The organism is Paenibacillus shunpengii, assembly GCF_042684905.1.
GTDB classification, from domain to species: domain Bacteria; phylum Bacillota; class Bacilli; order Paenibacillales; family Paenibacillaceae; genus Paenibacillus; species Paenibacillus shunpengii.
Window position 1 is genome coordinate 1 of the sequence record NZ_JBHUMJ010000011.1, and the last position, 57671, is coordinate 57671.

General features: G+C 43.9%; 41 protein-coding genes and 1 rRNA gene. 5 read left to right on the plus strand and 37 right to left on the minus strand.

Annotated elements, in window-relative coordinates:
• The 7 genes from ACFSVM_RS22085 to ACFSVM_RS22115 all read right to left on the minus strand — a co-directional run.
• Nucleotides 1-70, minus strand: a 16S ribosomal RNA gene (locus ACFSVM_RS22085); the annotation flags it as partial.
• Between the two features lie 386 nt (nucleotides 71-456).
• The gene (gene ligA / locus ACFSVM_RS22090; protein WP_076314582.1) at nucleotides 457-2472 is read right to left on the minus strand and encodes an NAD-dependent DNA ligase LigA; all 2016 of its coding nucleotides are present in this window, start codon (nucleotides 2470-2472) and stop codon (nucleotides 457-459) included.
• 234 nt (nucleotides 2473-2706) lie between these two features.
• Nucleotides 2707-5028: a DNA helicase PcrA gene (pcrA, locus tag ACFSVM_RS22095; protein ID WP_379264588.1), complete on the minus strand. Its 2322-nt coding sequence runs from the start codon at nucleotides 5026-5028 to the stop codon at nucleotides 2707-2709.
• A gap of 40 nt (nucleotides 5029-5068) precedes the next feature.
• A complete protein-coding gene (locus tag ACFSVM_RS22100) occupies nucleotides 5069-5779 on the minus strand; it encodes a heptaprenylglyceryl phosphate synthase (protein WP_076314580.1) in 711 nt (236 codons plus the stop codon).
• A 290-nt stretch (nucleotides 5780-6069) separates the two neighbouring features.
• The gene (locus tag ACFSVM_RS22105) at nucleotides 6070-6546 is read right to left on the minus strand and encodes a hypothetical protein (RefSeq protein WP_090724573.1); all 477 of its coding nucleotides are present in this window, start codon (nucleotides 6544-6546) and stop codon (nucleotides 6070-6072) included.
• A gap of 252 nt (nucleotides 6547-6798) precedes the next feature.
• Nucleotides 6799-9357: a diguanylate cyclase domain-containing protein gene (locus tag ACFSVM_RS22110; RefSeq protein ID WP_379264592.1), complete on the minus strand. Its 2559-nt coding sequence runs from the start codon at nucleotides 9355-9357 to the stop codon at nucleotides 6799-6801.
• Between the two features lie 18 nt (nucleotides 9358-9375).
• On the minus strand, nucleotides 9376-9972 hold the full coding sequence (locus ACFSVM_RS22115; RefSeq protein ID WP_090724576.1) for a biliverdin-producing heme oxygenase: 597 nt from the start codon (nucleotides 9970-9972) through the stop codon (nucleotides 9376-9378).
• 196 nt (nucleotides 9973-10168) lie between these two features.
• Between ACFSVM_RS22115 and ACFSVM_RS22120 the strand changes: the two genes are divergently transcribed.
• Entirely contained in the window at nucleotides 10169-10549 is a 381-nt protein-coding gene (locus ACFSVM_RS22120) for a TIGR02328 family protein (protein WP_379264594.1), read from the plus strand.
• 123 nt (nucleotides 10550-10672) lie between these two features.
• Here the strand turns inward: ACFSVM_RS22120 and ACFSVM_RS22125 are convergent, their stop codons facing one another.
• The 16 genes from ACFSVM_RS22125 to ACFSVM_RS22200 form a co-directional block, all read right to left on the minus strand.
• Nucleotides 10673-12073: an undecaprenyl-phosphate glucose phosphotransferase gene (locus ACFSVM_RS22125; RefSeq protein ID WP_090724579.1), complete on the minus strand. Its 1401-nt coding sequence runs from the start codon at nucleotides 12071-12073 to the stop codon at nucleotides 10673-10675.
• On the minus strand, nucleotides 12070-13002 hold the full coding sequence (locus ACFSVM_RS22130; RefSeq protein ID WP_076314574.1) for a glycosyltransferase family 2 protein: 933 nt from the start codon (nucleotides 13000-13002) through the stop codon (nucleotides 12070-12072). The genes ACFSVM_RS22125 and ACFSVM_RS22130 overlap by 4 nt, the downstream gene beginning before the upstream one ends.
• Before the next feature lie 260 nt (nucleotides 13003-13262).
• Complete coding sequence (gene rfbD, locus ACFSVM_RS22135; RefSeq protein ID WP_379264598.1) at nucleotides 13263-14123, minus strand: dTDP-4-dehydrorhamnose reductase; 861 nt, start codon at nucleotides 14121-14123, stop codon at nucleotides 13263-13265.
• On the minus strand, nucleotides 14123-15142 hold the full coding sequence (rfbB, locus tag ACFSVM_RS22140) for a dTDP-glucose 4,6-dehydratase (protein WP_379264600.1): 1020 nt from the start codon (nucleotides 15140-15142) through the stop codon (nucleotides 14123-14125). Before rfbB ends, rfbD begins: the two co-directional genes overlap by 1 nt.
• Before the next feature lie 10 nt (nucleotides 15143-15152).
• Nucleotides 15153-15701 (minus strand): dTDP-4-dehydrorhamnose 3,5-epimerase, encoded by a 549-nt coding sequence (rfbC, locus tag ACFSVM_RS22145; RefSeq protein ID WP_379264602.1) that lies wholly within the window; start codon nucleotides 15699-15701, stop codon nucleotides 15153-15155.
• A gap of 12 nt (nucleotides 15702-15713) precedes the next feature.
• Entirely contained in the window at nucleotides 15714-16457 is a 744-nt protein-coding gene (locus ACFSVM_RS22150) for a sugar phosphate nucleotidyltransferase (protein ID WP_379264604.1), read from the minus strand.
• Nucleotides 16454-16876 carry a GtrA family protein gene (locus ACFSVM_RS22155; protein ID WP_379264606.1) on the minus strand — a complete coding sequence of 141 codons (423 nt, stop codon included), beginning with the start codon at nucleotides 16874-16876 and terminating at the stop codon, nucleotides 16454-16456. Before ACFSVM_RS22155 ends, ACFSVM_RS22150 begins: the two co-directional genes overlap by 4 nt.
• Nucleotides 16827-17762 (minus strand): glycosyltransferase family 2 protein, encoded by a 936-nt coding sequence (locus ACFSVM_RS22160; RefSeq protein ID WP_379264608.1) that lies wholly within the window; start codon nucleotides 17760-17762, stop codon nucleotides 16827-16829. The genes ACFSVM_RS22155 and ACFSVM_RS22160 overlap by 50 nt, the downstream gene beginning before the upstream one ends.
• The gene (locus tag ACFSVM_RS22165) at nucleotides 17743-18840 is read right to left on the minus strand and encodes a DegT/DnrJ/EryC1/StrS family aminotransferase (protein ID WP_379264610.1); all 1098 of its coding nucleotides are present in this window, start codon (nucleotides 18838-18840) and stop codon (nucleotides 17743-17745) included. Before ACFSVM_RS22165 ends, ACFSVM_RS22160 begins: the two co-directional genes overlap by 20 nt.
• Before the next feature lie 18 nt (nucleotides 18841-18858).
• Nucleotides 18859-19428, minus strand: coding sequence for an acyltransferase (locus ACFSVM_RS22170; RefSeq protein WP_379264612.1), 570 nt, complete (start codon nucleotides 19426-19428; stop codon nucleotides 18859-18861).
• A complete protein-coding gene (locus ACFSVM_RS22175) occupies nucleotides 19425-19835 on the minus strand; it encodes a sugar 3,4-ketoisomerase (RefSeq protein WP_379264614.1) in 411 nt (136 codons plus the stop codon). Before ACFSVM_RS22175 ends, ACFSVM_RS22170 begins: the two co-directional genes overlap by 4 nt.
• Before the next feature lie 1391 nt (nucleotides 19836-21226).
• Entirely contained in the window at nucleotides 21227-23305 is a 2079-nt protein-coding gene (locus ACFSVM_RS22180) for a YfhO family protein (RefSeq protein ID WP_379264616.1), read from the minus strand.
• A 58-nt stretch (nucleotides 23306-23363) separates the two neighbouring features.
• Entirely contained in the window at nucleotides 23364-24722 is a 1359-nt protein-coding gene (locus ACFSVM_RS22185) for a mannose-1-phosphate guanylyltransferase/mannose-6-phosphate isomerase (RefSeq protein ID WP_379264618.1), read from the minus strand.
• A 12-nt stretch (nucleotides 24723-24734) separates the two neighbouring features.
• On the minus strand, nucleotides 24735-28016 hold the full coding sequence (locus tag ACFSVM_RS22190) for a glycosyltransferase (protein WP_379264620.1): 3282 nt from the start codon (nucleotides 28014-28016) through the stop codon (nucleotides 24735-24737).
• Between the two features lie 20 nt (nucleotides 28017-28036).
• The gene (locus ACFSVM_RS22195; protein WP_379264622.1) at nucleotides 28037-29311 is read right to left on the minus strand and encodes an ABC transporter ATP-binding protein; all 1275 of its coding nucleotides are present in this window, start codon (nucleotides 29309-29311) and stop codon (nucleotides 28037-28039) included.
• A gap of 14 nt (nucleotides 29312-29325) precedes the next feature.
• Nucleotides 29326-30108 carry an ABC transporter permease gene (locus tag ACFSVM_RS22200; protein WP_379264624.1) on the minus strand — a complete coding sequence of 261 codons (783 nt, stop codon included), beginning with the start codon at nucleotides 30106-30108 and terminating at the stop codon, nucleotides 29326-29328.
• Nucleotides 30109-30259: 151 nt separating this feature from the next.
• Between ACFSVM_RS22200 and ACFSVM_RS22205 the strand changes: the two genes are divergently transcribed.
• The gene (locus tag ACFSVM_RS22205; protein ID WP_379264626.1) at nucleotides 30260-32728 is read left to right on the plus strand and encodes an O-antigen ligase family protein; all 2469 of its coding nucleotides are present in this window, start codon (nucleotides 30260-30262) and stop codon (nucleotides 32726-32728) included.
• Between the two features lie 70 nt (nucleotides 32729-32798).
• On the opposite strand, the gene galU is transcribed toward ACFSVM_RS22205, so the two are convergent.
• The 9 genes from galU to uvrB all read right to left on the minus strand — a co-directional run bounded on the left by galU (nucleotide 32799) and on the right by uvrB (nucleotide 47166).
• The gene (gene galU, locus ACFSVM_RS22210; protein WP_076314559.1) at nucleotides 32799-33680 is read right to left on the minus strand and encodes a UTP--glucose-1-phosphate uridylyltransferase GalU; all 882 of its coding nucleotides are present in this window, start codon (nucleotides 33678-33680) and stop codon (nucleotides 32799-32801) included.
• A gap of 234 nt (nucleotides 33681-33914) precedes the next feature.
• Nucleotides 33915-36428 (minus strand): U32 family peptidase, encoded by a 2514-nt coding sequence (locus ACFSVM_RS22215; RefSeq protein WP_076314558.1) that lies wholly within the window; start codon nucleotides 36426-36428, stop codon nucleotides 33915-33917.
• A gap of 279 nt (nucleotides 36429-36707) precedes the next feature.
• Complete coding sequence (locus ACFSVM_RS22220) at nucleotides 36708-38615, minus strand: stalk domain-containing protein (RefSeq protein ID WP_379264629.1); 1908 nt, start codon at nucleotides 38613-38615, stop codon at nucleotides 36708-36710.
• A complete protein-coding gene (locus tag ACFSVM_RS22225) occupies nucleotides 38612-39766 on the minus strand; it encodes a S1C family serine protease (protein WP_379264631.1) in 1155 nt (384 codons plus the stop codon). Before ACFSVM_RS22225 ends, ACFSVM_RS22220 begins: the two co-directional genes overlap by 4 nt.
• Before the next feature lie 272 nt (nucleotides 39767-40038).
• Nucleotides 40039-40248, minus strand: a complete 210-nt coding sequence (locus ACFSVM_RS22230) for a hypothetical protein (protein ID WP_170862559.1) — start codon at nucleotides 40246-40248, stop codon at nucleotides 40039-40041.
• 120 nt (nucleotides 40249-40368) lie between these two features.
• Nucleotides 40369-41217, minus strand: coding sequence for an aminoglycoside 6-adenylyltransferase (gene ant(6), locus ACFSVM_RS22235; RefSeq protein ID WP_379264633.1), 849 nt, complete (start codon nucleotides 41215-41217; stop codon nucleotides 40369-40371).
• Nucleotides 41218-41363: 146 nt separating this feature from the next.
• Nucleotides 41364-44225, minus strand: coding sequence for an excinuclease ABC subunit UvrA (gene uvrA / locus ACFSVM_RS22240; protein ID WP_379264635.1), 2862 nt, complete (start codon nucleotides 44223-44225; stop codon nucleotides 41364-41366).
• 111 nt (nucleotides 44226-44336) lie between these two features.
• Nucleotides 44337-44486 (minus strand): hypothetical protein, encoded by a 150-nt coding sequence (locus ACFSVM_RS22245; protein WP_379264637.1) that lies wholly within the window; start codon nucleotides 44484-44486, stop codon nucleotides 44337-44339.
• A gap of 685 nt (nucleotides 44487-45171) precedes the next feature.
• The gene (uvrB, locus tag ACFSVM_RS22250) at nucleotides 45172-47166 is read right to left on the minus strand and encodes an excinuclease ABC subunit UvrB (RefSeq protein WP_076314554.1); all 1995 of its coding nucleotides are present in this window, start codon (nucleotides 47164-47166) and stop codon (nucleotides 45172-45174) included.
• Nucleotides 47167-47631: 465 nt separating this feature from the next.
• On the opposite strand from uvrB, the gene ACFSVM_RS22255 reads away from it, so the two are divergent.
• Nucleotides 47632-48426, plus strand: a complete 795-nt coding sequence (locus tag ACFSVM_RS22255; RefSeq protein WP_379264640.1) for a flagellar motor protein — start codon at nucleotides 47632-47634, stop codon at nucleotides 48424-48426.
• Nucleotides 48410-49246, plus strand: a complete 837-nt coding sequence (locus ACFSVM_RS22260; RefSeq protein ID WP_076314552.1) for a flagellar motor protein MotB — start codon at nucleotides 48410-48412, stop codon at nucleotides 49244-49246. The genes ACFSVM_RS22255 and ACFSVM_RS22260 overlap by 17 nt, the downstream gene beginning before the upstream one ends.
• Nucleotides 49247-49405: 159 nt before the next feature.
• Here ACFSVM_RS22260 and ACFSVM_RS22265 read toward each other — a convergent pair whose 3' ends face one another.
• From ACFSVM_RS22265 to ftsE, 5 genes are all read right to left on the minus strand, one after another.
• Nucleotides 49406-50701, minus strand: a complete 1296-nt coding sequence (locus tag ACFSVM_RS22265) for a PDZ domain-containing protein (protein WP_379264642.1) — start codon at nucleotides 50699-50701, stop codon at nucleotides 49406-49408.
• A 163-nt stretch (nucleotides 50702-50864) separates the two neighbouring features.
• Entirely contained in the window at nucleotides 50865-52325 is a 1461-nt protein-coding gene (locus tag ACFSVM_RS22270) for a S41 family peptidase (RefSeq protein WP_076314550.1), read from the minus strand.
• Between the two features lie 518 nt (nucleotides 52326-52843).
• The gene (locus tag ACFSVM_RS22275) at nucleotides 52844-54151 is read right to left on the minus strand and encodes a murein hydrolase activator EnvC family protein (RefSeq protein ID WP_076314549.1); all 1308 of its coding nucleotides are present in this window, start codon (nucleotides 54149-54151) and stop codon (nucleotides 52844-52846) included.
• 133 nt (nucleotides 54152-54284) lie between these two features.
• Nucleotides 54285-55202, minus strand: coding sequence for a permease-like cell division protein FtsX (ftsX, locus tag ACFSVM_RS22280; RefSeq protein ID WP_076314548.1), 918 nt, complete (start codon nucleotides 55200-55202; stop codon nucleotides 54285-54287).
• Nucleotides 55192-55878, minus strand: a complete 687-nt coding sequence (ftsE, locus tag ACFSVM_RS22285) for a cell division ATP-binding protein FtsE (protein ID WP_047912341.1) — start codon at nucleotides 55876-55878, stop codon at nucleotides 55192-55194. Before ftsE ends, ftsX begins: the two co-directional genes overlap by 11 nt.
• 204 nt (nucleotides 55879-56082) lie before the next feature.
• On the opposite strand from ftsE, the gene ACFSVM_RS22290 reads away from it, so the two are divergent.
• Nucleotides 56083-57552, plus strand: a complete 1470-nt coding sequence (locus ACFSVM_RS22290) for a VanW family protein (RefSeq protein ID WP_379264645.1) — start codon at nucleotides 56083-56085, stop codon at nucleotides 57550-57552.
• The last annotated feature ends 119 nt before the right edge of the window (nucleotides 57553-57671 follow it).

Sequence of the window (57671 nt, forward strand, 5' to 3'; positions counted from 1 at the left end):
TCCGCTCGACTTGCATGTATTAGGCACGCCGCCAGCGTTCGTCCTGAGCCAGGATCAAACTCTCCAAAAAAGAGAGCGATTAAGCTCATTTAGAAAAACTGACGAGAACGTAATGTTCTCTTAAATTTCATCATCCATTTGTTCAGTTTTCAAAGAACTTGATTCCTTTATCTTAGTCGCTAATTTCTCGCGACTGGATATTTATCATATCATTTCATTGTCGTTGTTGTCAACATCTTTTTTCGACGTTTTTCAACATCTTTCGACAATGTTTTTGTATCGCTTGAAGCGACAAGAAATAATATAACACGTTAAAATTATTTTGACAACCCTTATTTATAAATTAAATTTCATTCTACGGAACTGAGAAAAAAGAAACGCAGCTGTCGACAAAGATCAATACGACAGACTGCGCTTCCACATCTATAACAATACATGCTGGTTAACGATAGAATTCTACTTAAGCTGCAGAAGCTTAACGAATTCATCTTCGTCTTCAATGGTGTCTATACCTAGCTGCTGAGCTTTAGCGAGCTTACTTCCGGCTTTTTCCCCCGCTATGACGAGATCTGTTTTTTTCGATACACTTCCCGTTACTTTTGCGCCCAGCGCCTCAAGTCGTTCGGTAGCCTCTTCTCTCGTTAGCTGATGCAAGGTTCCTGTAAGTACAACGGTCTTCCCACTGAAGAATGAGTCGGTCACAACGACCTGTGCTTCTTCAGGTGCTTTGGCCTCGACTCCAAGAGACAGCATCTTCTCGATACTTGCTTGTATAAATGGATCCTGGAAGAAGGATACGATACTCTCTGCTACGATAAGTCCCACATCAGGAAGCTCCACCAGTTCCTCTACTGTCGCATTCATAATGCGGTGAAGATCGCGGTAATGGTCAGCGAGCATTTTGGTGGTTGATTTTCCGGTGTTCGGGATACCCAAGGCATATAAGAAGGATGCTAGATCTCTGCCTTTGCTCTCTTCGATGGCTGCCAGCAGATTTTTCGCCTTCTTGTCACCGAATCGGGACAACCCAATAAGATCCTCATAAGTCAGGGTGTAGAGCTCTGCCGCTTCTTTTAAGCCTTTTTCATCATGAAGCTGAATTGCCGTCTTGTCACTGAACGTTTCAATGTCCATGGCATCGCGGGAAGCAAAATGAGAGATTCGGGCTACGATTTGCGGCTTGCAGTTCATTTTATTGTTGCAGAATAAATGTGCACCGCGCTCCTCCAGTGGGAACCCGCAAGAAGGACATTCTGTAGGATACACAATCTCTTCTCCATCTGCCTCTTCTGTCACCTTGCCCAAAATCTCCGGGATGACATCATTCGATCGGCGAATAAAGACACGTGTTCCGAGTGCGAACTTCAAGTTCTTACGCTCTATATCGCCAACGTTGTTCAGTGTACAGTTGGATACCGTTACTCCTGCTAGTTCAACCGGTTCAACACGAGCCAGCGGCGTGACTTTTCCTGTTCGTCCCACATTCCAGCTGACCGAGTTCAGTACCGTCGTTGTTTCCTCCGCCTCAAACTTATAGGCAACAGCCCACCGTGGGAATTTATCTGTATAGCCCAATACCTGCCGGGTACGCATATCTGTAAGCTTAATCACCGCTCCATCAATAAGATAGTCCAGCTTATCACGGTTCTCCTGGATTTCCGCGAGACGCTCCATCACATCGTCAAACTCTTGGAAGTAGCTGATATATGGATTTACCTTAAAATGATTGTCGCGCAGAAACTGCATCATTTCTTCATGACTCTCAAATTGAACTGCGTCCGAATAGCCCACATTATAGAAGAAAGCACTGAGCCTGCGCTCTGCTGTTACTTTGGGATTCAGGTTTCGAAGGGCGCCTGCTGCGGCATTACGCGCATTTTTGAGAGGATCGGCTGCCGTCTCGTTATATTTGTTCAGCACGGAGAGATTCATAATCCCTTCACCTTGAACCTCAATCGTACCGTCGGTGTATGGAATGGTCAGCGGTACAGACTTGATCGTTTTTACTTGCGCCAAAATCCCTTCACCTGTAACTCCATTTCCCCGGGTCGAGGCTTGAACAAGCTGCCCATCCGTGTAGGTCAAATTCAATGTGAGACCATCAAACTTCAATTCAATCGCATAACCCGGCTCCGGAAGCGGTGTATCGGGATTCTTGCTGTTATAATCCTGAACAAGACGCTGCACTCTGCCGTTCCAGCTTCGAAGCTGTTCAATGTTCTGTGCCTTGTCCAAGCTCCATAGAGGAGATAAATGGCGATGAGGCTTGAAGCCTTTGAGGAGCTCGCCTCCCACACGCTGAGTCGGAGAATCGGGCAGTACAATCCCGCTTTGCGTCTCCAGCGATACCAGCTCATCGTACAAAACATCATATTCTTTATCACTAATCTTGGGCTTATCCAGCGTGTAATAGTGATAGTTGTACTCATTCAGCTCTTTTACGAGCTGCTCCAATCGATGCATTGGATCCATGTAGGGCTATCCCTCCGTGAAAATAAATTAAAATAATTATGTAAGGTCCGTGAGAAGCCAAACTCATGCACTGCCAGAATATGCTGCTAGATAATCTCATTCTGCCCTACAGATATTGCCTTCTCACGGGTACCTTCATTAAATGGTGAACTCACCTATGATGTTCAGTTTAAATTCTATAGCTTGAACGGTTAATCAGCAAAAAGCTATGCGCACACAGCCTTGCCACCCTTATTATTCCACTTTGGTTATCGGCGCAAAACCGGCGAGCAGACGTTTTACACCAACCGGGGCAGGAAAAGCAATCTGCAGCTCCATGTCATTGCCTGCACCTTTAATAGAAACAATCGTTCCTGTCCCCCATTTACCATGCTGTACTTTGTCTCCTGCGGCGAAGTCCTTCGAGCCACTGCCTGCCGTACTTGCAGCTGCACTTGATCTCCCCGTAGTAACAGATACTTTGGAAGCCGCTGCCGAAGCTGTGGAACCACCAAAGCCTGTGCTGGTTCGTGACCCTCCAAAGTTGCTTCCCCCTCCAGAGAATCCGCGTCCTCCATAGGAACCGCCAGCATTGGTGCCTCCTCCGCGGCGATAGCGGTCCTGGGCTATTTTCGTATCCTCCTTGAGATCTTCCGGAATCTCATCCAGGAAGCGAGAAGGCGGGTTCGCTGTCGTCCGTCCGAACAACGTCCGCATTTGAGCACAGGACAAGAAGAGCTGCTGTTCCGCACGCGTAATCCCTACATAGGCAAGGCGACGCTCCTCTTCAAGCTCCTCCTCATCCATAAAGGTCCGGCTGTGCGGGAACACACCTTCCTCCATCCCGATAATGAAGACAACCGGAAACTCAAGCCCCTTGGCACTGTGCATCGTCATCAGAACGACTGCATCGTCCTGCTCTTCCTCATCATCATTCATGCTGTCAATGTCAGCGATCAGAGCAAGATCCGTTAGGAACGAAACGAGCGACTTATCTTCGTTGTTCTTCTCGAATTCCATCGTCACAGACAGGAACTCATCTATATTTTCAAGTCTGGCCTTGGACTCCAGTGTATTCTCGTTCTGGAACTCCAGACGATACTGGCTCATCTCCAGTATTTTTTCCGTCAGCTCCGTTACCGATAGATACTCAACCATCCGATGCAGGGCCGCAATCATATCATAAAATTCAACAAGCGCATTGCGTGTACGTCCAGCAAACCCCAGATCATCAACTACCTCAAGCACCTTGAAAATGGACACGCCTCTCTCCCCTGCTGCGGCAGCGAGCTTGCCAACGGTCGTATCACCAATGCCGCGTTTAGGCACATTAATAATTCGCGTGAGGCTGATATCGTCATCAGGGTTCGATAGAAGGCGCAAATAAGCAAGGACGTCCTTGATCTCTTTACGGTCATAGAACTTAATCCCGCCGACGATTTGGTAAGGAATATCGGACTTAATCAATATTTCCTCGATTACCCGGGACTGTGCGTTGGTCCGATACAATATTGCATGATCCTGGTAGCTCTTGCCCTTATTGACGTTCTTACTGATCTCTGACGTAACAAAGTATCCTTCGTCATGCTCGGAATCTGCACGGTAGACCTTAATCTTGTCTCCGCCCGTCTTATCCGTCCACAGCTTCTTCGGCTTGCGTCCCGAATTAAGTGCGATGACAGCATTAGCTGCGTCCAGAATGTTAGAGGTGGAACGATAATTCTGCTCCAGCAGAATCGTACGAGCTTCCGGATAATCCTCTTCAAAGTTCAAAATATTGCTGATATCCGCACCGCGCCAACGATAAATCGACTGGTCACTATCACCTACAACGCATATACGGTGATGCTTGTCCGCCAGCATCCGAGTTAACATATATTGTGCACGGTTTGTATCCTGATACTCGTCCACATGGATGTATTGGAATTTCTTCTGATAAAAATCAAGCACTTCAGGCACTTCTTTGAAGAGCTGAATGGTCGTCATGATGAGGTCATCGAAATCAAGCGAGTTGTTCGCTTTCAGCCGTTTTTGGTACATCGTGTATACTTTCGCCACAATACCTTCAAAATAATCGCCGATCTTCGCTTCATACTGTGCCGGAGTGACCAATTCATTCTTCGCGGTGCTCATGGCAGACTGAATCGCTTTGGGTTCAAATTTCTTCGTATCGATGTTCAAATCCTTCATGCAATTACGAATAACCGACAGCTGATCTGCCGAGTCTAGAATACTAAAGTTCGAAGTAAATCCGATTCGTTCTATATCGCGGCGCAAAATCCGCACACACATGGAGTGAAACGTGGATACCCATATATCCCGTCCTTCAGAGCCGACGAGCTTGGATACCCGTTCCTGCATCTCCCGTGCTGCCTTATTCGTAAATGTAATGGCGAGAATGCCCCAAGGTGCTGTTTTCTTAGTGGCAATCAAGTAAGCGATACGATGGGTCAACACTCTCGTCTTACCACTGCCTGCGCCGGCCATAATAAGAAGCGGCCCTTCTGTTGTAACAACAGCCTCCCGCTGCGGAGGGTTCAGACGTGCAACAGCGTCCTGTATATTAATGGATTGCATACATGCAAGCCCCTTTCGTTATTGAAGTAAAAAAAGTGCATCACCCGGTTTGTTTGTTCTCACCCGGTTTGACAGCCTGAACCGTAGCAAGCGCTGATGGCAGATCATAATAAACGGCATTACCGACAACAATAGTGTGTGCTGCTTTTGCCGCCTGAGCTGCTGTATCATAATCAACAATTCCGCCGCCATAAAATAGCTGAGACTGGAATGCTGCATGGCGAGCAGCCTCTACCTTTTCCATCTCACCGAAGGTTCCACTGTATTCAATATACACAACAGGCAGATTCATCAGTCTGTCCGCTACCTGTACGTAAGCAGCAACCCCTTCGGCCTCAAGGTCTGTATTCGGAGAAGTCAGCCGCGCTACCGTTGAATCCGGGTTCAATACAATATATCCTTCACACACAATAAGCTCCCAAGGAATCATATACCCAAACTGCTCAATGGCGGCCTGATGCTGTCCGGTGATCCAGCGCGTATCCTGTGCATTCAGCACCATGGGGACCATGTACAGATCAAATCCCGGGACAACCGCCTCAAGGTCAGAAATTTCTTGCACACATGGAAGCTCGTATCTCCGCACCCTGGACAGCAGGTCCACCGTGTTATCGTACGTGACGCCGGAAGAGCCGCCAATCATAATCGCATCGGATCCAGACATGCATACCGCATCAAGCGCCTCATCCGTCAGTTCCCGGTCAGGATCGAGTTTGAAAATATGCTTCCATTCCTTGATCATTTCCTTCAAAATTCCATTCCTCCACGCGAGCAAATCACTACTAAAACAAGTCTATGATAGGGGATAAGGTAAGTCAATGTTCGTATGCGAGGCGAACAAGATTTTTAGCTGGAAACGGAGGATGGAATACCAAAAAACCTGCGCCTTTCTCGCGAAAGAGCAGGTTTACACAGGAACTAGGAAGCCACGGATAGGGAGCTGCCTTAATTACGCTGTCATTGATTTAATTTAACCGGATTAAACATTTGTGCTCTAAACCATTCACTCATTAAATCATTCACTTATGACACAATCCTGCCTCAATACTCACTTACCCGATTGCGGACATATAATTGTTTGGGCTTCTCCGCGTAGAGCTTCTGCAATTCTCTCAGCTCCCGTTTTAATTGAGCATTCTCATCCTTCAGTAGACGAATCTGCTCCTCCGCAACATGAAGCTTATCCTGCAGCTTCTCCTCCAAGGTCCAGTGCTTACGGTTATGTCGCTGTCTGCCCTCATTCATAAGCCCCTTCTCTCCATACTTATCAAAGATCGCCCTCCATCGCTGCAGGCATCTCTTCGGAGTATCGGTACCTATCGCTTCCAAGCAGAAGCCGCCGCGTATAAAAATCTCCCTTGGCCGTATGCCGTCCTGATCTGCCCGTATCGCAGCAATTTTGAAAACGGGTGTGTATGTAATATTCCTGCCCTCTATACTGGACACATTCGGATTATGTCTGAGCTCATACAGCTGGGCCTGTGTAAACTCTTTGGGTCTTCGGGTTGCTTTTGCCATATCCTAAAACCTCACTTACGCTTATGTAATTTATATGATTCTTCCGAGCTATCAAAAAAGACCCGCTAAGAGGCGCGATCTAAGCAGCCTTCCAAGCGAGTTTGAATGGTGTGCTTAAGGACAGCCCCTAAGCTAATTATCTGCAAAATACTTCCAAAAGTTTATAGAGAACCTTAAATTCATCGTGAATTAATGTAGTAACTCATTCATGATGAAATAGAATTGAATGAATCATTTATGAAATAAGTTCCGTTATAGCATCGTAACATTGTTCTTACCTTGGTTTTTGGCTGAACGCAGGGAAGCTTCTGCTTGCTCGAACAAAACATCAGGATGAGTCGTTGCATCGGGCAATATGACCGCTGCACCAACGCTTACGGTCAACCATTCATGATTGTATTCATGTAGACTATGTTGTACAGGGATTTGAAGCGCCTCTACTCCTTGTCTGATCTCTTCTGCCAGGGTCAGCATCACTTCTTTGGTCACATCCTTGAGCCGCAGCCTGAATTTGCCGCCGCTTCTTCTACAAATGGAAGCATGATATTCTTCCCTTTCTCCAAGTACTCTCAGGACGTCAGCAACCCATTGCAGACAGAGATCTCCGTTCTTAAGCCCATGGGTAAGATTGTACGTACGAAAATCATCTACATCAATCATGAGCAGCCCCATGGAGTATTTTTCTACTATACAGCTCTCCCATTCCTGACACAGCTCTCTATCAAAAACAGAGCAGATCGAAAGTCCTGTGAGCGAATCGGTAACAAGATAGCTTTTGAGCTGATCTGTCATTTCCGCATATTCCTTTTTGTCACTACTGGATACACCCTGATGGATTAGAATCATAAAGGACGGCTCGCCCCCATGCATAACAGAAGCCAGCGTATACTCCAGAAGGAGTGAATCACCATCAGCCTGTTTGAAATAAGATTTGCCTGTAATCAGCTCAGTATTTCCCGTATCAAGCTCTTCCATCTTCTGATGAAAACCATCCTTTGATGAATCAGCGATATAATGATGAAACGCTTTGCCGTTCAGCTCTTCTGTTGACTCGTAGCCAAGCTGCTGTGCTGCTTTAGAATTACAGTATATGATCTTGCCTTGGGTTACCGTAAAAAATCCGACCGGAGACAGCTCCATCAGCTGCAAATACCGGTGTTCATTATCTCGAAGAATGCGGGCATTTTGAATCGCTTCTACTTCCATCTGTCTGAGCTGATTCTCTGTCTGGCTCCGAACAATACTTTTTAGCTCAGGGAGAATATTCAGCTCCTTGCTCAGCCAAGGATACGAAGTTGATTCTACTACCTCTCGCCATTTTTCAAAAGATTTGCGGGGAGACAAGCGGTATCCGTCGTCTGCTTTTATGACCGCTTTCGCTGGATCGCCTGCCCAATCCACGGTCTGAAGCACCTCGGCTCTGAACCAAATGATATAATCCCGATGCATTTGGTCCATAGACAGATAGAGCACTCCAGAGCCTACTTTTTTGTATTTCTCAGCTGGAGGATACTCTGCACTCAGCTTCGAAGAATGATAGGTATAGTCCTTCGCTTGACTCGAAAGCCAGTCTGCCAGATCTCGAACCTGTTCAGCAGAAGGCGTCTTCCCATAAAACATGAGATCATTCTGATACGATACGACCACTCCTGATGCTTTCATCAGATGAAGCAAAGACTCCTGCTCCTTATCCAAATCCGCAATCACACGGTTTGAGCTTGTATTGCCAATAAAGATCTGCACAATTCGCGAAGCGGTCTGTCTCAGCTTAATCTCTTCCTGATAATCATCCAGCTGCTGACGCTGAACCAATTCACTGCTGAAGAAAGCACCCAAAAAATTACACAGGTTCCTTATACGGTGGGGCACATATTTAGGAGAATAGTGATGACACGTAATCAGTCCCCACAGCTCGCCATCATGAATCAGAGATATCGTTACCGTGGCCTGGACTCCCATGTTCTGCAGATATTCAATGTGCATGGGAGATACACTTCTGAGCACAGACAGGCTGAGGTTCAGCGGTTTACCTGTCAATGGCTGCACAGTCGGCACAATCGGCACAGGTGCATAATCTACGTCAACAATCGTTCTAAGCCAGTTGCGGAGGTAGAGCTCACGGGCTTGTCTCGGAATATCGGAGGCTGGATAGTGATGACCCAAAAAAGGTTCCAGCCCCACTTCCCTCGCTTCCGCTATAACCTTACCATTCCACTGCTCATCAAATTCATAGACCATGACCCGGTCGTACCCAAGCATCTCCTTCACTTGTTCAGCAACCACCTGGCTGGCCTCATATCTCGTACTGGTACGCTTAACTCGACTGAAGAAGTTATGAATCCAGTTATAATCATTCGTCGTAGACGGCTCTTCTTGAGCCGGCTCAAGCTCTAATATAATCAGACCTTCGCTGGAATGAGCGATGCCAAAGAAACGATCATCTGTATCACCAGCGTTAATCTTTAAACTCATATATTGCAGATCTGACGTATCACTCGCGCTTAAATTACGATCAATCAGCTCTTGCAGTGACTCCCCGCCAATGAGATCTGCAACCGGTGTTCCGATCAGCTCCTCCGCTTTTCGTCCGAAAAATTCAAAGGTATTGGCACTGCATTGCACAATCGTATGGGGAGATTCACCCAACACGGAGATCAAAACCCCATGCGGCTGAATCATTCCCGGAATGTGTATCGGCTCCTTCTCACAATTGGTCAGGTCTATAGGCTCACCCGGATCGAGTTCCTCTTGTGAATTGTACAGTGTTCGATTCAATAACTGGTCATCCTGGTAATCCCCGGTTCCTGACATTGTCGTAAGATCCTCCCTTTATAATTGGCTACCAGCAGTACGGCTGATAAGCCATTGATTGAGCAATCGGAAGGTCTCTTTTGCCGTACCAACGATTATCTCGCGATCCGCACCGGCTTCAACAGCCGTGTTCATCGTCTCACTTAATTCTTTCCACTGCGTACGTGTATCTTGTCCATAAGCATTAAAATAAGAGAGTCCCGCTCCTGGCTCCAGGGCAAGATGGTCCTTCAGCTTACGGGTGATGATCTGTCCTCCCAGCGTGGAGCCTTCAATGACATATAGATAACCCAGCAGCTGTTCGGTTGAAGCGATCTCGGGAATGTCATGGCAGATGGGAATCTGCTCTCTATTTGAAGAGATGAATGCCAGATCCTGCTCCAGCAGTGGTGATTTGGCACGGTGCTTCATATCGATGCCGAGCTCCTGGACACCATCTATCTTTGCAATTTGCTGTTCAATCGGCAGAATAAAGCCGTAAAATTTCTCTAGATACGCCTGGTATTCGGCTGTAGTAAGGGTATGGTTCATAATGGCTGTGGCGTAATCATTTTGCTCAATCTGATCATGATCCTCCGCCGTTTCTTTTCTGAGCTGTTCCATAATGGTTGTCATATCCACGAACCTCCCTATTCCTATAAAATTAAAAATATAGATCAAAATCCAATTCTTTCAGTATAAACAATGTTTGTCGAAAAAACGATAGATTTTCAAATAACCCCATAGGAAGATGTTTGCCATTGACCTGCTTAAATCCTCTCGCCTATGCTTATATAAATAGAAATAAACGATGATTGGGTGAGAAATATAAATGCGTTTGTGGCATGAAGATCTAATCCGTGTGCTCCCGAGACCCCAGCTGCTGGGACAGCACCGGGAATGCTGCGCCCTGCGGGGCGGCGGATGGGGCAAGAAACACGCGACCGTGAATTATGTGTTTAACTATCATCCGCTGAAGCTGGTTCGTTACCACATTTTAATTATGGAAGAAATGAAAAACCGAGGATACAACGTAGACAGCCTATGGGAGAATCCCGCTTATCGCGGAAAGCAGACCGATTCTTGGGATTGGGCGGAAGCATACGATGTGATGTCCCATGCGCGGTATGATGAGCATGACGATGCCTACATGAAGGAGTGTCTGGATAATCTTGCAGAGAAGGGCATTATTCTTGAAGTGGGTGTGAAGTAGGCCGACAGTTTAAGGTAATAGGTAGAGGGAGATATTTTGACTTAGATAGAGGCAAGTAATAAGGACGGTAAAAAAAGATGGCGTTCTCTTGGAGCAAGAGTCTGCCATCTTTTTTCATAGCTTTCAGTATGCGTTCTTAAATCCATTAAGGATGGTCTTAAAAATAATTTTGATGTCAAACAGCAGGGACCAATTCTCAATATAGAAAATATCCTGCTCGATCCGGTCCTGAATAGAAGTGTCTCCACGTAGTCCCTGGCTCTGGGCAAGCCCAGTAATCCCTGGACGCACATGATGCTTAATCATGTATTTTGGAATTTCCTCCTTGAACTGATTCACAAAGTACGGACGCTCCGGACGCGGACCAACCACACTCATATGTCCGAGCAGTACGTTGAAGAACTGTGGAAGCTCATCTAGACTCGTAGCTCTTATGAAGGAGCCGAATCTCGTGCGTCTCGGGTCATTGCGAGTAGTCCAGCCGGTGTCCACCATTCCCTCTGGAAGCAGCTTCATCGAGCGAAACTTGTACATATGGAATGTTCTGCGGTTCAGGCCCACACGCTCTTGTTTAAAAATAATCGGTCCAGGTGAAGTCAGCTTCACCCCCAGCGCAACAAGCAGCATCAATGGGAGGGTAATGATAATGGCCAGTATGGAAAAGACGATATCGAACACCCGCTTGACCAATCGGTTCATCGTCAGATCGAGCGGAATGTCTCTTACGTTGATAAGCGGCATGCCGGCAAAGTAATCAAACATCGGGCGCGCTGGCAAATAATCAAAAAAGTCCGGGATGATTAAGGTGCGGACACCTGCTTTTTCACATGTGTTAATAATCTCCGGATATTTGCTGTGTGCATCCAGCGGGAGAGCGAGTACAACTTCATCGATCAAATGTTTAGTAAGAATGGCTGACAGATCATCCATCGAGCCTAGAATCGGCTTGAAATGCTTCTGCTCGTCCGTATCCCACTTCCGATAATCGTCCAGAAAGCCAATGACCTCATAACCTAAGTCAGGATACTGTCGCAAATTATTGTAGAATGTTCGGCCAAGAGAGCCCGCTCCTAGAATGAGCATAAACTGACGATTGTACCCTTTTTGACGTAAGGACTTAAGAATCTGTTTTAATACATAGCGGTACAGCAGGGTAAAGGTAATGTTCCCGATCATGTACATTCCCAGATAGGCACGGGAAATATCCACTTCTTTGAAGAAAAACATCAAGCTTAACAAAATGAATAAGCTGATTAAATGAATCTCGATAATTTTCCAAAAATCCTCGGCATACCGCTTCTTACGCTTAGGCGTGTATAAAGATACTAGAAAACCAATGATAATGGCAACTGCTCCATATACAAGGCTCCACAGCGTATAAGTTTCGAGAGGTACGGACACATCGTATGGCAGCAATCCACTCTCAAACTTCAGCCACCAGGCGAGTAAAAAAGAAAGCTGTATAATGAAGAAATCCACACCGACATACAGCTGTGTTAACAACTGCTGATTTCTGCGGATCATAAGTTCACCTCATTGCGAGAAGACTTTCCGGTTAATTGAGGCTCTGACTCTCCCCTGCTAACAAACCGGGCCAATCCATTTTTAAAGAAAGATGCTGCGAGTTTGACGCCAATTCCGCTATACACGGCTGCATTTGTCACTACACTATATTTCGCTTGGTAATGCTTCTGATGAAATATCCACATAGCTCTATGAAATTCGTAGATGATCTTGGCTGGCTTTCTTCGAGAACTGGCGCCTTTGTAGTGAATAATATATGTATATGGGTAGTAGTGAATGTCCCAGTCCGCTTGCTTGATCCGGTAGCACCAGTCTATATCTTCGCCGTACATAAAGAAGGTCTCGTCCAGACCTCCCACCTGCTCTATAGCTTCTCGCCTTACCAGCATAAATGCCCCTACTAGGCAATCGATAGGATAAGCTTGATCCGGGTCCAGATGTCCCAGCTGGTATTGATTATACTTCGGGTTATCGGGAAACAGCTTCGAAATGCCAAATGCATAATAGAATGACGCAGAAGGCGTCGGGAAGCCTCTCTTGCAGGCCTTATCCAGCGATCCATCCGGCAAAATAATCTTGCAGCCCGCTGCTCCTACCTTCTTATTCTCCGGGGCATCCATGAAGGATAGCATCGTTTGCAAAGTGTCCTGCTGTACGACGGTATCCGAATTGAGCAGAAGTGAATATCGGCCACTAGCTATCGCGAGCCCCTGATTGTTCGCTTTCGCAAATCCTGTATTCTCTTGGTTGGCTATTAGGCGAACCTCTGGAAACTGTTCAGCAACTGCTTCAACGGTACCGTCGCTAGAATGGTTATCTATTAAAATGATTTCGTAGGCATACTCCGTTCTGGATTCATATACAGATGCAATGCAATCCAGCGTTAGCTGCCTCGTATTGTAATTCACGATGATAATGCTAAGATCCATGAGAAATCTCCTGACAAATTGTACTAATATATCGACAATTATAGCACATCCTACGTGATTTCAGGTAAAATTGTAAAACTTATGCACGAGTTTGTACGTCACGCAAACATTCATTGCATATTTGAATCGTTAAAATGAGAATGGAGATTTAATATCTTTATAACTGAAGAGACTCTTTAGCATCTTTTGTTATTGACGAGGATTAAATAATTTTATAACTAAAATAAGCTGGTTCCAGTAAGCACCGAAACCAGCTTATTTTAGTTTTTTAATTCGAAAAGGAATGCTCTCAAACCATCTTGCCAAGATCTGATATCCAAAAATCCATTTGCTCTAATAGCCATATGCTCCATGACTGAGTTTTTTGGTCGAGGAGCCGGCCGAGGAAAATCTTCTGTAGTACAAGGAATTAGGTTAGCATTGATAGGAAAACCCAGCTTTTTGGCTTCAGAGAAGATTTCTTGAGTAAACTCGTACCACGTACATTTACCACTATTAGATGCATGATAAATCCCGAATTTATTTGTTAGGATCAATTCGATAATAAAATTAGCTAGATCTAGCGTATAAGTCGGAGATCCCGTTTGGTCGTTTACAACCTTTACTTCGGGTTTATTCTGCCCTAGTTGCAGCATTGTCTTTACAAAGTTACTGCCATACAAACCATAGACCCAGGAAGTTCGAACAATAAAATGTTTCGTCGAGAAGTTTTGTACCACGACTTCTCCAGCAAGCTTGGTTTTACCGTACACGCTTTTCGGATTTGTACTGTCATATTCAACATATGTATTTGAAGATAATCCATCAAACACATAATCCGTACTTATATATACCAGTTTAGCTCCTACGCTCTCAGCAGCAATCGCTATATTTCGTGTTCCTATACAATTCACTTTGTATGCCAAGTCCGCTTCTTCTTCTGCCTTGTCAACTGCCGTAAACGCTGCACAGTGTATTACTACATCCGGTCTATAGTCCTGAATTTTCCTATCACAGATTACTTCATCTGTGATATCTAATTCATCTCGGTTACAGCCCAGTACATTCTGACCGGCATTAGTTAATGCAAGAACAACCTCTCTTCCGAGCTGACCAGATGCTCCAGTGACTAGCACTCTCATTAAATTTCACCAAGTCGTTTAGAATATTGTTTGTCGTAATATTCCTTGTATTGTCCTGATTGAATGGTATTCCACCATTCCTTATTGTCTAGGTACCACGCTATCGTTGCTTTGATGCCCGTTTCAAAGTTATACTTTGGCTGCCAGCCTAGTTCATCCGTAATTTTAGTTGCATCAATTCCATATCTACGGTCATGCCCAGGTCGGTCCGCAACATAACTGATAAGAGATTCCGGCTTGTTCAGAGCAGCAAGGATTTCCTTTACAATATAAATATTTGTACGTTCATTATTGCCGCCTATATTATATACTTCTCCATTACGTCCTTGGTGGATTACTAAATCAACAGCGCTACAGTGATCTTCAACGTATAACCAGTCACGGATATTAAGCCCATCCCCATAAACAGGAAGCGTCTTATCATTTAAAGCATTGGAAATAATCAGCGGTATTAACTTTTCAGGGAATTGATAAGGTCCATAATTGTTAGAGCACCGGGTTATATTGACGGGTAAATTAAAGGTCTCGTGATAAGCCCTAACCAGCAAATCACCACCTGCTTTACTAGCAGAATATGGACTGTTTGGTGATAACGGTGTATCTTCAGAGAATAATCCTGTTTCCCCTAATGATCCGTACACTTCATCCGTTGAAACTTGAACATATTTTTTAACTCCATATTTTTTGGAAGCCTCCAGCAATACTTGTGTTCCAAGAACGTTGGTCTTCACAAAAATATCTGGCTGGAGTATGCTTCGATCCACATGCGACTCGGCAGCGAAATTGACGACTATATCAACACCTTCTGAAAAGACGTTTTCTACAGACTTCACATCTGTAATATCTGCCTTAATAAATTTATAATTCTTATTACCTTCTACAGATTTAAGATTCTCCAAATTACCCGCATAAGTCAATGCATCCAAATTGATAATTTGATAATCTGGATACTTTTTAAGCATATATATGACAAAGTTACTACCAATAAATCCAGCTCCACCGGTTACTAAAACCTTCATCGTTTTCCCCCTAAGTGAAATTAATTTCTGCATCTTTCAAGCATGGATGTTTCTTATCCTTATCGGACAGTATAGGTGTAGATGTCGGCCAATCTATTTCTAAATCCGGGTCATTCCAAAGGATGCCTCGGTCATGTTCCGGCGAATAATAATCATCCACTTTGTAAATAACCTCAGTATTAGGCACCAAAGTACAAAAACCATGTGCAAATCCTTGTGGGACCAATAACTGACGATAATTATATTCACTCAAGATAATACCGATCCATTTTCCATAAGTACCGGAATTTTTCCGAATATCCACAATAACATCATAAATTGCGCCTGATGTAACCCTGACTAATTTTGTTTGTGATTTTGGATTTAACTGATAGTGCAAACCTCTAATGACTCCTACTTCTTTAGATAGGGAATGATTATCTTGTATAAATGAATAATTCAACCCTTCTTTTTGATGATTATATTGATTATAGCTTTCCATAAAAAAGCCTCGATTGTCTTTGTGCACAATAGGATCAATTACAAATGCACCTTGCAATTTTAATGGAGTCACTTTCATTTTATTTTCTCCTTATAGTTTCAATTTCCCCATTTCCACACCAAATGTGATATCTTTCGCTAGCTCATTTGCTCGTGATAATGATGTGTGTGTACCTGCGTCAGTCCACCATCCTTGAAGTATATCAAATGTTAACTGACCTTTTCTAATGTATGCATTGTTAACGTCTGTTATTTCTAATTCGCCACGACTTGAAGGCCTCAAGGTCTTAATAATATCGAATACCGCATCATCAAACATATATATTCCAGTTACTGCAAAGTCGCTCTTTGGCTGTGCAGGCTTTTCTTCAATCGAAATAATGTTATCACCACTAAGCTCAGCAACTCCAAATCGATGCGGATCATCAACTTTTTGAAGCAATAATTTTGCCCCTGCTCCTTGATTCCTGAACTTTTCAACATATGGCGAGATGTCATCCTCAAACACGTTATCCCCTAAAATGACGATCATCTTATCATTTCCAACATATTGTTCGGCAAGATCCAGAGCTTGTGCTATTCCTCCAGCCTCATCCTGCACCTTGTATGTAAAATTAACTTCCATTTCTCGCCCACTGCCAAGTAGGTTAACGACATCTCCCATATGCTCTTTTCCTGTCACTACAAGGATATCTGTAACATCGGCTTCCTTTAGTTTTTGTATACTATGAAAAATCATTGGATATTTACCAACAGGGAGCAAATGTTTATTTGTTACTTTTGTTAAAGGATACAGTCTTGAGCCTGTTCCTCCCGCTAGAATTATACCTTTCATTCGTGCACTTCCCTTCCTTTTCCTTTAATTATAAGCTTAGATATGACAAAAGTTATTGGCATAGAAATAATAATAACGATTAGAGGTACAAGCAAAGGAGAAACTTGCAGTTTCTCGACGAATAAATATACCATAACAATATTAATTAGATACTGAATCAAATACACGACAGGAAATTTCAAAAACTTTATAAAAGATATCTTCTCCTTAAAAACGAAGACCGAATTCAAATAATAGGATAGAAAGATTCCTGAGACATACGAAATGGTATAAGATAGCGAGTATCCCAAAAACATCAGTAATAGAAGATAAAATATATAGGTTACTAGTGTATTAATCCCACCACTTATCACGAACTTAAAGAACTCTTTACTGATAAGTTTCGTCAACCACGTATGACGGCCGTTCTCTGCTCTCATCCAATATCCTCCAAAGATACTCACCAATAATCCCTAGCATAACCATGATAATTCCCAGCAAAAAAGTAATTAACGCTATAATTGTAGTCCAGCCCTGCAAATCGATGATACCAAAGAGGGTACTAATTATAACGACCCCCCCGTAAAGTATACTCAACACCGCAGTGAGCAATCCTATAAATGACATAAATCGGATAGGGGCATAGGAGAAGCTGACAAAAGAATCCACAAACAGTTTTACCTTCTTAGCAAGAGTCCACTTGGATTTTCCCAACTTGCGCTCTTGTCTCACATAAGGGATAACAGCTCTATCATGTCCCAGCCAATAGATAAGACTCATTATGTTTGTATTTTTTTCATGTATGTCCAGTACTTCCTTAACAACTTGCCGATCTATCAGTAAAAAGTCAAATCCACCCTCTGGGTAACCCTTTAAAGCAAACCTTCTTAACAAAGCATAATACGTATTGGAGAAGAGCTTTTGGGAAAAGGATTCCTCTCTATCAGATCTGGTCCCCAATACAACCTTTTTACCGACTCTCCATTGCTCTATCATATCTTTAAACAATTCTGGAGGATCCTGCAAATCGGCAGCTATAATTCCCACGCAGTCACCAGTACTATATTTCAAACCTGCTTCTATTGCAGACATCGAGCCAAAATTTTTGCTTAGCTTTATGACTTTAATACGTGAATCCTCTTCTCTCGCCTCTAACAGCAAACTGAGTGATTTATCCTTAGAACCATCATCCACAAATATAAATTCAAATTCACAATCCGGGATGATTCGTTCTAAGCTTTGTAATCGCGGTATAGTGTGAGGTATGTTTAATTCATTAAAATACACAGGCACTACAATTGAGAACTTAAGTCGGTTTGTACTCATTGACTACCTCCACCACTCGTTGCACATCCTTCATCTCCATTACCGGACTGATCGGCAGACTGACCACTTCAGAATGGATCTTTTCTGAGAGCTCGTAACTTTCTCCATTCCATTCCTTGTATGCTTGTTGCTTATGAGGCGCTATAGGATAATGGATCATGGTCTGAACCCCGTTTTCGCCCATATAATCAACAAAATCCTGACGATTCGTTGTACGTATTACAAAAACATGCCATACATGAGAGGTTTCCTGATATTCAACAAAAGGCAATATAATATGAGGATTTGTAATATGATTCAGGTAATAGAGGGCTATGTCTCTCCGAGTGTTATTCTCGCTGTCCAGTTGCTCTAATTTTGCTTGCAATATGGGCGCCTGGAGTTCGTCCAGTCTACTGTTGTACCCTTTATACATATTTTCATATTTTCTGTGAGAGCCATAATTCCTTAAAGCGATAATTGTCTTGTATAACTCATCATCATTCGTTGTAATTGCCCCTGCATCACCTAATGCACCTAAATTCTTACCTGGATAAAAACTAAAAGCAGCAGCATCTCCAAGATTGCCAACCTTTATATCGTGATAAACAGCCCCATGTGCTTGAGCACAGTCCTCTATTATCTTAAGATTATGTTTTTTCGCTATTTCATAGATGGGATTCATATTGCATGCTTGTCCATACAAGTGTACAACCATAATAGCCTTTGTTCTGGGACTGATACTTTCTTCAATTTTGTGCGGATCAATATTATACGTTCTTAAATCGGGCTCTACTAAGACAGGTTTTGCACCGTTAGCAGAAACGGACAGAATAGATGCAATATACGTATTCGAAGGAACGATGACTTCGTCACCCGGACCAATATCATACGCTTTGATAATTAGTTCCAATGCATCAAGGCCATTGGCGACACCAATTGCATATTTTGTTTCACAATACTCGGCAAATGCCTGCTCAAATTTTCTTACTTCTTCACCAAGTACATACCAACCTGAATGTAAAACCTTCTTAACACCTTCTACAATTGCTTCTTCATATTTTAGGTTAATTTTCTTCAAATCTAAAAATGGAATCATTTTATATTCACCTGTTCCTTAGGAGTCTTTGGTGTCTCTTTCGCTAATAATACCTTCGTTAATCATATATTCCTTACCGCAGGATTCACATTCCAATTGCTTATTAAGCTTCTCGCCACAATTGCATATGTATGACTGAAACCTTGCAGGATTACCAAACCAGAGAGTGTTATTGGGTACGTCTTTCGTAACAACCGAGCCTGCACCTACCATTGCGTATCTCCCTATCTTGACGCCGCCAATGATCGTCGAATTAGCTCCAATGGATGCCCAATCTTCCAGATGTGTCTTTAAGAATTCTGATGGATACTGTTTAGATCTTGGTCTCATATCGTTTGTAAACGTGACATTCGGGCCTATAAATACGTTATCCCCTACGCGCAGTCCATCCCATAGATATACTCCGGATTTGACCGTTACGTTATTACCAATGACCACATCATTCTCAATAAAAGTATGATCATTAATATTACAATTACTTCCTACGATGGCTCCTGGAAGGATGTGAGCAAACGCCCAAACTCGGGTATCTTCACCTATATTGTTCGTTTCTACTATAGATCGCGGATGAGTATAATAATTGGTCATGATCCATACACCTCTAAAAACTTATCATAATCGCGAATGTAATCCTCTGCATTATAGAGATGGGATGAAAGTACGAGCAGTACAGCATCTTCTGAAAAATCATACATCTCGTGCCAGTCATTCGGTTCCAATATGAGTACTTTGGTTGGGGAATCTAGTAAAACATCTGTTTTTCTATGGGTATTATCCAAATAAACCTTACAGCTGCCGGAAACACAAATTAGAGCTTGTCTTGTTTTATAATGAGCATGAAAGCCTCTTCGAACTCCCATCTTCGTCCCATAAATATAAAAAACTCTCTTTATCTCAAAAGGGATGGTTTTCATTTCCTCAATTACTGTTAATAACCCTCTCTCATCGCCGAGTTCATTTACAGTCATAAGCTCACTGCTCTCAATAATATTCATGTCAGCCTCCTATTAGCTTAGAAAATATGCAAACCAATCGATTCTTCCTGCCCGTTCATCTAAAGTAAAGGATAAGTAGAACAGTACAAGCGTTATGAAGATATATGAGAATATAAGCATTGCTTTTTTATTGAATTTAGAATTTGATAAATTCCATTCAGAAATTAGTTTTCCTATTCCTAATCCAGAGAAAGGCAACATTATCATGAACAACGGATATCCAAATTTCGATTCAACTACAGTTGAACCTATGAAAAGCCAGTAAATGATGAAGGAAATCATGAGTGAAAGCCCCAAGAACCACTCATGAGCCTGTTTGTTTTTTTTGGAGAAGAATGCGTAAACCCCATAAAGGGCAATAATCCAATACAAATATATAAATATCGAGCCTAACAGCCTGCTTATTGGATACCACTCAGTAATATACGTATCGATATAACCCCAATCAATTGCTCCAAAAAGATGAGTAAAGTAAGTTGCTAGGAAAATATGAGGCTTATTAAGTATTAAATCGTTTATTTTCGCCTGAATTTATAGCATATGGTGATTTAAACACGAGTCCAGGTTCCTCATCGGGAATGACCACAGTTCCATATTTAAGGTAACTTGCCGCTAGCTGGCTTTGGAATTCATATAAATCTTCATGAATTAATGGAGTCCAGTCATCATACTGTGTAACATTGTTGTACAATTGTGAAATCATGAGCACCAATGCTACTAATCCTGCCAAAATACATCGCAAAAACTTATGTCTTTTAGCAAAACTTTCTTTAAGACATATATAAGCCCTATAACTGGGACCATTACCAGAGAAGAAGGCCTTATCATTACTGCAGCGACTATATATATAAAAGATAAATAGTATGGTCTTCGCTTAGTAAAATCAGCGATTATCACTTGGAGCAATGATAAAATAATTGCATACGTCGCAAGAAGATCCGTTAAGAAAAGAGTTGTTGATTGAACAAGATAAGGATTTAAAAGTCCAAAAGTTATAACGGTTTTTTTGACCACAGGCTTGGAAAACTCCCCTAGAATAGCGTATATAGTATAAACATATACTCCAAACTGAAAGAAGCTTGCAATAATCTTAATTATCTCAATATTTCCATTCGAAAAATGCTAGATAAAGAGATTATTAATGGGTATAGATAAGTCCTTAAAGGTTCAGCTACATTAAATAAACCTTCAGTAAGGATCATCTTACTAACATGGATGTAACCTGTTTCGTCGTAGTAATTCACATCATAGTTTTGAAACAGATAGAAACAAAACAAAATAATAGAACCCAGCAAAATTAGTTTGTTTTAAGTTATGAATCTGGTAACTCTCATAAAATGACTTTCCCCTGTCCTCTATGCTCTAACCTGATTTTTCACATGCCATTTCCACTAAACACTCGCTTTATTCGATTTACTCAGATAGGAATAAAATTTTCTAAATGCGAGTATTAATCCAAATACAATAAGGATAATCCATGATAAAAAAGTAATCCACGCAGAAATTATAGTTAATGTTGGTTTGAACTCGAATGTAATGTGATTAACACCCTTTTCCGCTTTAATCCCCATTACTCCACCCTCAAACTCTTGTATCGGTGTTTTCAAATTATTTACTGATGCAACCCACCCATTGAAAATGGTCTGTTCTAAAATTACGTAGCTCGTTTCATCCAATGTCATTTGAACTTCAAATTTATTAGGAGTATAGCTAATATACTCAGGAATTAAGACATTATCTTTGTTCTCGATATTAAGTGGAGTATCTATATCCGATGAGATATTCTTCTCACTTACTGCAAATACAACAGGATCCCCCTTGTTAGGTAGTTCCCCTTGGTCATAAGCTTCTTTAAATTTTAATAATTCAAAACTGCCAACGTATCCTCCGGTTTGAAATTCTCTAGTTAAAATAGTATGTCCTATAACGTTGAGAGGGGTAGGATCTGTGAAGGAGTTACCAATCTCTCTCGGATAGTTGTTGTATTTTGATTCAATATAATGGTCATAAGATTCAGGCTTTTCTGAAGTGCCAATAGTAAACTCTTCATTTCTTAATACTCCTAATGCTCCAAAAATGATTATACAAACACAAATGAGAAGTAAATTCCTTTTACTGTCAACAGAAAGAAGGCGTTTAAATAAGAAAAGTATGACTATAGTCCCCAATAATTCCATAACAGTGAATCTTGGGATATTTACAGTGTTAATTTTAAATATATATATCATTACTAGAAAACTAATCAAAACTGTTAGCGCATAAAGAGCCAACTTAGTGTTCTCTTTCAGTCTTTTTGTTAGTTCTAAGTTATTATTATTGATAATCTTGTTAAAATTGTACATTGCATAGAAAGTTAAATAATAGAAATATAAATATCTAAAACCTGTAGGGAATTTAAAAGAATCAAGACTTGGCATAAACTCATAATAAAATCTATATATTGGTCCATAGTTACCCATAGTAGTGAAAATAGATAAAATTATTAAGAATATCATCATGTATTCAAACTTTTTTTTTGGAAATGTTACAAACACTAATAATATAACTGGTAAAGACATATAAATATTATTCATAGATAAATCTATGTCTAATCTTGATGCATGTAAGATTTGTACCAAAACAGGAGATAAAAAGCTAGTAAAATACCAATGATTTAGTGATGAAGCAGTCGATAGTTCCCAAGAAAGCTCTCCTCTTGTTATTTGGGATATTATCTCAAGAGTAGTTACTATACTTACAAATCCTGAAAAGAAAGCAACTATAAAAGCAACAAGAAAATGCTTAAAATGTTCAAGTGCAATTGTTGCTTTCTTTTTGCCACCAAAGGCTGTTTTAATATCAAATATGTATTCAATAAGGATAAAAAATACACTCATGAATAGAAATGGAGGATAATTATTTAATATTAACATTCCTATGGTAACTCCGAGTAAAATACTCCACCTGTATTTATTTTCAAGAGACCATTTTTTATACGAAAGATGTAATAATGGAAAAAGAACCATAGGTACTAGAAAAGTTAAATGTTGAGCATTACTAACAAATTGTCCACATGTTGCGTAAGCTACTCCCCCAACCATAGAAATCCAAGGGTTTCTGAAGGCTATAAATATTGATATATACATAAACAGAGCAGCAAACAGAATCAGTAGAATATATTGAATTTGCATTAAATACTGAGAGTAGCCTATAAAGCCTAACAATATGGTAAGTGGAGACCATATTGAAACTCCTATTAAATGTGACAAAGGCACTCCTCTATATGAAAAAGGTTCCCAGAGAGGGAGTTGACCATGTTGCAGAGCATCTGAGATTGCAACAGATAGTGGAAATGCTGCAGCATAAACGTCCCATTTCAGCCATAGCTTTCCGCTTAAAATTGAAACATAGGTTATCAACAATACTAGCACCATTAAAAATACACTATAAAAAATCGGGTGTTTTTTAATTGATAGCGATATTCTATTCAAACTCCACACCTCTTCAGAATTTTAAAATATCTTACGTTAGTTTTAATTTAGGAAATCTTTAATTGTCATTCCTCACCACATCATCTTCTTCCACATATTCGCCGACCTGAACTTCAATTAATATAAGGTCAATCTTCCCCGGGTTCATAACTGAATGCTCTTTCCCCATAGGAATTAATGCAGATTCATTTGTCCTTATTAGGGACTCCTTATCATTAATCCTAACAAGCGCCGTTCCGCTGACTACAATCCAATGCTCGTTTCGGTGATAGTGCTTTTGAACGCTGAGCTCCTGCCCAGGCTTCACTACAACTCTCTTTATCTTATATTGTGGTGCTGAGTCCAGAACTGTTTGATGCCCCCATGGCCGATAGCTTGTAACATGGTTATGCCGCAATTGAGAATTCTTATTTGTTAGTTCGCCAACAATCTCCTTCACCTTTTGTGACGAACCTTGCTTTGCAATAAGCAGCGCATCCGGAGTATCAACTACAATAAGATCATCTACATCTACCGTAGCTATCGTTCTGTCCTCCGAAAATATCAAATTGTGAGCTGAATCTATACCCAAATAATTATCAGAAATTGTATTAAAATTTTCATCTTTAGGCAGCTCTTCGTACAGTGATTCAAAGCTGCCTAAATCAGACCAACCAATATCCGATGGGACCATTTTTACACTTTGACTATTTTCCATAACTGCATAATCAATACTGTTTGAAGGGATAGACTCCATGTGCTCTTTTTGAACACGAACCGTATCATAATGTAACTGCGACTCCTCAAAAGCGATTAAAGAACGTTTATAAATTTCAGGAGCATGCTGTTCTAGTTCGTTCAAAAAGACCCCCGCCTTAAACATGAACATCCCGCTGTTCCAATAGAAGTTACCTCTGTCTATATATTTTTCTGCAGTCATTTTATCGGGCTTTTCCTTGAATGAAATAACTTCAACTCCATCAGACTCTATATATCCGTAGCCCGTTTCAGGATAATAAGGTGTAATACCAAACGTAACAAGATGGTTATTATTAGCCAACATCTCTGCCTTATTTATACAACGAGCATATTCCGTCTCGTTCTTAACAATGTGATCAGAAGGAGTAACCATCACCAGTTCGTCTTTATGTACAGATAAACAGGCGAGAGCAATCGCAGGAGCGGTATTTCTTCCAATCGGCTCAAGGATGAATCTATCAGCTTCAACTTTTATCTCTCGTAAATGATCCAATGCCAAAAAGTACTGTTCCTCGTTTGAAACAACCACTGTTTTACTGCAAAAAGGCTTGTTGCGCAATATGGTCATTTGAAATAAAGATTGATCAGAAAGTATTTTGATAAATTGCTTAGGATATAGTGTTCTTGACAGAGGCCATAACCTCGTTCCATTTCCACCACATAGCACTACGTTAATCATTGAATGTGTCTCCTAACTCTCCATGTCAAGCGCAAGAATATCTTGAGCAGCTTTAACGGTGAAGAATTTCTTGATATATTCTCCCGACGTCGCAGAGTATGCGTTCCACTTGGATTCATCGGTGTATAAATCGATAACCTCGTTAGCGAATTGTTCAGGGGCATCGGCGATTATCATTACTTTATCTGCTTCAAATATCCCCTCAGCTCCAATTGAAGTTGTCACAACAGGAACTTGATATTGTAATGCCTCTACTACCTTTCCTTTGACTCCTGCTCCGAAACGCAGAGGAACCACAACTACACTACAGCTTTCGTAATATCTCTCTAACTCTTCATCTGAAACATAGCCTGTGACTAATATACTGTCATTTTGTCTCTCCTTGATATCATCAGGAGGGTTCGATCCAACAACATGCAGTCTAATTTCCGGGATAGATCTCTTTACCTGAGGGAATACCTCATTTAGAAACCAAATAACTCCGTCATAATTGGGTTTATGATTAAACCCGCCAACAAAGAGCAAATCTTTTCTAACCCGATAATTTACAATTGCGTGTTGGTCCCCAAACACATGTTCATAAGGAAACAATGGAATGTTTCTAATCTTCTTATCTGGCAGCTGGTCTATGAGCACTTTTTGTTCATATGAACCAACAACATGGACCACATCGGCCAATCGGAATAATTTAAACTCAATTTCCTTCCACTCTTCAGAAGACTTTAACAAGCTGGGGTTTTGTGTAAGTTCATAGTTCCGTAACTCTCTGAGATAATGTAAATCATGTCCAAAATAAATAATTTTGGCATCGCTATACTTCTTGAACACGTCGATATATTTAATCGAAATATGAGGACGATTCAAATAGACATAATCAATATACTGTCCGTTCGTTTTAATCCATTGATTGATGTTCTTCGCGTAGTAGTTACCGTAAAGCACCTCTACTCCAAGCTGCTGCAAGTTGCTCGTGTAAGGCTCATGACGGTAAAAATTATCACCAATGAATATAACGTGAAATCCCATTGAGATCATAAGTTTGGTATAAAAATAAGTACATCTTCCTCCCGCATCTTTGTCAAAATGAGGGACATAATGATCGACAATAACAACGGTTTTCTTAGTTCGACTTCTATCCCTTGCCCAAAAGACATTCTCTGCATTGTCGAAATGTTCCGTGAGCAATGTCTCCTTCCATTTGTCCATGAACTTTTCTTTGTTTTCTAGTTGATACTTTTTAATACCGGTGTTAGTGTCTGTCCCATGTGAAATCCCTTCAAAATGGACGATTACAGATTTCGGTTGGAATAGCACCTTATATCCAAGCCTTCTCACTTCAAACGCAAGATCGGTGTCTTCAAAATAAGCGGGTACATATCTCTCATCAAAACCACCTAGCCTCTTCCATAAATCATGGCGAATCATGATGGCAGCTCCAGAAATATAATCAGCTTCCTTAACGTAGTTAAATTCTGCTTGCTCTGGATCACCAAGTCTTCCATAATTCCATCCGCTCGCATCATTCCAAATAATGCCTCCAGCTTCCTGCTGCCTCCCATCTGGATAAATCAGCTTAGAGCCAACCATTCCTACAGAATCATCAAATTCAATAAGGTCTACCAATGAATCAAGCCATCCAGGCTGAACATTAGTATCATTGTTGAGGAAAAAGATATATTTTCCTTTCGCGTATTTAGCTGCGTTATTACAATTCAATAAAAATCCCCTGTTGTGCCCATCTCGTACTATTTGAATATTAGATATATGAGCAGAAGCATTAACTGTCTCATCCGTTGACATATCATCTGCTAGAATGACTTCATAGGCTATGCCTTGTGTGTTGTCTTTGATTGATGCCAAGCAAGCATAAGTATAATTCCACTGATTATAGACTGGAATAACAATGCTAACTAAAGGCTCATTGTACTGATCAAATTCAATATGCTGAAAATCTTCATTCTGATAGAGCTGCAATTCAGGTCGATTAACTTCTTGAGTATGGCGTTCCATATAATTATCTATTCTGCTTTCTAACTGCTTCGCTTCTTCTGAGTTCAAATAATACTTAAGCTTCTTAATATTTGTCTTATTAAGTTTCCCAAGCATTTGCTTAGGATTTCTGACTGTCTTGGCAATTAATTTGGCCAACACTCTTCTTCTGCTGTCACGAGGAATCATTTTGTCTCGTATTTTGTAATAGCTATTTAGTAAGTTCCAACCAGAAGAATTATAGATATTATGGAGTCGGCGTTCTTGTTCTAATAGCAAATCTACATGGCCTTTCAAATTCGTAATTGTTACTTCCAGGCTTTTATTTTGACTTACTAATCTTTCATTGAGAGATTGTACATCATTACTTTGCAAGTAAATTTCATCAATCTGAGTCAGTAAACTCGAGCTCTTCTTTTTTTCTGCCGTAACTTCTTCTTTATATTTTTGAATTTCTAATAGTAATTCTTTTTTATCATTAAGCAGCTGCTCCATCTGAGAGTATTGATCTCGTAAAAATCCCAACTCCTGATCCAATAACCTGATGTGATCGTTTCTTTCTTCTACTTCATTTTGCAGGGAGTTTATTCTATCTACAATAGAAATATACTTCCCCTGATAGCCTTTGGCTGAGTAAAATTGTGAGTCGGCAATCTCTAGATTAGAACATACAGCGATCATATATTTTTCATATTGAATTTCCTGAGGATCGTTCAGGTTTCTATATGGATGGTGTCCTTCAACGGAATCAAGCACTGAAACAACCTCAAACCGTTGAGATAGAATGTGCGTATGTTTGAAGAAACGTCCTAATAATTCTGTAAACTCCTCCCTGTAAAGCTCTTTAATATGAAAGGGATTTTTGTATTGGCTATTATCGCTGTAGTGTAACTTATTGGGTGTCGATATGACCAGAACTCCATCATGTTTCAGAACTCTACTGATCTCTTCAAGAAATCGGAGCTGAATCGTTTCATCTACATGCTCTAAGGTTTCAAATGAAATTACCACATCAAATTGTTGATCATCAAAAGGGAGCTTTTCTATACTAGAAACCAAAAATTTGGTATTCATATTTCCGTACTTTTCCGTTGCCTCAGCTATGGTACTATTGTCTATGTCTACTCCGTGAACAGAAGAAGCAGTCTGAGATAAAATATAGGAACCGTACCCTTCACCACAGGCTGCATCAAGCACTCTTTTTCCACGTACTAGCTCAGAAACTGATTGATATCTCTGAATATGTTCAATCTGCAGTTCCTTATCCTCAATGTCCGGGATATATCTTTCTCCAGTAAATTTCATTATTGCTACCCTACCTTCTCTTACAGAACTGTAAATGACACATCATCTAATTGAATGATCCCACTCAATGTGTCTTTTCCTTGAGGCAGAACCTCTATTATAAAAGCATCGTGCACCCAGCTATGTTGCCGATGCTCTTCCTGTGTACCAGAAGCGATTGCTGGTGAAATCGTGTACTGCCCATGATTTAAGCTTGGAAAGTCAAATTCAAAACTAAAAATATAGTTTGTCCCCGCCTTGATTGGGTAAAGTCTTTCTCCAATGACAAAACTGTTCGTCTGGCCAATTATTGTCCCAAGTCGATCCTTGACAGAAAATCCGATAATAGGGTCTTCAATCTCACGGAACACGTCCAGCCTGATGAGGACCCTTATTCTCTCTCCCGGGTCTACAATGCTTACTTTCTGTCTTGATCGTATTTCTACTACGGAAATTCCCGTAATCAATGCAGAATCGTCCCCCATTACATCCAGTTCATCTGCCAAGGGATCTATATCGTTAATCAGCGAGTTTTTAAGGTCTATGGACCTCTCTTCCGATTGACTGTAATTGTATTTTTTATAATTTGCTCCGATCATAAACGCCTGATATTTCTTGGATATTTCTTTGGGTGTTCCTTCGTCTATAAGCTCTCCCTCGTTAATCCATATCACCCTGTCACAATACTTATTAATAACAGACATATCGTGGGATACCACTATGATTGTTTTTTCCTTTTTCAATTCATCTATTTTTCTATAGCACTTTTGTTGGAATCTTATATCCCCTACACTCAATGCTTCGTCAACAATTAATATGTCAGGATCCACATTTATAGCCACGGCAAATGCTAATCTTACAAACATACCGCTTGAATAAGTCTTAACAGGATGATTGATAAATTCACCTATATCAGCGAACTCAAGAATTTCATTAAGCCGAAGATCCATTTCACTTCGTGAGTAGCCCATGATTGTTCCGTTCAAATATATGTTCTCTAATCCTGTTAAATCCGGGTTAAAGCCTGCCCCCAGTTCAAGCAGTGCTGATATTTTACCTTTTATATTAATCGTGCCTGAGGTTGGGCTTAGAACTCCTGTTACTAATTTTAGTAGTGTGGATTTTCCAGATCCATTTTTTCCTATAATCCCTACACACTCACCACTTGAAATAGAAAATGAAACTTCATTTAAAGCCATAAAATCCAGATGACGTTTTTTTCTAAACAATGCTTCCTTAAGGCGATCGGTAGGCCTGCTATATAATTTGTACTGCTTGGATAATTTCTTAGCCTCTACTACCATTTCTGAACTCATTATATCTCTACTCCTTACAACACATCTGCAAAATGAGGTTTAAGCTTTTTGAAAAGTACATATCCAACAACAAAAGTAACTAATGTGAATATCCAAAAGTAACTAGTTAAGATACTATCTTCCCAGAACCATCGCTGATCAATAAATGTGTTTCTCATGCCGTTTGTGATATAAAACATCGGATTCAATTTAAATAGAAACTGCAGATTAATCGGAACCATGTCTAATGGATAAAAAATAGGGGTCAACCAAAAACCAAATTGCATAAACATAGCGACAATCTGTGCAATATCCTTCAGGAAAATAACCAAAGAGCTAGTTATCCATGTGATACCTAAAATCAGAACTATAGACGCAAACAAATAATATATTACTTGTAAATGGTAAATTGACAGTTCATACCCATAAATGAGAAACATCCCGAATAAAAATACTAGAAAAAACAAATGAACAAATAATGCTGATGAAATTTTAACTATTGGTAATATCTCAATTCTAAAAACAACTTTCTTTACTAGAAAAGCATTTTCAGTTATTGCACTGGTCGATGATTGGACAGCATCAGAGAAAAAATTCCACGGGATAATAGCACAACAAAGCCATAAAATGAACGGAACATTATCTACTGGAGTACTACGAAATCCTACTTGAAATACAAACCAAAAAAGCAATATGGATATTAAAGGCTGTACAAAAGCCCAAATTATCCCAAGGTATGACCCCAGATAACGTTTTTTAAAATCATTTTTCGTTAAGTCTTTAAATAGGCTGAATTTATGTTTCATATCTATTAACATTTCTCTTCCTCACTAAAGATGATATAAATTGATCGGCCCTTTCTAAAAAAAATAAGCCGGTTATATGAAAATTTCTACTGTACCAAGTGTTAACAAATTTAATCATGTGATAAAATAATTGTCGTATCTACTAGAAAAGGAGAATTCTACCTTGTCGAATCCAGTATACGGTAAATCCGCTAAGCCATCGAGCGGTATTGATCCGAAGAACCAAATCAGTGTCACACGATGGATTCTAGTCATTGGCTTCATCTTATTTTTGTTGTGGGCTCCGTTCCAGATTGCCCTTTTTAATGGACAAATGTTAAATTTCGAGCAGCCAATCTATTGGGCAGTACTCATCTCAACTCTCTTAATGTTCCTATGGATCGCCAGCTATTACAAAGAAATTAAGCTGGAGACACAACGAGATTGGCTGCTGGTCGCTGTCCTGTTGCTTCCATTAACTTATGTCATCTCTCTTATATCGGCAGCCTCCCACTATCTTGCAACGAACATGGTACTCATTCAATGCATTTATGCGGTTGTATTTGCCATTGGAGTGTATATTCTCCAAAGCAAACAAATCAATCATATCATACATTTGGCAATTTTGGGTATTTCATATGTTATTGTCGGATTTGGTCTATTGAACTGGCTGGGAGGGCCGAATCTGGCAGCGAATCTTGTCGGATGGTTTACGAGCGCTGTACAAGATGGTAAATACATCGATGCCGTGATGGTTGATTCTAACGGTCCGAGGCTTACCTCAGTATTCCAATATGCTAATACATATGCAGCATTTCTCATGGCTCTGCTCTTTGCATCCATCTTTAGCTTAGTTAGATCTAATAAATGGTACGGTCAGTTAACTCATGGATTTATGCTTGTTCCGATCATTGTCTCCATTATGCTGACTTTGTCGAGAACGGGTCTTGTTCTTCTCCCGGTTGTTTTTGTTGTGTTATTGCTGTTCCTCAAGCCTGCAAAACAAATTTTATGGATCATATACTGTCTCATAGCGGGCGCAGCGACGGTAATTGTACTTAATCCTATTACTTCAGCAGGTCTGGCATTGCATGAACAATATTCAGCATCTACAGCTTTAAACGGCTGGATTTACCTGATTGTTGCATCTATTGCTGTGGCAGTTCTTGCCTGGGTTATTCAGAGCTATGCTGCTTCCCGCCTGACAAACGGAGTACAGCGCTGGTCTGATCGCAAATTATCGAGCCTATGGATTCCCATCGGATCTTCCATTGTTGCCATTATTGCAGCTCTGCTGCTTCTGTTTACGAGTCTCAAAAACATTTTGCCCGACAGCATTCAAGTTCGTTTGGAGAACATCAACTTTAACCAGCACAGTGTGCTCGAGCGATTTACGTTCTATCGGGATGCACTGAAGCTGCTAGCCGACTATCCAATCATTGGAGCCGGCGGTGGAGCTTGGGCGGCTTTATATGAAACGTACCAGAATAACCCGTACACGAGTCGCCAAGCGCACAACTTTTTCATGCAATATCTCGTAGAGGTCGGTATTCTAGGATTCATTATTTTTATGGCCTTTATGATCTTTATTATCTGGAAATATATCAGAGGGTACATTCGTCAGTCGGAGCAAGACAGAGAGTCCCATTTCCTGTATTTCATCATTACATTCTCAATCCTGGTTCATAGTATTCTAGACTTTAATATGAGTTATGCATTTATAGGTATGCTCGTCTTTCTCGGGTTCGGCGGTATGGCCGCGGTTATGGATAATAAGCCCCTGAAGAAGCTCAGCTTCAAAGGAGCAGGTATTCGTTACCTATATGTCGGGGCTGTAGGTATTCTGTCTATCTTTGTACTATTTACTTCGGTTCGTTATCTGCAGTCCAGCTACGCTGCTGTCGATGCACAGCAAGTCGTTCAGAAAAGTCAGGATTTTAATGAAATCAAGACAGCGCTGGATAAGGACCTGTCCATCCGAGACACTCACCCGGATTCCTTGCTGCTGATGGCAGAGATCTACCAGCAGGTCTATACACAGACTCAGGATGAACAGTATTACAATGAGGCAATGGCATGGATTAACAACGGGCTTGAAGAGGAGCCTTATAATAAAAATATGCTAAAACGCAAGATTTCTCTTCTCCAGACAAAAGGGGAGAATGAGCAAGCATTTGCTATTCAGGAAGAAAAAGCCGCCAACTTTGCTTGGGATATTGATTGGTACGAGACGCTGATCAGCCAAGCCTTCGAATATGGTTACCAAGCTCTTGGCAATCAGGATACAGCGAAGAAGGACGAATACTTCGCAGCAGGATTACAAGCTTACCAGCATGTAGTAGAGGGTATCGAGCATCTGAAGACACTGCCTGAAGGACAGCTCCAAGGGCGTGCATTTGAAATCACACCCGCTATTGCTCTGAATGCAGGTAAGATACAATTTATGAAGAATCAATCCGCTGAAAGCGCAGCTACCTTAAAGCAAGGTTTGACAGAAGATATGAATGACCCTGCCAATCAAGAACTAGCCCGGTGGTATCTGGCATCATTACAAAAAGCAGGCCAAACCGACGAACAGGTCTACAATCAGTTAATTGGAATTCAGCCTGAAGCAGATGAGCAAATCGATCAGTTAGCCTCTTTAAATTTCTAGCAATACAAACAAAGCAGCGAGTTGAAGAGTTGTCTTCAGCTCGCTGCTTTTTTAGATCGATAATCCTTGCTTATTTCAAAGTCCGATAAGAGCTCAAGAGCTCCTCCAGATATTCACTTAATCCTTCACGAAGCTCTTCACGCTGCATCGCATAATGAAGAGTGGTCTGGATAAATCCTAACTTCTCTCCGACATCATGACGAGTTCCATCGAAATGGTATGCCAAAATGTCTCTGCTGGCACCAAGTGTAGCAATCGCATCCGTCAGCTGGATTTCACCATTCACACCCGTATGTTGATTCTCAAGGATATTGAATATATCTGGTGTTAATATATAACGCCCCATAATCGCCAGATTAGATGGGGTGCTTCCTACTGGTGGTTTCTCTACTAAATTATTGGCTGTATATACTCTATCTTCGATTTGATTTCCTTCTATAATTCCATATCTCGATACTTGTTCCCACGGAACGGGTTGAACTCCTACTACAGGCTGTTCATGCTGCTCATATATACCCATCATCTGCTGCAAACAAGGAGGATCAGATTCAACAATATCATCTCCAAGTAATACGGCAAACGGCTCATTTCCTATAAACTTACGAGCACACCAGATTGCGTGCCCGAGTCCCTTAGGTTCCTTTTGTCTAATATAATGGATATCTGCCATCTCAGAAGATTTACGAACTTCTTCAAGCAACCCCCATTTTTGTTTTGATGCCAGGTTATGCTCCAGTTCAAAATAGTTATCAAAATGATCCTCGATCGCTCTTTTTCCTTTACCTGTCACGATAATAATGTCTTCTATTCCGGAGGCTACCGCCTCTTCCATTATGTATTGGATCGTAGGCTTGTCTACGATCGGCAGCATTTCCTTGGGCATTGCTTTGGTCGCTGGCAAAAATCGTGTACCTAGTCCAGCCGCAGGAATTATCGCTTTTCGAATCTTCATTCAGAGATCTCCCTCGTTAAGATATGAATTCATTATAAAGGAATGAACTGGAAACTTCTCTAAGCAGAATCAATTTCATAACTCATTAAAACAACGACGAGTATGGAATTGCTTTGATACTTGGAAGCTTTTCATGGCTTTAATATCTCTACATGATGATGTTCATATAATAAATTTTTCACTAGCAAAAAGAGCCACCCTCTTCATTGTAAAGAGAGCGGCTCTAATTCATTTTTATTTCACCAATTGCCCGCGTGTTACGCCTAGCTGGTTGGTTGCCTTAAGTGTCTTCCATACCTGTGTACCGCTGATCTCACCGCGCAGTGCACGGTTGTACAGTCCAAGCACCTCACGTACCTGCTCCGGTGTCTCTTCCAAGAACTCTACGCGGTAGCGGGATACACCCAGATCCATGAAGTTCGTCAGGTACTCGGCACCGGATTGCTCGACGGCATTGTATACCGTGTTCCGGCAGCCTTCATCGACACGTACCGGATGGGACATGCCAATACGGTCCTGCAGGGATACGCTGTGATCTTCACAAGGACGTCCGCAGTTCGTGTAGTCCGTTCCCTCACTGAGGAACGTACAATACACACAGTGCTCTGTATGGAACATCGGCAGATGCTGATGAATAACGACTTCCATCTTGTCTGTACGGGAACGCTCCAGCAGATCGACCATTTGCTGAATGTTCAGGTCATAAGACGGAGTAACCGCATCACAGCCTGCTTCAAGGAACAGCTCAACCGCTTTATGATTAGCAATGTTCAGCGAGAAGTCACCGATCAGCTCCGGATGATTCGCCTCCGGGTTCTCCATGCGATGACGCAGGTAGAAATACAGTGCGCCCGTATTACGAACCAGCACCGCGTCCGGCTTCAGACGCAGGATGTTGTTATGGTAGCCGTTCTCACCAGGCATGTGGATGCGTGGTGTAACGAGTGCAATTTTCTTGCCTGCAGCATGCACCATCTCTACCGCAGCCGGGAACTGCTTGATGAACTCGAAGTCTGCATAGATAAAGTCTACTCCCGCTTCAAGACAAGCCTCTACTTGAGGCAGACTGCGGCATAATGCGGTAAGCTCCGCTGCACCGCGCTTCACCGCTGGAGCTGGCTTAACGGAATCACCGTAAACCTCCACTTCACGCTTCACATATACCGGCGGCTTCGGACGTTCTCCTGCCAGCATTTCCACTGCCTGACGGCGAATGTTGTTCAGCTCCCGCATTGGAATAATGATATCTCCATGCAGCTGTACATCCAGTTCCTCGAGCTGATACACTGTACCACCCAGTCGTCCAAACTGCTCTTCGAGCAGCTCATCATTCATCGGGCGTTTCTTCGCTAGTTCAAGCTCCATCTCTGAGTTCACCTGAACGGTAGTGCCTTTCTGCACATCGGTCCACCAGGTTTCGAGTGGCTGCCCTGGTCTTCCTACCGCCTTCACATGAACCGGGAACACACGATATGGCTTCTCTGTCTCATAGCTTTGACGCAGACGCTTATCCAGCGCTGGGTCGTTGGTCTTCCAGATTCGATCGCCTTCATGCAGACGGCGCAGATCCACATCACTGCGGCCAGGCACAATGTCGATGATCCAGCCTTCGCCTGCTTCGCCTTCAATCTTCACGCCTTTACGACGAATATCATAGACACGTCCGCCTTCTTCGCGTTTGGTCGGATCGCCGGCATCAAATACAATACCGTCTCCACGCTTCACTGGGGCTTCCAGTTTACATACGACGCCGTCACGAAGTATTTTTTCTACACGGCCCAAGTATACTCCGCGGCTCTTCGGAAACGTTCCGTCCACCAGCTTCTTGTTGTTGGTCCCTTCAAGGAAGCCATGCGTAAAGCCACGGGAGAAGCTCTGCTGCAGCTCACGAATCTCCTCAGAGCTAATTGGATCCTTAATCCCGTCAAAATAGGCATCAATGGCTTTGCGATATTTGCTTACTACATTCGCTACATATTCCGGTGTCTTCAGACGCCCTTCTATCTTGAAGGAAGTAACACCGGCCTCAATCAGCTCAGGCATAATGTCGATTGCAGCCAGGTCCTTCGGAGATAACAGATAAGCAACATCACCCATTGGCTTCTGCTCGCCATCCACCATCAGATCATAAGGAAGACGGCAGGCCTGTGCACACTCACCGCGGTTCGCAGAGCGTCCGCCCCACATCTCGGAAGTCAAACATTGACCTGAATAAGAAACGCAGAGTGCACCATGCACGAATACTTCCATCGGCAGTTTCGCTTGCTCCCCGATTTTTTGAATCTGCTTCAGATTATTCTCACGGCCTAGTACGACACGTTCAATATCAAAAGGCTTCGTAAACTCTACCGCCTCCGGCGAAGTAATCGTCATTTGAGTTGAACCGTGAATTGGGAAATCTGGCGAGATTTCGCGGATCAGCTTCACTAGACCCAGATCCTGCACAATTACTGCATCCACACCTGCATCTACACAAGCATCAACCAATTCTTTGGCGTCCGCCAGCTCATTTTCAAATACTAATATGTTAAACGTCAGAAAGCCCTTGACTCCATAGCTATGCAAAAAAGCCATAATCTCAGGCAGCTCTTCCATCCGGAAATTGTTCGCTCTTGCGCGAGCATTAAACTTCTCCACACCGAAAAAGATTGCATCTGCGCCATTCGCTACTGCTGAACGCATACAATCCCAATCGCCGGCAGGTGCTAACAGCTCGACATCTTCTCTTCTCAATGCTTTTGTATTCATATATCCTCCTAAACGGGCTCTTTTTACTTTGCCTATATCCTAATACATCGTTCAAATGATCAACTAAATACTCTATCAGTGTAGCCATTCTGCTAAACAACTATAATAGTGTATCAAATCCTTGTTCTTTCCTCTACTACTTCCTGAAAAAACCGAAATTTCCGTCCATTCTCCATGGACTTTTCTATCAACAGTGTAACAAGGGTCCTTCTTTAACTCTATAAAAAAAGAACCCGCATGCCAAATAAATTTAGCTCTGCCGGTTCTTCACCGTATTCATTATTTATTGAATGAAAAAGAATCAAGCGTCTTCGAAAGAGCATTCAGCTGTACTTCCGTTCGATTCGCATCATTCAGTGCTGCGGTTACGGTGTAAGTTATGCCGTCATGCTCAAATACAAGCTGCCTGCCTTGCATGGGAACTCCCTTCTCGACTTCATGATAAGTGAACTCTGTCGCTGGCTCTCCTGCAAAGGTCACATTTTTTGTATCCGTCACACGGAAATCCTTGCGGCTCTGGGCCGCTTCAGCATAAGATTCGCGGAGCTGACTGACGGCCATCTCTACGGATATCTCCTTATCCACATGAATGGAGAAAAACCCTCCTGTAAACTGATACGCTACAATCGTGGATTCAAATCGGTTCTCCACTGGAGTCCAGTATCTCGGTATATCGAGCGTGTAGCCATATGTTTTGGAAGTCCGGGTGATCATACTCGACTTATTCACTAAATAAGGATCTTCGCCCAGCTTGCCAAAATTTTCGGAGACGGTATCATAATCAATCTCGAGCGAAGCGAGGATCTCTTCGAACAAGCCCTCATCTCCTGCCGCCGTCTCAGGTACAGCGTATTCCAAATAGTAACGATATCCGTTCTCTTGAATCAGCACATTGTATTCCGTTGTCCAGCCATCTCCAAAATCATATTGGAACTGGTTCACCTGAGCATCCTTACCCGCTACGTTCAGCGTGTAGGAATCGACCTCCCGGTGAGCATCCTCCACGAACACATCCCGCATCCACTGATTCAGCTTGTCGCTCCAATCCTTAAGTGATGCGCCTTCCGGCGCCGAAGTCACCTGGAGGGATAAATGCGTCCCTTCCTTACTCTCATAGATCAGGGACTGATTATCCTTGTCCCACTCCGCGGGCACTGACAAGGCTATACCATAATCTTCGTTATACACTGACGTCATGCCATTCTCAACCGTGGACAAATCCTTCATTGTCGTATCCGATATGTTGAATGAAGTGCGGAAAGAATTCAGCAGTGAGGCATGCTTTTGCAGATCCTTGTAATTGACAGCCTCATAGTCGGAAAAATAGACTTCATACAGGCGCCCATGATCGTAGTATTGTCTTGCTTCCCAGAACATACCGTCGCCATCCTTGGTCACGATACGGGCATAAGGTGTAACAGCCTCTCCATAGGCTTCACGATCCATGACGGTCTCGCCCATATCCTTGGCGTCCTGAACAAGCTGCTGCAGCATATCCTCCGCATCCAGCTCTACTTCCTGATCACTGACCAGCACTTCAAGATAATATGTGCCTTCGGCGTTCATGAAGCTGGTAAAGTCCTCACTCTCATTGTAGGATCCTCCCACAATCAGTCCGGTTGGATAATTCATAGACCATTCGTAGTAACTGTTCCCTATCTTTGTCTTGCCTAGATCGCTATCAATTTCGTTCTCCGGATTTTCCTGAGGAGCTTCAGCACCATTCGCTTTCATACGAATAACCAGCTCACCTTGATTTGACTTATGAAGTGTGGCTCCAATACCTGCAGCTACTGGGCGCAGCGGGACCATAAGCACATCCTTCACCATCTTGGGTGCAGCAGCCATTTCTACTTTTTCCCCATCGATCCAGGCGGTCTTGCTCCCGATGGTAAGTGCAACCGTATGTGGACCATCCATGACTTTGACGACATCTTCCCCGGATAGACGAATCTCGCTATGGAAAGCTTTTTTGAATACCCCTACCGGAACCATCAGCGTTCCCTGCTCCACATAGGGCTTATGAATCGTTTGCTTCTCTCCATTAATGGTTGCCGTCTGGCTTCCCGTCCTTAGTCTCAGCTCTTCCACAAGATCAGAAGCTGCAGCCGGCTGTACTGCACTGCTTAACACAATGATGCCCGTCAATAGCGCCGTTGTAATGGTACGTACCGTTCTTGTATTCATCGATCTACCTCATCCCATGCTTCGTCTTCAACTGAAACGACCGAATTTTCACCCTGCGTCAATACCAGATATCGAGTTACGATGTCTCCATCTGACTGCATGAGCAGCTTCACTTTCTGGCCAGGCAGATACTTCTTAAGCAGCTCATTAATATCGACAACCGAAGTGACTCGCACCCCATCTATGCTGTACAGCACGTCACCTTCTTGGATTTTGGCCTTCTCTGCTTCATTCGTATGAACACTCGTAACGGTCAAAGGATCATCAGTTGGCAGCCCCACAATGGCCGACCAGCTCTCCTCCAGCGTAAGCCCCAGACTTGCGCGCTTGACTTCGCCATATTTAAAGTAATGATGGATTACATAATGTACCGTCTCCGCAGGGATCGAGAAGCCTGTATTCTCCACTCCAACCGCTGCATACTTCATCGTGTTAATCCCGATCACTTCACCCTTTAGATTTACGAGCGGACCGCCGCTGTTCCCCGGGTTAATGGCTGTGTCGCTTTGAATCAGACGATAGGATGCATTCACTCCCCGATTGAGCCCGCTGACCACACCTACTGTAGCTGAATTCCGCAGGGAAAAAGACACCGGTGTGCCGATCGCAATGACGGTCTCGCCCACCCGCATATGGGAGGAGGAAGTGGCCAGCTTCGCTGTTTTCAACGATTTCGCATTGATCTTAATCAGTGCTAAATCGCTGGTCGGGTCGCTGTAACTGTCAGTGATCTTATAGGTCTTACCATCGGATGTGACTACAACTGCATTGGATAAACCGTCAATGACATGGGCGTTCGTCACAATCCATCCGTTTGATCTGATAATGACACCCGTTCCGTGCGTCAAATTGTAACGATCAGAGCTTCCTCCTTCTGCACCTGCATCCGGGCGTCCTATGATTCCAACAACAGAAGGGGATACGGCCTTGACAACCTCCGGTATTTCATCTTTTGCTGTATAAATGAATGTTCCTGTCTTCGTGTCATATTGACCTGTACCGCCTAACGCTTTCATAAGGTCTTTTGAATTTATGTATATTTGATCATCCTGTAGCTTCGCATTCAGCTTAACACTAGCGCCTTCGATTACTGCCGGGTTAATCGCACTTGCCCCAAGCATAAGGATTGCCATGACAGCAGCTGTTGTCATTTTTGTTCTTACCTTGTTTAGATTGAGATTTGTGTCCTTGTTTCTATCCGTTATTCTATCGTTATTTGCGTTTCTAGCTCTAGTTCTATCTATATTATTACGTTCCAAATGGCTTCACCGATTCCTCTCCCAATCTATCATTCTCTTACTCTTATGTGACATTCTGAATCCATACGCCAGGTGCATTCTTTCTTCAAAAGAGGATTAAAAAACACCTTCCCTTCACACAGGGGAAAGTGTTCTGCAAATCTACTTATGTTGTATGTAACCGTCTAGCTCAACCAATGCTTGATCATCGCATAATCGGTAATTAGAAATACGATTAAGCTGACTACACCAAAAGCAATGGCAAACAAATTCTTCTTGGGTGCCTTGATCAGTCGAACAACACCGATGAAGATAATAATGGTAAATAGAATGACGAAGATATCAAATCCATTAAATTTAGAAGTTGTGCCTCCAGCTTCCGCTAATAGCAGCATACATGCGCCCCCTTATGACGAGATATCATATACGTACAAGCGTTTACACCTTCTTATATGTTATCTTCATCGCCCCGGTTTAGCAAGACTTTTCATCCAGAAAATCTAAAATAATCCAATTCAATTCCTATAAATACTTTTCGTATATTTAGTAATGACTTCATCGTAATCAGGATACTTATATCCGAAACTCTCTGACACCGCTTTTGAATAATTTCTAAATAACTCATAACAAGTGAATAAAGACTGCCACATTTCTTCATAGCCATTCTCCACATAAGTGGACAAGAGTTTTTCCCAATCTGCATCAGGAAGGTAGCGATTTATAAACTTATAGTTCTTCCCTACACTAAAATGATATCCTTGCTCTGATCCAATATTCCAAGCCATCATTCTCAATAAATTCGGTCTTGCGATCTCGTTCAGATGGTCAATAGCGAATAGGATTTCTTTTCTCCCCAACCCTTTAACCACGTATGTGGAAACCATCCAGAACTCATTACAGCAATCATCGAATTCTCTTGCTGTCGGCTTTTTAATCCAATATTGATGATCATTTGCGATTACTTCGTGTTTAACGAGATTGTCCTTATCAAGCAGCACCTGAACTAAACCATCGCTGTGGGTAAAATAATCGTTAGCCTCGTGGACTGGGATAAGTGTCAGGTCTAACTTATTCCAATCTTCAAATAGGATTAAGTATGAATACCAATTACCTAACTCCGGCGGAAAGAGCTCCATATCTTCGGGTTTTTGCATCATAACAGGTTTTCCGAATACTTGAAGCCACTGATCATTCTCCTTGAAAGAATCCATATCCGTTACAAAGTATGAGAGGTCATAATCTTGGAATGGATCAGGAGGAATATTGGGGTTTGTTCGGGACCCTTCCAAAGTAACCAATCGAATTCGATCATCATTTTTGGCAAAATCGATCAGCTTCTTCATCATCTCTTGTTCATTTCTCACGACAGTCATCCTCCGTTACAACTATTTTTTAGATAGCATGAATAATAGAGAGTTCGATATAACCACGTCGCTCTAATGATGACGGATTACTTTAAAAAAAGCTGGAGATGAGATAAATGTATCTCCTCCAGCTCTTCATGCAGCAGCTATGAACGGTTTAACACCAGGGTTTGACTGCGCTCGGTATCCCGTTCCAACACCGGCTTCAGGTATTTACCTGTGTAGGATTCATTCACTTTGACGATTTGCTCTGGAGAACCTGTACCGATAATGGTACCGCCGCCGTCTCCGCCTTCCGGTCCCAAGTCGATAATATGGTCGACCGTCTTGATGACATCCAGATTGTGCTCAATGACAAGCACGGTTTCCCCAGAGTCCACCAGTCGGTGAAGTACCGTCAGCAAACGATCAATATCATCCACGTGCAGACCGGTGGTCGGCTCGTCCAAGATATACATCGTCTTACCGGTACTGCGGCGGTACAGCTCAGATGCGAGCTTGACGCGCTGTGCCTCTCCCCCGGATAGTGTTGTTGCCGGCTGTCCGAGCTTGACGTATCCTAAGCCGACATCCAGCAGGGTTTGAATTTTGCGATGAATCTTAGGAATGTTGCGGAAGAATTCCACCGCATCTTCAATCGTCATATCTAGTACTTCAGAAATGTTCTTCTCTTTGTATTTAACCTCTAACGTTTCCCGGTTATATCGTTTCCCTTTGCAGACTTCACAAGGTACATAAACGTCCGGCAGGAAGTGCATCTCGATCTTAATGATTCCATCGCCCTTACACGCCTCACATCTGCCGCCCTTGATGTTAAAGCTGAATCGGCCCTTTTGGTAGCCGCGCAGCTTGGCTTCATTCGTTTGAGAGTACAGATCTCGAATATCATCAAATACACCCGTGTACGTTGCCGGGTTGGATCGAGGTGTACGGCCGATTGGAGATTGATCAATATCAATGACCTTGTCAATATGCTCCAAGCCTTTCATTTCCTTATACTGCCCTGGGCGTACTCTTGCCCGGTTCAAATCCCGTGCCAGTGTTTTGTACAAGATCTCATTCACAAGGGTAGATTTGCCTGAACCGGATACACCAGTAACCGCTGTAAATACACCTAGTGGAATCTTCACATTAATGTTCTTGAGATTGTTCTCCTTCGCACCGCGAATTTCCAGCCAGCGATCATCCGTCTTCCGTCTCTCGGCAGGAACAGGGATAAACTTGCGTCCGCTGAGATAGCTGCCCGTCAATGAATTAGGATCATTCATGACTTCCTGCGGTGTGCCCTGCGATATGATCTGACCGCCATGAATTCCGGCTCCCGGACCGATATCAATAATATAATCCGCTGCCATCATCGTATCCTCGTCATGCTCTACGACAATGAGCGTATTTCCGAGGTCACGCATATGACCCAGTGTTGCAATCAGACGGTCATTGTCACGCTGATGCAGTCCGATGCTTGGCTCATCCAATATATACAATACACCCATGAGACTGGAGCCGATCTGTGTCGCAAGCCGAATACGCTGTGCTTCCCCGCCGGATAATGTACCTGCAGCTCTGCTCATAGTAAGGTAGTTCAACCCGACGTTTACGAGGAATCCCAGACGACTGTTGATCTCTTTGAGAATCAAATGGGCAATCGCCTGTTCCTTCTCGGAGAGCTGCAAATTGCTGAAGAATTCCATGGCCGCTCCAATGGAGAGATTGGTCACATAAGCCATGTTGTTGCCATTGACAGTAACGGCCAGCACTTCTTTTTTGAGACGATGACCTTTACATGTTCCACACGGCTTCTCGCCCATAAAGCCTTCGATGAACTCACGAATACCTTCCGAAGCCGTATCACGATACCGGCGCTCCAGATTGGGAATAATCCCTTCAAATACAACATAAGCTTCTTTTCTTTGGCCAAAATCATTCTCATAACGGAAACGGATCTTCTCACCATTCGTCCCTCGAAGGAGCTTGTTCATCTGATCTGGTGACAGCTCGCTGACAGGAACTTTCATCGGAATCTTGTAATGCTCACATACGGAACGTAAAAATTGCGGGTAGTAGTTCGACGTCCCTCCAGCCCAAGCTTCAAATGCACCGCCTTCGATCGACTTGCTGCGATCGGGAACGAGCAGATCAGGATCGACAATCATCTTAGTTCCCAAGCCGTCACAATCCGGACAGGCACCAAATGGACTGTTGAACGAGAACATACGCGGGGAGAGCTCCTCCATGCTGAATCCGCATATCGGACAGGCATAGTTGGAGCTGAATCTCAGCTCTTCTTCTCCAATGATATCAACCAGCAGCTGACCGCCGGATATTTTAAGCGCGGTTTCAATCGAATCGGACAAACGTGACTGAATGTCTTCCTTCACGACGATCCGGTCCACTACGACCTCAATCGTATGCTTCTTGTTCTTCTCAAGCTCAATGTTCTCCGACAAGTCACGGAGCTCGCCATCAATCCTTACCCGTACGAAGCCTTGCTTCGAAATATCTGCCAGCAGACTCTTGTGCTCACCCTTGCGGCCCGAAATAACAGGCGCAAGAATCTGCAGTCTTGTCCGTTCCGGGTAGCCCATGATCCGGTCAACCATCTGCTCTACGGTCTGGGAAGTAATCTCCACACCATGATCCGGGCAATGCGGATGACCAATGCGTGCAAACAATAGACGCAAATAGTCATAAATTTCGGTAACGGTTCCTACCGTTGAGCGCGGATTGCGGCTTGTTGTTTTCTGATCTATCGAAATCGCAGGAGACAGTCCATCTATCGAATCTACGTCGGGCTTCTCCATCTGACCTAGAAACTGACGGGCATATGCGGACAGTGACTCTACATATCTGCGCTGACCTTCGGCATATATCGTATCAAATGCCAGCGATGATTTACCGGATCCGCTCAATCCGGTCAGGACGACAAAACGGTCGCGCGGGATCGTTACATCGATGTTCTTCAGATTGTGCGCCCTTGCGCCTTTAATGATTATACTCTCGTTCGCCACACTCTCATCTCCTTAAAAGAACCCTCCTAAATCCTCCCTGACAGGGAGGACCCCAAAGGGACCTCCCTTTGGAAACCGGAAATTGGCCGAAGTAGTTGGGCTCGTGGTTATTTACAGCTGGTTGTTGTGCTTGGACCGCATTCGTTCTAGACAACCCATCTGGTTGTCCAGAACATGCTTCACATACGAGGCGGACCGTGAGTGGGATCGCTTCGCTCCATCCCACGGGCGGACCATTGCTCTCTGAGCTCGGTCCTTCAAGTGCAACTTCCTGCGTGGGATCGCTTCGCTCTACCCCACAGGCGGACCATTGCTCTCCGAGCTCGGTCCTTCAAGTGCACGCTCCTGCGTGGGATCGCTTCGCTCCATCCCACAGGCGGACCATTGCTCTTCGAGCTCGGTCCTTCAAGTGCACGCTCCTGAGTGGGATTGCTTCGCATCATCCCACAGGCCGACCATTGCTCTTCGAGCTCGGTCCTTCAAGTGCAACTTCCTGTTGTGGGATCGCTTCGCCCATCCCACAGGCGGACCATTGCTCTTCGAGCTCGGTCCTTCAAGTGCAACTTCCTGCCTGGGATCGCTTCGCTTCATCCCACAGGTGGACCATTGCTCTCCGAGCTCGGTCCTTCAAGTGCAACTTCCTGCGTGGGATCGCTTCGCTCCATCCCACAGGCGGACCATTGCTCTTCGAGCTCGGTCCTTCAAGTGCAACTTCCTGCGTGGGATCGCTTCGCTTCATCCCACGGGCGGACCATTGCTCTCCGAGCTCGGTCCTTGTTCTACTAAATTAAACAATATATCAATTTATCAATAAGTATAGCCCTTATGATCAGCTTTCAACGTTATTAAACGAAATACAATTATGAAATTAAAGAGTACAGAAACAGCAACGTACCTTATGCACTCTTTAAGAAGAGAACGACCCCTCGGCCGTTCTCTTCTTATTTTATTCAGCCTTCAATTCAAGCAGGGCATCTCGTAGTTCTGCGGCACGCTCGAACTGCAAGTTCTTCGCTGCATCCTTCATTTCAGCCTCAAGACGCTGCATCAACGACTGACGCTCGCGCTTCGACATCTTCTCTGTGCCGCCTGTCAGATAATCGCTCTTCGCCTCGGCCACCTTCGTTGCCTCAATAACCTCACGAATCTTCTTGCGGATGGTCTGTGGTGTGATTCCATGCTCTTCATTATAAGCGACCTGAATCGCACGACGACGTTCCGTCTCCTTCATCGCTTTATCCATGGAGTCCGTAATCTTATCACCATACATGATAACTTTACCTTCACTGTTCCGGGCAGCGCGTCCAATAGTCTGAATAAGTGAGCGTTCAGAACGCAGGAAGCCCTCTTTGTCAGCATCCAATATAGCAACAAGCGATACTTCAGGAAGATCAAGTCCTTCCCGCAGCAGGTTAATTCCGATAAGTACATGGAATGTGCCGAGCCGGAGATCCCTCAGAATGGCCATACGCTCCAGCGTCTTAATATCTGAGTGCATATATCTGACCTTAATGCCCACTTCCTTGAAGTAATCGGTCAGATCCTCTGCCATCTTCTTCGTCAGTGTCGTAACAAGCACGCGCTCATCCTTCTCTACACGGTCCCGAATCTCACCAATCAGATCATCAATCTGACCTTTGGTTGGTCTCACTTCAATGATCGGATCAAGCAGACCTGTTGGACGAATAATCTGCTGAACCATATCTCCTTCGGTATGCTCAATTTCATAAGGACCTGGAGTGGCAGAGACGTATACGAGCTGCTTCGTCTTCTTCTCGAATTCCTCGAACTGCAATGGACGGTTATCCAGTGCGGACGGCAAACGAAATCCGTGCTCTACGAGTACGGTCTTCCGCGCACGGTCACCGTTGTACATCGCGCGAATTTGAGGCAGCGTTACATGCGACTCGTCAATGACAACCAGCATATCGTCAGGGAAATAGTCGAGCAGTGTATACGGTGTAGCTCCTGCCTCACGGAAGGTCAGTGGACCAGAATAATTCTCAATCCCGGAGCAGAATCCCACTTCCTTCATCATCTCGATATCGTAACGTGTCCGCTGTTCCAGACGCTGTGCCTCGAGCAGCTTGCCCTGTTCACGGAGTTCAGCAAGACGTTCCTCAAGCTCACGCTCAATATTAACAAGCGCTACTCTCATCGTCTCCTCACGCGTAACGAAGTGAGATGCCGGGAATATGGCCACATGATCGCGCTCACCGATCAGCTCGCCGGTCAGCACGTCAATCTCTGTGATGCGCTCAACCTCGTCTCCAAAAAGCTCGATTCGCATCGCGTGCTGATCTTTAGATGCCGGAAAAATCTCAATGACATCTCCGCGCACACGGAATGTCCCCCGGACAAAATTAAGGTCATTGCGCTGGTATTGGATATCCACGAGACGTGACAAAATCTCCTTGCGAGACTTCTCCATCCCTACACGAAGCGACAATAGCATATTGGAATATTCGATCGGAGAACCGAGACCGTAGATGCAGGATACACTCGCAACAATAATAACGTCTCGGCGCTCGAACAAAGAACTTGTAGCCGAATGCCGAAGCTTATCAATTTCTTCATTTATACTTGAATCCTTCTCAATGTACGTATCTGAAGAAGGAATATAGGCTTCTGGTTGATAGTAATCGTAATAGCTTACAAAGTAATCTACCGAATTGTTAGGAAAAAACTCCTTGAACTCACTTGCGAGCTGTGCCGCAAGCGTCTTGTTATGTGCAATAACAAGCGTGGGTCTATTTAACTTCGCTATGGTCTGAGCAATGGTAAACGTCTTACCGGTACCTGTAGCACCAAGCAATGTCTGATGCCTCTTCCCTTGCCGGATCCCTTCTACCAGCTCTACAATCGCTTGCGGCTGATCCCCTTGAGGTTCAAATTCCGATACGAGTTCAAATCCTTTATTGCTCATGACAATATCGCTCATTGCCCAACCTCACCTTCATCGTCTAAAATAGTTTTACACCAGGATTATGCAAATTTCGATCTCTCTCGCTAAGAAACTACAAATATCCAGATAGAATGAAGTCATCAATGTACATACTTACACTCAAAAACTTCAAATCAACCTAGATATTGTTGTAAGAACTGCCCATAGCAAGCTGTGCAATATCCTTATATATGTCGAGATTTACCGAAAATATAACATTCGGAAACCATTTTATATACTGCATTGCTTATTTCCCTAACATTAAACAAATGAAGTTCCTCAGCCGAAATAAAAAAGAACCCATCTCAAAAAGTGGAATGAAGCTCTTCATCAGGCTGTTTCACCGGCTCTTCGTTCGTGAGTTAAGCAAAAGCGTTTATAAGAATGTTTGTTCCCGTTTATTATACTCGGTTCATGTCCTGGATGCAAATATAGAAAGCAAATGACTGGAGGGAATTTTTGATGGATATCGCGACCCTAATCGGCCTTATGGCCGGAGCTGTCGCAATCATTGGAGGATTTTTATGGGAAGGGGGACAAATAACAGGACTATTTCAAGGGACGGCTGCTCTTATCGTCTTCGGCGGTACGATTGCAGCCGTGCTCATCAGCTATCCACTGCACCGGATCCGTACTCTGCCTGCGGGCATTAAACTGGCCTTCAAGCCGAATCGGTCTGAAGTAAAGGAGTGGCTGGAGGATATCGTAGAGATGTCCATGGTTGCAAGACGTGAAGGTGTTCTAGCCTTGGAGCAGAAGGTCGTTGATCACCCTAATGTTTTCTTAAGAGAAGGCATTCAGTTAGTTGTGGATGGAACAGATCAGCCGATCGTCCGTCAGATTATGGAGCTGGATATCGATGCCAAGGAACAGGAGCATGATAACTATGCCAAGCTATTTGAATCTGCAGGCTCCTATGCGCCGACCATGGGGATTATCGGGACCGTTATGGGACTCATTCAGGTGCTTGGTCATCTGACAGATCCGAGTCAGCTCGGTCCATCGATCGCCGTTGCTTTTATCGCGACCTTATATGGGGTAGCCAGCGCAAACCTGATCTTCTTGCCCATCGCCTCCAAGATTAGAGCCAAGGGCGTAGAGGAAATTATGGGCATGGAAATGATTCTGGAAGGTGTATTGTCAGTACAAAATGGTGATAATGCGCTGCTCGTTCGCAAAAAGCTGAACACTTATATTACCTCACTGCCAAATTCATTAAGCCCGAGGAAGGATGTCATGCATGAGACAGCGGAATAGGCGAACACGGAATGTAAAGTCCGCGCATTCCTCCGGCTCTCCGCATGATCGCTGGATGATCACCTATGCGGATCTCATAACACTTCTGCTCATTTTCTTCGTGATGATGTATGCGATGAGCCGGCTTGATGCAAACAAGTATGAGGAAGTTACCAGCTCCCTGCAGACTACCTTTCAGAGCTCAAGCGGAATTCTTGACGGAGGAAATGGCGTAATTGACTACCCCTCTGGTCAAAATGGCGAGACAGGCAGTGAAGCAAACCAGCCCGGTTCGGGCGGAGCCGGTTCAGATACGGAACAAGAGGCAGACAGCGGACCTTTGACCGAACGAGAGACTGCCTTCCGTGAGCAAGAAAAAGAGCTTCAGGATCTGATGGCCTTGATCGAGGATTATATAAGAGACCATGAGCTTGAGAATCTTATTTTTGTAGTGGACAAGCCTCAAGGGATCTCCATTACGCTGAGTGAACAATTTCTGTTTCGCACTGGGGATGCAAATTTAATGGAGGGTGCAGGCCCCGTTCTGTCTCAATTAGCCAGCTTGTTTAGGGATCTTGCGACAACCATCTCAATCGAGGGTCACACCGATAATACCCCAGTGACATCGGGCTCCAAATACCGGGACAACTGGGAACTCTCCGGTGAGCGCGCACTCTCTGTGCTTCGTTATTTTATTGAGCAGGAAGGACTGGATCCGAACAGCTTCCAATATGCCGGATATGCGGATAACCGGCCTGCAGCAGAGAATACGACCGCCGCTGGCAGACAACAAAACCGCAGAGTGGAAATCACTGTTCTGCGCCAGCTGCAAAGTGAGTAAAGCTAGATCTCATTTGAATATAAAAAAGTAAAACCTCCACCCTGCTTTATAGGCAGGATGGAGGTTGTTTTTTGTGCAGAGAAGCTTGTGTGTAGATGTTCCCCTTCTCCGGCTTAGCTTATCGTGTGATTGCTTAAAGTAATTTCAGCTTCTATCCCCTCATGCTTCGTGACTGAAAGGATCGGGCGCTGGCTTATCGGTACGATGTGTATCCACCTTCATCCCGACGATCTGAAAGAACGAGGCAGGACGCTCGTCGATTGCAAAGCCGGTATCCGGATCTGGCGCAAGCAGTGCTCCGAGCTGGTGATGCTCACCTTCGTATATCGCACGCTGCAGGAATTTACTCTCGCCTTCAATATTGCGTACTTCCAATTTGCAAAATGCAGGGTTCATACGAAGCGCGCTGTGCAGCTCCGCTTGGGAGTTGACATGCTGTCCATTCACTCGAAAGATAACCTCACCCGTCTGGATTCCCAGCTCCTCCGCAGGACTTCCCGGCAATACGGCCAGAACCTGCAGTCCCTGCTTAGGATGTACATAGATTGGGCTGCGATTTTCTTCCTCCGACGAACTGATCCAGCATATCGCTTCAAGACCTAGAAGAGCAAATAGCACAGCCACCAGAGACAACGGATTCCACCACACGGACAACAGACTCAAGGCGAGCAGTATGACTCCATACAGCAGGAGCCGCTTCGCGGTAAGCGCTGATTTGTCTTCAGGCAGCATACTTTTTGTCATTTCACTAAATCCGACAATAAAAGGAACAGCAAAAAGCATATACATATCGGCACCGCCGGAAATCAGCGGACTCCACGCTAAATCTGCTCCACTTCCCGAATTGGTGGGCATAAGCAGCATAAGCGGCACCGGTACATAGTACTGCAGCTGATAACCGCCGACAAGCTTGCCCCTCTTCCCTTTAAAATAAACAGGAGAAGCGTTCTGCCGCTGCTGCAGCCTTACGAACAGAGCCTGAGTCAAGTGCAGTACTGCTGCTAGCACCAGCAGCTGAGGAATCGGCAGATCACGGATTGTAGAGACGACGGCTTCGAGGAAGCCTTGAGGCTCCCAGCTGCCAAACAGCTTAAGCACCCATTGTATGCTACCGAGTAAACCCACTGCATATACCGCGTTCAGGTATCTGATCCGCAGCAGCATCAGTATAATCGATGTTACCCATATCACCAGCACAGCCTGTGCTGTCATTTCAATTCCCAGGAATAAATAAACGACAGATACAATAAGACCAATCAGTATACCTGTAAAAATAGCCCGCAATGTTAACAGCGGCCACCCATTAAGGCGTGTGTGGAGCAATCTTCGTTCTAGCATCCCCTGACGACGGTAACTGAGCGCTAATAATACGATGGCTATGTAATAAAATGGCTGTGTCAGCAAAGCGATTAATGCATCCACAACAAGCCATAGCCATGTGATGACTTCATTCAAGTTAGCTCACGCCCCCTCATAATTCAACTGCTGCATGCCCTCTCCAAATACTTGATCCAAGTAAAAAAAGAAGGCTGAACAAGCAGCCTTCTTTCATCTGTTTTTCTAATATCGACAAGAAAAACTTATTCTGAACGCTTGATGTTCGGGTCGTTTTTCTCTCTTAATTCGACGCTGCTGAAGAGATCTCCTGCTTCATCTTGGAAACAGCCTGTTTGAGCTGCGTATCGTATGCAGGATCGCCGATTCGTTCAATGAGCGCCGTCTCAAGTGCTGCAGCCGTTTCCTCGTTGATATTTCCGCTCACGCTCAGTCCTTGTGAGCTTTGGAAAGCTTTGACGGCTTCTACGGTCTTATCATCATAATATCCGTCTTTGCGATCCGTCTTATATCCGAGACCCTCGAGCATCGTTTGGGCGTTCTTCACGTCCGTACTGTTGGTATCGTACTTCAATGGAAGATTATCCTTATTGATTGGTGCCACGGAGAAATAATCAGGCTGACTTACACTAATATCAGGCTCAATTCCTTTCTCATGAATCCAATCACCGTTTGGCGTAAGCCACTTGGCTATCGTAATCTTCACAAGACTTCCGTCACCAAGCTGACGTTCAAAGCTGGTCTGCACCGTTCCTTTACCGAAGGAATGCTCACCGAGCAGTGTCGCTCCAGCGGATTGCTGCAGTGCGCCTGCCAAAATTTCAGATGCGCTCGCACTTCCTTTGTTCATCAGGACACTCACCGGGTAATCCTTCGCTGAACCTTTGGACTTATTTGTTTCCCGAGTTCCGTTCTTGTCTTCCACTTGCACGATCAGTTCTCCAGAAGGAACAAACTGCTCTGCGATATCAATGACGACAGACAGTACGCCGCCCGGATTGTTACGAACGTCGATGACAAGCCCCTTCATGTTCTGGCTTTCAAGCTTAGCAAGCTCCTCCTTGAACCGTTCAGCTGTATTCAAAGAGAACTGCGTTATCGTAATAACGCCGACATCATCTTCCTTCATCTCCGCATACACGGTCTCCAGATCAATGTCATCTCGTATAATACTGAACTCGAGCGGCTCATTGGATCCAGAACGCTGAACCTGAACCTTGGCTTCGCTGCCCTTCGGTCCACGGATCTTGGAGACGGCATCATTGAGATCAAGCCCCTGCAAAGATTCACCATTGACAGACAGGATCACGTCCTTAGCCCGTATTCCTGCTTTTTCAGCGGGAGAGCCCTTGATCGGTGATACCACCACAACATTGCCATCCTGTGAGGATACCTCTGCGCCAATACCTGTAAATGAACCTTCAATCGATTCTTCGAATTGAGCAGCTGTTTCCTGACCCATGTAATTAGAATAAGGATCTCCGAGGGCCTCCATCATTCCATTAATAGCGCCATCAATTAATTTAGTACGGTCCACATCTTGATAATAGTTAGCCTCGATCAGGTCAAGTGCGGTTTCAATCTTCTGCAGTTCATTCTTCTGATTGCTGCCGGTTACACTGGCAAGCAGCCCTTCTCCGCCCTGGCTGTTCAGCCCCGGGTAATTTACAACAGCCAGTGTAAGCAAGCTTCCACCCAGAAGCGCAAGAACCACCAGCAGTATAGCAGAGCGCTTCTTCATCATGAGCGTCACCGCCCTTTCTATTCCGACTTACTTGCTTTGGATGTAAATAGGATACAAGTCAACTTAGAGCCCGGCTTCATCCTTGGATGAAACTCTGCGCGACCGTGTCACGCTTATTGCTTCATCCTTGGATGAAACCGTCGGCGGCTATGTTACGCCATCCGTTTCATCCTTGGATAAAACAAGCTCCTTATTTACTTGTATCATATTTCGCTGAAGGATGAAACACTGCACGACTGTGTTGCGCTTATTGTTTCATCCTTGGATGAAACAGCACACGTTTGTGTTGCGCTTATTGTTTCATCCGTGGATGAAACAGCACACGAACGCTTTACGTTGCCTGATTCATCCCCGGATGATTCAGTCAATCGTCTATATGTTCGTTGCCTGATTCATCCCCGGATGATTCAGACAATCGTTCGTATATCCGCTGTCTGAATCATCCCCACACATAAAACCATATACCAGCAAGAGTATATGTAAAGCTTGTACGGAATATGTCCAGAATAGACCTCTGCTTACAAATAATTCATCGGGTTTTGCGTACTTCCATTCACACGAACCTCAAAGTGCAAGTGAGGTCCCGTAGAGTTTCCTGTGGATCCGACTTCGGCAATCTTTTGACCACGGCTTACAGAATCTCCTTCACTCACCTTGATGCCGCCTTCGCGAATGTGTCCATACAGCGTCCATAGTCCATCCCCGTGATCGACTATCACAGTATAGCCATAACCACTGTACCATTCTGCCATGATAACTACGCCATCTTCAGCGGCATAAATGCTTGTTCCTTGAGGGGCAGCAAAGTCAGTACCGGTATGCATCTTACCAACCTCACCTGTGATCGGGTGAATACGCGGTCCGTAACCTGAGGAGATACGCGCGCCTGAGATCGGCATTCCCAGCACACCGCTGCCGCTGGAAGACATGGTTTCACTTGAGCTAGAGCTAGAACCAGAAGAGCTGGAGCTGGAGTTCGAGCTGGCTACTTTCTTCTGAGCAGCCTTTCTTGCTGCTTCTTCCGCTGCCGCCTTCGCTCTTGCCGCTGCTGCCGCCTGCTCTGCCTTGAGCTTGTTCTTCTCTTGAACCAGTGCTGAACGTTTCGATGCGATCTCTACGAGCATGCGATCCTGTTCCTCGCTAAGCTCGCCATGCACATGGATTTCTTCCTCATAACCTGCAATGAGCGTCTGTTTCTCTTGCTCTTTACTATCCAGCTCTGCCTTGCGTTCTTTTTTCTCAGCATATAGACGTTTATGTTCTGCATACTGCTGTTCGAGTTCTGCCTTCTTGTCTACAACAAGCTGCTTATCTTTCTTATGTTCAACGAGCAGATTCTGATCCTGATCCACGATCATCTTCAATGAATCTGCACGCTCCAGAAAATCGGAAATGCTTGTAGAAGCCAGCAATACATCCAGATAGGAAACTGTTCCATCTGTGTACATCAGACGAACACGCGATTCGAGCAGCTCCTCGCGGGCTGCAATTCTCTCTTCTGCTGCCTGCAGTTCCTTCTTCGTGTTCCGCAAATTCTCTTCCGTAGTTTCAATGCGGTAAGACACGGTCGCCAGCTCATTACTTACGGCTTCAATTTGTTCCATAATAGCTTCGAGATAGGCTTCTTGCTTCTGCTTGTAGTGTTCTGCTTCCTGCTTCTTCTGTTCCGCCTTCTGTTGCTGTGACTTCGCAGATTCGGACTGCTGTTCCAGCTGATCCAGCTCTTTATCAATATCGCTGATGCTTGATGCAGCGACTCCGTATCCAGGACTAAGCACTGTGGCTGTAAGTAAACTTAACGCTATTGCAGTGGCCGTCTTTTTCAAGTTCGTTTCCCATCCTTCTTCGTAAGTATTTTATATATCAATCCATGACGAGTTATGTTCTTACTTAAGGGCTGCCCGATAAGGACAGCCACATGATTATACGAAACTACAAACTACGAAAACTATGAAAACCTTACACTTTCAAAGATTTACGAATAGACAACGTGCTTCCCAGGATGCCCACGAGCATTCCCATAAGGAGCAGTGATCCGCCAAACCAAGTCCATATACTGGACAATGGCACCAGATCAAGCATCTGGATGATAATATCTTGTTGAATCGAGTTCAGCAGCTGGTTGTATCCGATAAATAGTATAGCGATCGTAATAATAGATCCAATGAATCCAATCAAGGCCCCTTCAACAAAGAACGGCCAGCGGATAAAGGAGTTTGTCGCTCCTACCAGCTTCATGATGCTGATCTCCCGGCGGCGTGCCAGGATCGTTACGCGAATCGTGTTAGAGATCAAAAACATGGACATGAGTGCAAGACCTGCTACAAAAACAACGCCGATCGTCCGGATCAGACGAGTGATCTTGAACAGTGTCTCCACCGTGTCTTCTCCATAGTTCACTTTCATAATGGGCTGTTCTGGGTATTCCTCGTTCAGCGCTTCAATCTTCTCAGCTACAAAGCTGACTGTGCTCGGATCAATAACCTCTACCCTGAGCGTATCCGGGAGAGGATTGTTATCCTCGTCGAAGCCTTCAAGCAGCTCCTGACCATCTTCTCCAAGCTCTTCTTTAAAATCTGCCAAGCCTTGCTCTTTAGGAACAAATTCAATCTTGCTCACTTCCGGCATGGCTCCAATCTCGTCCTGAAGCTTACCGCGCAGCGCCTCATCTACATTAAGCTGCAGGAATGTACTGATCTCCACTTGGTCATCTGCCTGATCCGCCATGGAATTGACGTTCACCACGAGCAGAACGAACACGCCTAGAATCAACAATGAGACAATAATCGACGTAATAGATGCTATGGACATCCAGCCGTTACGGAATAGGCTCTTGAACCCTTCCCGCATATGGCGCAAGAAGGTACTAAAATTCATAGCCGTATTCCCCTCTCATTTCGTCTCGGACGATATGTCCCTGCTCAATGGCAATAACCCGCTTACGCATGGTATTTACAATATCCCGGTTATGGGTTGCCATCACGATTGTTGTTCCTCGGAAATTGATTTCATCCAGCAGCTGCATAATTCCCCATGACGTCTCAGGGTCAAGGTTACCCGTAGGCTCGTCCGCGATGATGACAGACGGATTGTTCACGATCGCCCTTGCGATCGCAATACGCTGCTGCTCCCCGCCTGACAGCTGGTTCGGCTCGCGGTCTGCCTTGTTCTTAAGTCCGACAAGATCCAGGGCTTCCATAACCCGCTTCTTAATCTGTTTCTTCGGTGCTTCAACAACCTCCATTGCGAATGCGACATTCTCATACGCCGTCATCTTCGGCAGAAGTCTGAAATCCTGAAAAATAACGCCGATATTACGCCGAACATAAGGGATTTTGCGATGCTTCAGCTTACCGATATTAAATCCGTTAACTGAGATCTGTCCTTTTGTCGGAACTTCTTCTCTGTAAATGAGCTTCATAAATGTCGATTTCCCCGCACCAGACGGTCCGACAATATAAACGAATTCGTTGCGGTCGATCTTTACCGACACACCTTGCAAGGCATGTGCCCCATTCGGATAGGTCTTCCACACGTCCTGTAATTCAATCACATGATCACTTCCCGTTGCATAGTAGCCTTTATCATTTCGACACTTTCCATTGATTTCCTTTAAAATCTCTCGAATTTCATCAAGATGTTTCCCATTGTAACAAATTTGTTACCTTTTGAGTAGCCGAAAGATTTCCGCTTCCGGAACATATACATGTAAAGTGTTTGTAATCCGGGGAAACAAGAAGCAGGAAAGGAGTTACCCATGAAAAAAATTCACACTTTCGCCATCATTTCTGTGCTATTTGCCCTCTTTTTCACCACCCTTTTGGTGTGGATTTATATGTATACTCACCAAGCGAAGCTCCCGTCAAAAGTAACCATCTCCGGCTGGGCTGTCGGCGGCCAAGATATCCCTTCAGTAATTCGTGAGCTTGATCAGAAGCTCCAGGCATTAGAAGACCTGCCTCTACAGCTAAAGGAAGGCAATCGCACCCTATCCACCCCCAAGCTGACACTGCAGCATGCCGGAGTGAGGTATAACGCGAATGAGTTTAAACAGGCCGCAGCGGGTCTGTCCGAAGGAAACATGGTTCAAAGACTCTTCAACCGACTTCGTTTTCAAAAAGAATGGAGCATCTCCTACAGCTATGATCGTGCTAAATTGCGAAGCTATCTGTCTCCTGCCTGGGAACAATCTGAATTTGGTGACTTGATTCCTGCTAAGGTCCTTATTACGAAGCTGGATGAAATCGAGTTTATACCTGAGCACAGCGCGAACAGGATTCACTGGACGGAGATGACCCGGCGTATAGAACATGCTGTTCCGGCCGATTTCACACGACTTATGAATCCAATAGAACCCAGACCTACTATTGTTATCGACCTTCCCCTCCAAGTGATGAACCCCTCGGTAACAATTGACTCTCTTAGACAGTCTGGCATTCAGCGAAAAATCATTCAAGTCTCTACCCCACTCGGCACGAGCGGAGAAGGTAGAACCTACAACGTAACGGCTGCCGCCAAAGCGGTGGATGGTATGATACTTAAGCCGGGAGATGAGCTCAACTATGGACAAATTGTCAAGAAGGCAGAGAAGGACAGCGGCTTCAAGGAAGCCCCTGTCATTGTAGGCGGAGAGCTTGTTCCAGGTATCGGCGGGGGCATCTGCCAGGTCTCAAGCACCCTCTATAATGCGGCACTCAGAACAGGGCTTCACATTGTGGAACGGAGAAATCATTCACTGCCAGTCAGTTATATGCCCAAAGGCCTTGATGCTACGTTCGCGACGGACTACATCAATTTCAGATTCAAGAATACTACGGGCAAATCGCTGCTGATCAAAGCAGAGATTAAGAATCGCGAGCTGGTTGTAAAGTTTTTTGGAACCATGCCGGAGAATGTAACCTATGAGCTCGAAACACTTCTCCTTGAAACACTCCCTGCACCCACAGAGTTTACGAATGACTCTTCTCTGCCGGTAAATACGCAGGCCGTAGTCCAAGAAGGAGCACCGGGATATATTGTGGAGACCTATCAGATTAAACGAATCGATGGCGATATCGTCTCCCGCACTCTGATCTCCAAGGACACCTATCGTCCACAAGCGCGTCTAATTGCAGCCAATCCAGACAACCCTTCCTCTGAGACAGAAGACCGCTCAGAACCTGCGCCATTTGACCCTGCTCCTCCGGTCGAGGACGGTATACGTACACAGGGAGCCATCGGAGATTGATGTTGATTTGTGAGCTGCAGGAGCTTCTGCCCTATTCTTTGAAGCCTTTTAAATAAACAAAAAAACTCATGGGCCTGTAAGATGCAGGTTCATGAGTCCATGAGTCTTCAGTTCCTAAG

What these genes read in the sequence shown, in the direction of transcription:
- ligA (WP_076314582.1), bottom strand. Translation starts at nt 2,472, where the DNA reads ATGGATCCAATGCATCGATTGGAGCAGCTCGTAAAAGAGCTGAATGAG.
- pcrA (WP_379264588.1), bottom strand. Translation starts at nt 5,028, where the DNA reads ATGCAATCCATTAATATACAGGACGCTGTTGCACGTCTGAACCCTCCG.
- ACFSVM_RS22105 (WP_090724573.1), bottom strand. Translation starts at nt 6,546, where the DNA reads ATGGCAAAAGCAACCCGAAGACCCAAAGAGTTTACACAGGCCCAGCTG.
- ACFSVM_RS22110 (WP_379264592.1), bottom strand. Translation starts at nt 9,357, where the DNA reads ATGTCAGGAACCGGGGATTACCAGGATGACCAGTTATTGAATCGAACA.
- ACFSVM_RS22115 (WP_090724576.1), bottom strand. Translation starts at nt 9,972, where the DNA reads ATGACAACCATTATGGAACAGCTCAGAAAAGAAACGGCGGAGGATCAT.
- ACFSVM_RS22120 (WP_379264594.1), top strand. Translation starts at nt 10,169, where the DNA reads ATGCGTTTGTGGCATGAAGATCTAATCCGTGTGCTCCCGAGACCCCAG.
- ACFSVM_RS22125 (WP_090724579.1), bottom strand. Translation starts at nt 12,073, where the DNA reads ATGATCCGCAGAAATCAGCAGTTGTTAACACAGCTGTATGTCGGTGTG.
- ACFSVM_RS22130 (WP_076314574.1), bottom strand. Translation starts at nt 13,002, where the DNA reads ATGGATCTTAGCATTATCATCGTGAATTACAATACGAGGCAGCTAACG.
- rfbD (WP_379264598.1), bottom strand. Translation starts at nt 14,123, where the DNA reads ATGAGAGTGCTAGTCACTGGAGCATCTGGTCAGCTCGGAAGAGAGGTT.
- rfbB (WP_379264600.1), bottom strand. Translation starts at nt 15,142, where the DNA reads ATGAAGGTTTTAGTAACCGGTGGAGCTGGATTTATTGGTAGTAACTTT.
- rfbC (WP_379264602.1), bottom strand. Translation starts at nt 15,701, where the DNA reads ATGAAAGTGACTCCATTAAAATTGCAAGGTGCATTTGTAATTGATCCT.
- ACFSVM_RS22150 (WP_379264604.1), bottom strand. Translation starts at nt 16,457, where the DNA reads ATGAAAGGTATAATTCTAGCGGGAGGAACAGGCTCAAGACTGTATCCT.
- ACFSVM_RS22155 (WP_379264606.1), bottom strand. Translation starts at nt 16,876, where the DNA reads ATGAGAGCAGAGAACGGCCGTCATACGTGGTTGACGAAACTTATCAGT.
- ACFSVM_RS22160 (WP_379264608.1), bottom strand. Translation starts at nt 17,762, where the DNA reads ATGAGTACAAACCGACTTAAGTTCTCAATTGTAGTGCCTGTGTATTTT.
- ACFSVM_RS22165 (WP_379264610.1), bottom strand. Translation starts at nt 18,840, where the DNA reads ATGATTCCATTTTTAGATTTGAAGAAAATTAACCTAAAATATGAAGAA.
- ACFSVM_RS22170 (WP_379264612.1), bottom strand. Translation starts at nt 19,428, where the DNA reads ATGACCAATTATTATACTCATCCGCGATCTATAGTAGAAACGAACAAT.
- ACFSVM_RS22175 (WP_379264614.1), bottom strand. Translation starts at nt 19,835, where the DNA reads ATGAATATTATTGAGAGCAGTGAGCTTATGACTGTAAATGAACTCGGC.
- ACFSVM_RS22185 (WP_379264618.1), bottom strand. Translation starts at nt 24,722, where the DNA reads ATGATTAACGTAGTGCTATGTGGTGGAAATGGAACGAGGTTATGGCCT.
- ACFSVM_RS22190 (WP_379264620.1), bottom strand. Translation starts at nt 28,016, where the DNA reads ATGAAATTTACTGGAGAAAGATATATCCCGGACATTGAGGATAAGGAA.
- ACFSVM_RS22195 (WP_379264622.1), bottom strand. Translation starts at nt 29,311, where the DNA reads ATGAGTTCAGAAATGGTAGTAGAGGCTAAGAAATTATCCAAGCAGTAC.
- ACFSVM_RS22200 (WP_379264624.1), bottom strand. Translation starts at nt 30,108, where the DNA reads ATGTTAATAGATATGAAACATAAATTCAGCCTATTTAAAGACTTAACG.
- galU (WP_076314559.1), bottom strand. Translation starts at nt 33,680, where the DNA reads ATGAAGATTCGAAAAGCGATAATTCCTGCGGCTGGACTAGGTACACGA.
- ACFSVM_RS22215 (WP_076314558.1), bottom strand. Translation starts at nt 36,428, where the DNA reads ATGAATACAAAAGCATTGAGAAGAGAAGATGTCGAGCTGTTAGCACCT.
- ACFSVM_RS22220 (WP_379264629.1), bottom strand. Translation starts at nt 38,615, where the DNA reads ATGAATACAAGAACGGTACGTACCATTACAACGGCGCTATTGACGGGC.
- ACFSVM_RS22225 (WP_379264631.1), bottom strand. Translation starts at nt 39,766, where the DNA reads ATGACAACAGCTGCTGTCATGGCAATCCTTATGCTTGGGGCAAGTGCG.
- ACFSVM_RS22230 (WP_170862559.1), bottom strand. Translation starts at nt 40,248, where the DNA reads ATGCTGCTATTAGCGGAAGCTGGAGGCACAACTTCTAAATTTAATGGA.
- uvrB (WP_076314554.1), bottom strand. Translation starts at nt 47,166, where the DNA reads ATGAGCGATATTGTCATGAGCAATAAAGGATTTGAACTCGTATCGGAA.
- ACFSVM_RS22255 (WP_379264640.1), top strand. Translation starts at nt 47,632, where the DNA reads ATGGATATCGCGACCCTAATCGGCCTTATGGCCGGAGCTGTCGCAATC.
- ACFSVM_RS22260 (WP_076314552.1), top strand. Translation starts at nt 48,410, where the DNA reads ATGAGACAGCGGAATAGGCGAACACGGAATGTAAAGTCCGCGCATTCC.
- ACFSVM_RS22270 (WP_076314550.1), bottom strand. Translation starts at nt 52,325, where the DNA reads ATGATGAAGAAGCGCTCTGCTATACTGCTGGTGGTTCTTGCGCTTCTG.
- ftsX (WP_076314548.1), bottom strand. Translation starts at nt 55,202, where the DNA reads ATGAATTTTAGTACCTTCTTGCGCCATATGCGGGAAGGGTTCAAGAGC.
- ACFSVM_RS22290 (WP_379264645.1), top strand. Translation starts at nt 56,083, where the DNA reads ATGAAAAAAATTCACACTTTCGCCATCATTTCTGTGCTATTTGCCCTC.